The 57,671-nt window shown below is 51.4% G+C and carries 56 protein-coding genes and 1 riboswitch (1 of these 57 running past the window's edge); of the genes, 11 read left to right on the forward strand and 45 right to left on the reverse strand.

Annotated elements, in window-relative coordinates:
* From ACI1P2_RS19330 to ACI1P2_RS19345, 4 genes are all read right to left on the reverse strand, one after another.
* A partial coding sequence (locus ACI1P2_RS19330; RefSeq protein WP_458296144.1) for a transposase occupies positions 1–253 on the reverse strand: 253 nt, incomplete at its 3' end.
* Between the two features lie 484 nt (positions 254–737).
* Positions 738–2,123, reverse strand: a complete 1,386-nt coding sequence (locus tag ACI1P2_RS19335) for an extracellular solute-binding protein (RefSeq protein ID WP_355321656.1) — start codon at positions 2,121–2,123, stop codon at positions 738–740.
* Positions 2,124–2,191: 68 nt separating this feature from the next.
* Entirely contained in the window at positions 2,192–3,073 is an 882-nt protein-coding gene (locus ACI1P2_RS19340) for a carbohydrate ABC transporter permease (RefSeq protein WP_355321658.1), read from the reverse strand.
* A 12-nt stretch (positions 3,074–3,085) separates the two neighbouring features.
* A complete protein-coding gene (locus ACI1P2_RS19345) occupies positions 3,086–4,012 on the reverse strand; it encodes a carbohydrate ABC transporter permease (RefSeq protein ID WP_408976276.1) in 927 nt (308 codons plus the stop codon).
* Between the two features lie 35 nt (positions 4,013–4,047).
* Between ACI1P2_RS19345 and ACI1P2_RS19350 the strand changes: the two genes are divergently transcribed.
* On the forward strand, positions 4,048–4,182 hold the full coding sequence (locus tag ACI1P2_RS19350) for a hypothetical protein (RefSeq protein WP_355321662.1): 135 nt from the start codon (positions 4,048–4,050) through the stop codon (positions 4,180–4,182).
* A gap of 297 nt (positions 4,183–4,479) precedes the next feature.
* On the opposite strand, the gene ACI1P2_RS19355 is transcribed toward ACI1P2_RS19350, so the two are convergent.
* Complete coding sequence (locus ACI1P2_RS19355; RefSeq protein ID WP_355321664.1) at positions 4,480–4,965, reverse strand: GNAT family N-acetyltransferase; 486 nt, start codon at positions 4,963–4,965, stop codon at positions 4,480–4,482.
* 127 nt (positions 4,966–5,092) lie between these two features.
* Between ACI1P2_RS19355 and xerS the strand changes: the two genes are divergently transcribed.
* Entirely contained in the window at positions 5,093–6,175 is a 1,083-nt protein-coding gene (gene xerS, locus ACI1P2_RS19360; protein WP_355321666.1) for a tyrosine recombinase XerS, read from the forward strand.
* 1 nt (position 6,176) lies between these two features.
* On the opposite strand, the gene mobB is transcribed toward xerS, so the two are convergent.
* The 6 genes from mobB to ACI1P2_RS19390 all read right to left on the reverse strand — a co-directional run bounded on the left by mobB (position 6,177) and on the right by ACI1P2_RS19390 (position 10,677).
* Positions 6,177–6,701, reverse strand: coding sequence for a molybdopterin-guanine dinucleotide biosynthesis protein B (gene mobB, locus ACI1P2_RS19365; RefSeq protein ID WP_355321668.1), 525 nt, complete (start codon positions 6,699–6,701; stop codon positions 6,177–6,179).
* Positions 6,698–7,978 carry a molybdopterin molybdotransferase MoeA gene (locus ACI1P2_RS19370; protein ID WP_355321670.1) on the reverse strand — a complete coding sequence of 427 codons (1,281 nt, stop codon included), beginning with the start codon at positions 7,976–7,978 and terminating at the stop codon, positions 6,698–6,700. The genes mobB and ACI1P2_RS19370 overlap by 4 nt, the downstream gene beginning before the upstream one ends.
* 233 nt (positions 7,979–8,211) lie before the next feature.
* Positions 8,212–8,952 carry a DUF4247 domain-containing protein gene (locus ACI1P2_RS19375; protein ID WP_355321672.1) on the reverse strand — a complete coding sequence of 247 codons (741 nt, stop codon included), beginning with the start codon at positions 8,950–8,952 and terminating at the stop codon, positions 8,212–8,214.
* Positions 8,953–8,964: 12 nt separating this feature from the next.
* Positions 8,965–9,471 (reverse strand): DUF4178 domain-containing protein, encoded by a 507-nt coding sequence (locus ACI1P2_RS19380; RefSeq protein WP_355321674.1) that lies wholly within the window; start codon positions 9,469–9,471, stop codon positions 8,965–8,967.
* A 24-nt stretch (positions 9,472–9,495) separates the two neighbouring features.
* Entirely contained in the window at positions 9,496–9,900 is a 405-nt protein-coding gene (locus tag ACI1P2_RS19385) for a DUF350 domain-containing protein (RefSeq protein WP_375523742.1), read from the reverse strand.
* 108 nt (positions 9,901–10,008) lie between these two features.
* Positions 10,009–10,677: a PspA/IM30 family protein gene (locus ACI1P2_RS19390; protein ID WP_355321676.1), complete on the reverse strand. Its 669-nt coding sequence runs from the start codon at positions 10,675–10,677 to the stop codon at positions 10,009–10,011.
* Positions 10,678–10,897: 220 nt separating this feature from the next.
* Between ACI1P2_RS19390 and ACI1P2_RS19395 the strand changes: the two genes are divergently transcribed.
* A complete protein-coding gene (locus ACI1P2_RS19395; protein WP_355321678.1) occupies positions 10,898–11,683 on the forward strand; it encodes a polysaccharide deacetylase family protein in 786 nt (261 codons plus the stop codon).
* A gap of 117 nt (positions 11,684–11,800) precedes the next feature.
* Here the strand turns inward: ACI1P2_RS19395 and ACI1P2_RS19400 are convergent, their stop codons facing one another.
* The 3 genes from ACI1P2_RS19400 to ACI1P2_RS19410 form a co-directional block, all read right to left on the reverse strand.
* Positions 11,801–12,451, reverse strand: a complete 651-nt coding sequence (locus ACI1P2_RS19400; protein WP_355321680.1) for a 3D domain-containing protein — start codon at positions 12,449–12,451, stop codon at positions 11,801–11,803.
* A 326-nt stretch (positions 12,452–12,777) separates the two neighbouring features.
* Positions 12,778–13,500, reverse strand: a complete 723-nt coding sequence (locus ACI1P2_RS19405) for an amino acid ABC transporter ATP-binding protein (RefSeq protein ID WP_355321682.1) — start codon at positions 13,498–13,500, stop codon at positions 12,778–12,780.
* On the reverse strand, positions 13,487–14,908 hold the full coding sequence (locus tag ACI1P2_RS19410; RefSeq protein WP_408976277.1) for an ABC transporter substrate-binding protein/permease: 1,422 nt from the start codon (positions 14,906–14,908) through the stop codon (positions 13,487–13,489). The genes ACI1P2_RS19405 and ACI1P2_RS19410 overlap by 14 nt, the downstream gene beginning before the upstream one ends.
* 176 nt (positions 14,909–15,084) lie before the next feature.
* On the opposite strand from ACI1P2_RS19410, the gene ACI1P2_RS19415 reads away from it, so the two are divergent.
* Both ACI1P2_RS19415 and ACI1P2_RS19420 read left to right on the forward strand, forming a co-directional pair.
* Positions 15,085–16,260: a M20 family metallopeptidase gene (locus ACI1P2_RS19415; protein WP_355321882.1), complete on the forward strand. Its 1,176-nt coding sequence runs from the start codon at positions 15,085–15,087 to the stop codon at positions 16,258–16,260.
* Between the two features lie 15 nt (positions 16,261–16,275).
* Positions 16,276–17,292, forward strand: coding sequence for a glycine-rich domain-containing protein (locus ACI1P2_RS19420; RefSeq protein WP_355321686.1), 1,017 nt, complete (start codon positions 16,276–16,278; stop codon positions 17,290–17,292).
* 93 nt (positions 17,293–17,385) lie between these two features.
* Here the strand turns inward: ACI1P2_RS19420 and glgA are convergent, their stop codons facing one another.
* Both glgA and glgB read right to left on the reverse strand, forming a co-directional pair.
* A complete protein-coding gene (glgA, locus tag ACI1P2_RS19425; protein ID WP_355321688.1) occupies positions 17,386–18,891 on the reverse strand; it encodes a glycogen synthase GlgA in 1,506 nt (501 codons plus the stop codon).
* Positions 18,888–20,720 (reverse strand): 1,4-alpha-glucan branching protein GlgB, encoded by a 1,833-nt coding sequence (gene glgB, locus ACI1P2_RS19430; RefSeq protein WP_408976278.1) that lies wholly within the window; start codon positions 20,718–20,720, stop codon positions 18,888–18,890. The genes glgA and glgB overlap by 4 nt, the downstream gene beginning before the upstream one ends.
* A gap of 307 nt (positions 20,721–21,027) precedes the next feature.
* On the opposite strand from glgB, the gene ACI1P2_RS19435 reads away from it, so the two are divergent.
* Positions 21,028–22,248 (forward strand): glucose-1-phosphate adenylyltransferase, encoded by a 1,221-nt coding sequence (locus tag ACI1P2_RS19435; RefSeq protein ID WP_355321692.1) that lies wholly within the window; start codon positions 21,028–21,030, stop codon positions 22,246–22,248.
* 80 nt (positions 22,249–22,328) lie between these two features.
* On the opposite strand, the gene ACI1P2_RS19440 is transcribed toward ACI1P2_RS19435, so the two are convergent.
* The 5 genes from ACI1P2_RS19440 to ACI1P2_RS19460 form a co-directional block, all read right to left on the reverse strand.
* Positions 22,329–23,417 carry a GNAT family N-acetyltransferase gene (locus ACI1P2_RS19440; RefSeq protein ID WP_355321694.1) on the reverse strand — a complete coding sequence of 363 codons (1,089 nt, stop codon included), beginning with the start codon at positions 23,415–23,417 and terminating at the stop codon, positions 22,329–22,331.
* Positions 23,418–23,559: 142 nt separating this feature from the next.
* Positions 23,560–24,999 (reverse strand): sensor histidine kinase, encoded by a 1,440-nt coding sequence (locus tag ACI1P2_RS19445; RefSeq protein WP_355321696.1) that lies wholly within the window; start codon positions 24,997–24,999, stop codon positions 23,560–23,562.
* On the reverse strand, positions 24,996–25,694 hold the full coding sequence (locus ACI1P2_RS19450) for a response regulator transcription factor (RefSeq protein ID WP_355321698.1): 699 nt from the start codon (positions 25,692–25,694) through the stop codon (positions 24,996–24,998). Before ACI1P2_RS19450 ends, ACI1P2_RS19445 begins: the two co-directional genes overlap by 4 nt.
* Positions 25,687–27,000 (reverse strand): hypothetical protein, encoded by a 1,314-nt coding sequence (locus ACI1P2_RS19455; protein WP_355321700.1) that lies wholly within the window; start codon positions 26,998–27,000, stop codon positions 25,687–25,689. Before ACI1P2_RS19455 ends, ACI1P2_RS19450 begins: the two co-directional genes overlap by 8 nt.
* Positions 27,001–27,014: 14 nt before the next feature.
* Entirely contained in the window at positions 27,015–27,740 is a 726-nt protein-coding gene (locus tag ACI1P2_RS19460; RefSeq protein ID WP_355321702.1) for a phosphonate ABC transporter ATP-binding protein, read from the reverse strand.
* Between the two features lie 388 nt (positions 27,741–28,128).
* Between ACI1P2_RS19460 and ACI1P2_RS19465 the strand changes: the two genes are divergently transcribed.
* Together ACI1P2_RS19465 and ACI1P2_RS19470 are read left to right on the forward strand one after the other, a co-directional pair.
* Positions 28,129–29,046 (forward strand): ArsR family transcriptional regulator, encoded by a 918-nt coding sequence (locus tag ACI1P2_RS19465; RefSeq protein WP_355321704.1) that lies wholly within the window; start codon positions 28,129–28,131, stop codon positions 29,044–29,046.
* 41 nt (positions 29,047–29,087) lie between these two features.
* Positions 29,088–29,849, forward strand: coding sequence for an HAD family hydrolase (locus tag ACI1P2_RS19470; RefSeq protein ID WP_355321706.1), 762 nt, complete (start codon positions 29,088–29,090; stop codon positions 29,847–29,849).
* 19 nt (positions 29,850–29,868) lie between these two features.
* Here the strand turns inward: ACI1P2_RS19470 and ACI1P2_RS19475 are convergent, their stop codons facing one another.
* The 8 genes from ACI1P2_RS19475 to pdhA all read right to left on the reverse strand — a co-directional run bounded on the left by ACI1P2_RS19475 (position 29,869) and on the right by pdhA (position 41,293).
* Positions 29,869–32,112 carry a type IA DNA topoisomerase gene (locus tag ACI1P2_RS19475; protein ID WP_355321708.1) on the reverse strand — a complete coding sequence of 748 codons (2,244 nt, stop codon included), beginning with the start codon at positions 32,110–32,112 and terminating at the stop codon, positions 29,869–29,871.
* Positions 32,113–32,467: 355 nt separating this feature from the next.
* Entirely contained in the window at positions 32,468–33,955 is a 1,488-nt protein-coding gene (locus ACI1P2_RS19480; protein WP_355321710.1) for a glutamate synthase subunit beta, read from the reverse strand.
* Positions 33,956–34,360: 405 nt separating this feature from the next.
* Entirely contained in the window at positions 34,361–34,846 is a 486-nt protein-coding gene (locus ACI1P2_RS19485) for a dihydrofolate reductase (protein WP_355321712.1), read from the reverse strand.
* 54 nt (positions 34,847–34,900) lie between these two features.
* On the reverse strand, positions 34,901–35,695 hold the full coding sequence (thyA, locus tag ACI1P2_RS19490) for a thymidylate synthase (RefSeq protein ID WP_355321713.1): 795 nt from the start codon (positions 35,693–35,695) through the stop codon (positions 34,901–34,903).
* Positions 35,696–35,992: 297 nt separating this feature from the next.
* Positions 35,993–37,414 (reverse strand): dihydrolipoyl dehydrogenase, encoded by a 1,422-nt coding sequence (gene lpdA / locus ACI1P2_RS19495; RefSeq protein ID WP_355321714.1) that lies wholly within the window; start codon positions 37,412–37,414, stop codon positions 35,993–35,995.
* A gap of 3 nt (positions 37,415–37,417) precedes the next feature.
* Complete coding sequence (locus tag ACI1P2_RS19500; protein ID WP_355321716.1) at positions 37,418–39,061, reverse strand: 2-oxo acid dehydrogenase subunit E2; 1,644 nt, start codon at positions 39,059–39,061, stop codon at positions 37,418–37,420.
* 88 nt (positions 39,062–39,149) lie between these two features.
* On the reverse strand, positions 39,150–40,130 hold the full coding sequence (locus ACI1P2_RS19505; RefSeq protein ID WP_355321718.1) for an alpha-ketoacid dehydrogenase subunit beta: 981 nt from the start codon (positions 40,128–40,130) through the stop codon (positions 39,150–39,152).
* Between the two features lie 95 nt (positions 40,131–40,225).
* On the reverse strand, positions 40,226–41,293 hold the full coding sequence (gene pdhA, locus ACI1P2_RS19510; protein WP_355321884.1) for a pyruvate dehydrogenase (acetyl-transferring) E1 component subunit alpha: 1,068 nt from the start codon (positions 41,291–41,293) through the stop codon (positions 40,226–40,228).
* A 255-nt stretch (positions 41,294–41,548) separates the two neighbouring features.
* On the opposite strand from pdhA, the gene ACI1P2_RS19515 reads away from it, so the two are divergent.
* Positions 41,549–42,283, forward strand: a complete 735-nt coding sequence (locus ACI1P2_RS19515) for an alpha/beta hydrolase (RefSeq protein WP_355321720.1) — start codon at positions 41,549–41,551, stop codon at positions 42,281–42,283.
* Between the two features lie 212 nt (positions 42,284–42,495).
* On the opposite strand, the gene ACI1P2_RS19520 is transcribed toward ACI1P2_RS19515, so the two are convergent.
* Together ACI1P2_RS19520 and ACI1P2_RS19525 are read right to left on the reverse strand one after the other, a co-directional pair.
* Positions 42,496–42,960, reverse strand: a complete 465-nt coding sequence (locus tag ACI1P2_RS19520) for a low molecular weight protein-tyrosine-phosphatase (RefSeq protein ID WP_355321722.1) — start codon at positions 42,958–42,960, stop codon at positions 42,496–42,498.
* Positions 42,957–43,625 carry a trimeric intracellular cation channel family protein gene (locus ACI1P2_RS19525; protein WP_355321724.1) on the reverse strand — a complete coding sequence of 223 codons (669 nt, stop codon included), beginning with the start codon at positions 43,623–43,625 and terminating at the stop codon, positions 42,957–42,959. The genes ACI1P2_RS19520 and ACI1P2_RS19525 overlap by 4 nt, the downstream gene beginning before the upstream one ends.
* A 173-nt stretch (positions 43,626–43,798) precedes the next feature.
* Here ACI1P2_RS19525 and ACI1P2_RS19530 point away from each other — a divergent pair, with 173 nt between their 5' ends.
* Entirely contained in the window at positions 43,799–44,440 is a 642-nt protein-coding gene (locus ACI1P2_RS19530) for a thiamine diphosphokinase (RefSeq protein ID WP_355321726.1), read from the forward strand.
* 326 nt (positions 44,441–44,766) lie between these two features.
* Positions 44,767–45,270 (forward strand): C40 family peptidase, encoded by a 504-nt coding sequence (locus tag ACI1P2_RS19535; protein WP_355321728.1) that lies wholly within the window; start codon positions 44,767–44,769, stop codon positions 45,268–45,270.
* Between the two features lie 109 nt (positions 45,271–45,379).
* On the opposite strand, the gene ACI1P2_RS19540 is transcribed toward ACI1P2_RS19535, so the two are convergent.
* From ACI1P2_RS19540 to ACI1P2_RS19605, 14 genes are all read right to left on the reverse strand, one after another.
* Complete coding sequence (locus tag ACI1P2_RS19540; RefSeq protein ID WP_355321730.1) at positions 45,380–46,084, reverse strand: response regulator transcription factor; 705 nt, start codon at positions 46,082–46,084, stop codon at positions 45,380–45,382.
* Positions 46,085–46,200: 116 nt separating this feature from the next.
* Positions 46,201–47,289, reverse strand: coding sequence for a ThiF family adenylyltransferase (locus ACI1P2_RS19545; RefSeq protein ID WP_355321732.1), 1,089 nt, complete (start codon positions 47,287–47,289; stop codon positions 46,201–46,203).
* Positions 47,289–48,056, reverse strand: coding sequence for a thiazole synthase (locus ACI1P2_RS19550; protein ID WP_355321734.1), 768 nt, complete (start codon positions 48,054–48,056; stop codon positions 47,289–47,291). The genes ACI1P2_RS19545 and ACI1P2_RS19550 overlap by 1 nt, the downstream gene beginning before the upstream one ends.
* Position 48,057: 1 nt before the next feature.
* Entirely contained in the window at positions 48,058–48,261 is a 204-nt protein-coding gene (gene thiS / locus ACI1P2_RS19555; RefSeq protein WP_355321736.1) for a sulfur carrier protein ThiS, read from the reverse strand.
* Positions 48,258–49,400, reverse strand: coding sequence for a glycine oxidase ThiO (gene thiO, locus ACI1P2_RS19560; RefSeq protein ID WP_355321738.1), 1,143 nt, complete (start codon positions 49,398–49,400; stop codon positions 48,258–48,260). The genes thiS and thiO overlap by 4 nt, the downstream gene beginning before the upstream one ends.
* A gap of 61 nt (positions 49,401–49,461) precedes the next feature.
* A complete protein-coding gene (locus ACI1P2_RS19565) occupies positions 49,462–50,061 on the reverse strand; it encodes a thiamine phosphate synthase (RefSeq protein ID WP_355321740.1) in 600 nt (199 codons plus the stop codon).
* Positions 50,062–50,194: 133 nt separating this feature from the next.
* Positions 50,195–50,304: riboswitch (TPP riboswitch) on the reverse strand.
* Positions 50,305–50,436: 132 nt separating this feature from the next.
* On the reverse strand, positions 50,437–51,987 hold the full coding sequence (locus ACI1P2_RS19570; RefSeq protein WP_355321742.1) for an ABC-F family ATP-binding cassette domain-containing protein: 1,551 nt from the start codon (positions 51,985–51,987) through the stop codon (positions 50,437–50,439).
* Between the two features lie 157 nt (positions 51,988–52,144).
* A complete protein-coding gene (locus tag ACI1P2_RS19575) occupies positions 52,145–53,629 on the reverse strand; it encodes a serine/threonine-protein kinase (RefSeq protein WP_355321744.1) in 1,485 nt (494 codons plus the stop codon).
* A gap of 163 nt (positions 53,630–53,792) precedes the next feature.
* Entirely contained in the window at positions 53,793–54,842 is a 1,050-nt protein-coding gene (locus tag ACI1P2_RS19580) for an SAM-dependent methyltransferase (RefSeq protein WP_408976279.1), read from the reverse strand.
* A 28-nt stretch (positions 54,843–54,870) separates the two neighbouring features.
* Positions 54,871–55,644, reverse strand: coding sequence for an ABC transporter ATP-binding protein (locus tag ACI1P2_RS19585; protein WP_355321748.1), 774 nt, complete (start codon positions 55,642–55,644; stop codon positions 54,871–54,873).
* Entirely contained in the window at positions 55,641–55,955 is a 315-nt protein-coding gene (locus ACI1P2_RS19590) for a thioredoxin family protein (RefSeq protein WP_355321750.1), read from the reverse strand. The genes ACI1P2_RS19585 and ACI1P2_RS19590 overlap by 4 nt, the downstream gene beginning before the upstream one ends.
* Positions 55,952–56,290, reverse strand: a complete 339-nt coding sequence (locus tag ACI1P2_RS19595; protein ID WP_355321752.1) for a cyclic-phosphate processing receiver domain-containing protein — start codon at positions 56,288–56,290, stop codon at positions 55,952–55,954. The genes ACI1P2_RS19590 and ACI1P2_RS19595 overlap by 4 nt, the downstream gene beginning before the upstream one ends.
* A 29-nt stretch (positions 56,291–56,319) precedes the next feature.
* Positions 56,320–57,180, reverse strand: a complete 861-nt coding sequence (locus ACI1P2_RS19600; protein WP_355321754.1) for a deoxyribonuclease IV — start codon at positions 57,178–57,180, stop codon at positions 56,320–56,322.
* Positions 57,170–57,671 carry the 3' portion of an Fpg/Nei family DNA glycosylase gene (locus ACI1P2_RS19605; RefSeq protein ID WP_355321756.1) on the reverse strand. 320 nt of this gene lie beyond the right edge of the window, so only the last 502 of its 822 coding nucleotides appear in the window; its start codon lies beyond the right edge, outside the window; its stop codon occupies positions 57,170–57,172. The genes ACI1P2_RS19600 and ACI1P2_RS19605 overlap by 11 nt, the downstream gene beginning before the upstream one ends.

The raw sequence follows: 57,671 nt of genomic DNA on the forward strand, positions 1-57,671 counted from the left end.
GGAACCACTTGGTCAGGGGGAGATGGGTTCGTTCAAAAATCGTGCCGACCAAAGCCGACGTTTGATGCGCACACCTGACGCACTCGAACATGGGAATGCGCCGGGAAGTCAGACGACTGCAGCGGGTGTGAGCGCAACGCGGGCAGACGAAGCCGTTCGGCCACTTCATCGCGATCAATGCCTCCATGCAGTCCTGCTCGTTATGATAACAACTGCTAAAGGATTGAAGTTCCGTTTCCGCTTGGATTTCCATGTCTGCTCGCCCCCGAATCAACAAAATAAGAACATAAGTTCTTTTTATCATACCAAACATGTGTTCCTATTTCAAGCCGAACATCCCACTTGAGCCACCTTTTTTTCTTATCTGGTTTCTCCTTCCCCTTTCCTTCCCTTAGTCCCCCAAACCCCAACCCCCGCATTCTGAACAAAAGGGATAATCATGCAAAGCTGTATGGGGAGACAACAGGCATCAGGCAACGGACACCAGACACCAGACACCACAACATACCCTATAGACACCCGTCTCACTCTGGGTACTAGACTCTGAGCGGGGCGAATCCCCTTCTTCCAAGAAAGCTAGAAAAAAGCTGTCTGCTTTGATTCAGCGTCAACTCCAGCAGTGGATTCCCCGTTTTGCCCAGTTACATCAAGGTCTGTTTGCAGATTAAAAGGTACGAAAAAACCCCCAGATAACTGGAGGCCCTGTCAAAAGTCTGCTGAAGGGGCAGCACTGGTATTTATTTCTGGCTGGCCGACCACGCTTCGGCCCTGGTTTGCAAGCGGGTCAGCAGCGCGTCAATGTCCGGCGATCCGCCATTTGCCGCTTCACTGATAAAACCGTTGACCGCAGGCACGATTTCGCTGTTATAAAACGGATTGGCCTCGTCCATCAGCGTTGGTGTTGTAATGTCCGCAATTTGCATGGCCCGTTTCACAAAGCCGTTTTCCTCTTCCACAAAATCCGCATCCTTAAGGGTCGGCGTCATATCGAAGTTGAGATAGGCCCATTTTTGCGTTTCATAGCTGGACAAAAATTTCATGACCTCCCAGGCTGCCTCGGGATTTTTCGTATTGGCCGCCATGATGATCGGGTCCATCGCCACCCAGCCTTCACCTTTCGGGCCAATGTTCATTATCGGAACAAAACGGTCAATCAGCTTCTTATTTCCTGTCGCTCTGTATTCGCTCATTGTGCCGGAGCCGGGAGAATCCAAGGCCATCGCAATATGGTTATCTTCAATACCGAAATTTTCAGCCCCCTTGCCGTTAACAAAAGCGGGCGGAGCGAGCTTCGCCGCTTCACTCAGCCATTCCATCACCTTTTTCATTTCCGGCGTGTTCAGCTCCCATTTGATGTTCTTCGGATCCGCGAGGCTGCCTTCGGCGCCTTTAGCCCCATAATAATAAGTCAATGCCACAAAGGTGGACTGATTCAGGGAGCTGCCGTTAAACCAGAGCCCATAATTCGGCTGCCCTGTCTGCGGATTCTTGCCGGTCATTTTTTTCGCTTTCTCCAATATTTCTTCAGGGGTTGGCACTTCGGACAAAGGCTCTACACCCCACTGGTCGAAAATGGTTTTGTCATAGATCGTCACACGCTTGCCGAGCACGGAAGGAACGCCGAACCGCACGGAACCGTCACTCGACTTGGTGCTGTAGGAGCTGTTCCAAATGCCTTCCAAATAGATGCCGGCATCAAATGTGGTATCCTTGGCAATCAGATCATCAATGCCGCGCAGCAGCCCTTGCTGATAAAATTGAGCGGCAAAGGCCCCTCCGGTATACAATACATCCGCATCGCCCGACATCAGCAGGGCCTTTTGCTTGGCTTGCGCATTTTCCCACGGAATCTGCGTCACTTCAAGCTTGATGTTCGGATACATTTTATTGAAAGTGTCTTCCACATACTTATTGAATCCTGTTACCTGATTGCCGGTGATCGGGTCGATTCCGTCCTCCAGCTGCCAGCCGGCCAGAGCTACCTTGACCGTCCCTTCCATATCGGATACCTTCTCCACCTCCGGTGCCGTATACGTTCCGGAATCGGCTCCCGAGCCGGAGGAACAAGCCGCCAGCACCAATACCAGCAGTACATTCATTAGCCAGGACATCGCTTTTTTCATCTGTACCCCTCCAAAAGTGGTTTTTCAATTCCGTTGCTTGAGCATGCGGGGATAGCCGCCTTTTTTTCTTACTGCTTGATTCCGGTCAGAGCAATTCCTTCCACGATGTACCGCTGTAAAAACATATAAAGCACAAGTACGGGAAGCAGACTGATCGTGGTAGCGGCCATGATAATGGAGGGCATTTGGTTCTCCCCGTTGTTATAGCTGAACATGGCCAGTCCGAGCTGAATCAGATATTTATCCGTACTGTTTAGCGCCAGCATCGGCCACATCAGATCATTCCAGACCGCCAGGAATTGCAGAATGATCATGGTCGCAATGACGGGACCGCATAAAGGCACATAAATACGGAAGAAAATGGAGAGCTCGTGGGCTCCGTCCATTTTACCTGCCTCACGCAGACTGCCTGGGAGTTGATCCACAAATTGCTTCGCCATAAACGTACCAAACGCATAATTCAGCGCCGGGAGAAAAAATACCCAGTAGCTGTCAAGCAGGTTCAAGCGGGCAAAAATCATGTACTGCGGAATCATGGTCATTTCAAAGGGAATCATCATGGTGCTCAGGGCGAGGACAAGAATAAGCCGGGCACCACGGAAGCGGATTTTGGAAAGGGCATAACCGGATAGAAGCGCGGACAGCAGACTGATCAATATGACCCCAACTGCAACCACACTCGTATTCCAGATATACCGGAAGAGGTCGATATTGTTCATGGCCGCTTCATAGGTTCGGACGGAAGGTGTTTTGGGCCAAAAGCGCGGCGGAAAAGGGATGTTCAAGCGGGCGGACCAGTCAAAGCTGGTCAGAACAAGCCACACAAAAGGCAGCACCATGATAACAGAGCCGATCGTAAGCACACTGAGGATCGAAGCGCGAACCAGCTTCTGCTGTCTGCGCCATGAACGGCCGGGGGCGGATTGAGCGGGCAATCTTAATAGCTGCATCGGCTTTCCCTCCTATTCTGTATTGCTTTTGCGGTTCAACGTGAGGATGATCAGTGTAACCAGCAGGATAAACACGAATAGTAAGTAGGAAGCTGCGGTGGCAATTCCCATCTGTGAGGATAAAAAGGCGTTGCGGTAAATATACAGCACGGATGTCATGAGGGAGCCGGCAGGATTGCCTGCCGTTCCGCCAAGCAGCCAAACGTTGGTAAACTGCTTCATGGCGTTAATAATGCCGATGACGATCATGAAAATAAAAATAGGGCGTAAAGTCGGAATGGTGATATACCGCCATTTTTTGAGCGAGCCGGCTCCATCGATTTCCGCCGCCTCATATAAATCCTTCGGCACTCCCTGGAGCCCGGCGATAAAAATAATCGTATTGTATCCCAATGCGCCCCACAGCAGCATAAGCACAATACTAAAGCGTGAATACTGCGGATCGGTGAACCAGCCGACCGGCTCTACTCCGATGAGGCTGAGGGCATAATTCAGAAGCCCTTCCTGGCCTGGGTGAAACAAAAAGGAAAACAGGATGCTCGTGGCGACAGCCGAAATCACATTTGGCAAAAAATAAACGGCTTTGAACAGGTTTTTGACGCGGGTCTGAGGAATGGCATGGATCAAGGTTGCCAAGATAAAGGAGAACGATATGCCCAGGATGACAGCCAGGACGCCCATGTACAATGTATTGTAAAAGGATCGCCAGAACATGTCGTCTTGCAGCACTCTTGCATAATTGCCAAAGCCGACCCAGACCCCTGTCACCCCATTGGTCTGTTGAAAGCTGAGCCGCAGCGCTTCAACCATCGGGTAGACGGCAAAACCTAACACCCCGACCAGCAATGGAACTGTGAACAGCAGACCCGTAATCTCGTTGGAACGGAGCCTGCCCCTCCATCGCACTTTGCTTTGCGCTGCGGCCCCCGCCCTATTCATATCCACGGACATGGTGATCACCCTTTCGCAAGTTTATGAGATTTTCAGTTAAGCCGCTTGGTTTACAGCTTAAAGTGTTTGTCACCTCCCATATGAAATGGTGGATCACTTATTCCAGTGAGTGTAATAACCAGGATACAAAGAATTGGCAGTATCTGCTTGAGGGATAGAGAGGATTTCGCGTGATATAATATTACGCAAAAATGGAGATTTTTGAGGGATATAAAGCAGTGTCACTTATCTTTTGTTCCATATTATTGCAAAGCCTATTGCGTTGACAATCCCAATGTTATATTTATTTTCATATGTCGGATATTATTATTCCATCAGATGCAAAAAGTACAACGAACGGCTTCGTTAATATCGTTAAATATCAACATCATTAAGACGCTTAAATTAAAATGTTAACAGGATTAAAAAAAATACCAATCGGGCATCTCATAAACGGCTCCGATTGGCATCTTAATTCATGTGCTAAAATATTGGCTGGGGCTGCCTTTCCAGGGGTGAATTTTTTCCGTAAAATTCCCGCCCGTGTATTCACCGATCACCTTACGCCAAAAAGCGCGCGCCGGGACGTTATTTTTTACCTGTGTTACCTTCCACTTGCCTCTCAGCCTGCTGAACAATTCGCATGCGGCCCAGGAGCCAATGCCGTATCTGCGGAAAGGGCGCATGACGAAAAATTCGGCCATATAATAGTCTCCTTCAAGCTTGTCATCAAGCTTGTCCACCAGAGCAAAACCAGCCGGTTTTCCCTTATGCCACATAATAAAGGCCATTTTGCGGTCCCCGCTTGTCCAGTATTGGTCAAGATCCGGATAATCGGGAAACCTGCCGTCGGCTGAAAGATCAATCTCGATAAACTCGGTGAAATCATACAGATAAAACTGCATAAGCCGCATCATGATCGGCCGCTGCTCCCACGTTGCCAGCTTTAACATCGTTTTCATGCTATCACCTTTCACGCTTCTGCCGCACTCCTTCTTATTCAGTAGTCGATATTGCGGCAGCTTCGTCCGCCGCCGGCCCCTTTTTGTGCTAAAATATTCAAGAACCATGAAATCAGAGGTGCAGACGATGAACATTCAAAAAGGAATCGACCGGCTCAAGCTGGACGAAAAGCTGCCGGCAATGCCATGGTATGTGCAGAAATTTATCGATTACAAGCTGCCTGACCTGTCTCCCTCCACCCTGCTGGAGTACATCAGGGATTATGAGACCTTCTTCTCCTGGCTGCGGGCCGAGGGGCTCTCAACAGCTGAGATGAACAGCGGCGTGACCCTGGAGGAGCTGGAAAAGCTGCATATGGACAGTATTACCGGGTTTCGTCTTTTTTTAACAACAAAAAGGGAGGGCGCCAACTCCAGAATAACGGTATCCCGCAAGCTGTCGTCATTGCGCTCCTTGTTCCATTACCTCAGCCAGATTGCGGAGGATGAAAACTTTTATCCCCTGCTGAAGCGCAACGTTATGGCCAAGGTCGAAATCAAGCGTGTACATAAGCCGAAGGACACAGCCGCCAAGCTCAAGGGCAAAATTCTTGAAGACGACGAGCTGCTCGAATTTATCGCCTATATTCACGAAGGTTACGGCCATGATGTGGAAAATAACAAGCAGGCGCTGTATGCCTATGAACAGAATAAGGAGCGCGACGCATGCATCGCCAGCCTCATCCTCCATTCGGGGCTGCGCGTATCCGAGGTGGTCAATCTGAATCTGGACGATCTGGACCTTGCCAACAAGCTCCTGTATGTCTTCCGCAAAGGCAATAACGACGAGACGTTTAAAGCCCCTGTCTACTTTAGGGAACAGGCCAAAGACGAGCTGGCCCTGTATCTGTCCATCCGGCAGCAGCGTTATCGCGCAACCAAACGGGAAAAAGCACTGTTCGTGGCTCTGCCGAATGGAAGCAATGAAGGGAAACGGATGACCAAACGGGCCATACAGGCGATGATTATCAAATATGCCAAAAGGTACGGCAAACCGTCGCTAACCGTCCATAAGCTGCGGCACTCCTTCGCGACAGACTATTATTTGCAAAATGATATCTACAAGACCAAGGAACAGCTTGGCCATGCCTCCACGGAAACAACCGAGGTATACGCCCATCTGACGGATAAAACGATGTCCGAAGCGATTGAGCGCCGACTGGATTCCTAGGCTAACTTTTCATCCGCTCTTCAATCCAGCGTGCGATCCGCTCCGCATCCTCTATGCCATACACAGTCAAGCCCGCAAATTGCTGCTGCACCTGTTCTGTCATGTCCGGCCAGCAGACGGCTCCCGCCACACACGGCAGGCTGCCGAGCAGCCCGGTGTCTCCGGTTTCTTTGATCATGACCAGCTTTGGGAAAGGCGCTTCCTTGAAACCCTCGATCAAAATGCAATCATAGGTCTCAAATCGTCCAATCAGCTCATTCAGTCCGGCGGCTCTTGCCTCCAGAACCGCCGTACGCCCGGCTGAAACGATGGCAATCCCCTCCGCCCCCGCCTCGCGGTGCTTGTATGTATCTGTTCCCGGATGGTCCATATCAAAGCCGTGCGCATCATGTTTTATGACGGCCATCCGGTACCCTTCGGCTTTAAGAGTGCTCACAATCGAAGCGAGTAAAGTAGTTTTCCCCGTGTTTTTATACCCGACAATCTGACAAATAAACGGCTGCTTCCCTTTATGATCGAGCCTCATGGGCATCCCCCGCCTTCCAGCTTGATGATCTCGATCTTGTCCTCTTTTCTAAGCTGTCCCGTTCCGGGAGGAATGACAATAAGGCAGTCACTGTCTTTGATCGAAATCATAACGCTCGATTCGTCAACCGCGGCAGGCACGGCATAAACCCTGCCGTCGCGGATCTCCGTTCTCGCCCGCACGAACCTCGTATAATTGTTCACCCGGTTATAATCCTCGCCCAGCAGAACCTGCCACCGCGGGAGAAACGGCTGTCGCGCTCCGAGCATCGTCCTGATGACAGGTCTGAGCAGCAGCTCACAGCCGACAAAGCATGCGCCCGGGTTACCCGACAATGCAAAGAGAAGGCCACCGTTAATTACCGCTGCCGTCGTGACGCTGCCAGGCCGCATCGTTATTTTGTTAAACAGCAAATCAACGCCTTCCTGTCTGACCAGGTCGCCCATAATGTCATAGTCCCCGACGGATACTCCGCCGCTCGTGACCACATAATCAAAATTCAGGAGCGCATCCAGCACCACTCTGCCCGCTGCTTCCACATCATCCGGTACGGAATCGAAAATAAAAGGCTCGCCCCCCGCTTCACGAATCTGCACGCCCAGCATGTAGCTGTTGCTGTTGCGGATTCGTCCCGGCTGCAAGGGCTCGTCCACGGACAACAGCTCCGATCCCGTTGAAATGACGGCTATCCGCGGCTTGCGAATAACCGGTACACTGTGAATTCCGAACGTGGCCAGCACGGAGATTTCACCGGCCCCGTGCCGAGTTCCCTTCTCCAGTAGCAGCTCGCCTTCCTGCAGCTCGTAGCCAACGGATGTGATGTTATTCCCCGGCTCCACCTTTTTCTTCAGTCCGACGTATACGTCCCCTGCTTCCTCGCGCAGCCGCGTCGCCTCAAGCATGACAACAGCATCCGCTCCTTCGGGCACCTGTGCTCCAGTCATGATTCTGGCAGCCAGTCCGGAGGTAATCCGGCAGTCGGATACATATCCGCAAGGGATTTCATCCACAACGCGCAGCCATACAGTCTCATCATCCCTGCAATTCTTCGTATCCGCACTTACAATCGCGTAACCGTCCATTCCCGAACGCCGGAAGTGCGGAAACGGATGCGGCGCATACAGTGGCTCGGCAAGAAAGCGGCCCTGCGCCTCAGACAGCGGGACGATCTCTGTTATCCCTGGTCTGACATATTCCAAGACTCTCTTTTGTGCTTCTTCAACCGAAATGGCACGCCGCTTGAATTTGTCGTTTGTATAGTCATCACTATGTTTCATATAACCACCCTTTTCATTAACGCTTATTCGCTCTCCAGCTCTGTTTCTCTATGTTCCAGTTATATCGCGAAAAACGTCCGTTGGCAACTTGAACCACCTCAGTAAGGCAAGCCTTGCAGCAAATCCCTTTCCTGACCGTCGGATTTCACCAGCATGAATGTATTGTCCTTGTAATAATATAATCAACATGAAAAAAAGGAAATCCCGAACTGAATGATCGGGATTTCCTTCTTTCATCGTCGCCCCCGCCTGCTGATCTTGCCTGAGCCGATGCGTGTCTTCGGTTTGGTAATGGATTTGCGCGGGGAATCAAAGATGCTGCCGCCCTTGTTCCGATTAATCGTGCCTTTGCTCGGCGAGCTTTGGCCGCCGCGGTCAAATATGCTTCCGCCACTGCCCACGGCAGAGCCTGTGCCGCCACGGCGGATGACCGACCCGCTGCGGTCGACCGTAATGGGCGGAATTGCTTTTTTCTCACTCTTTGTAGGCGCGTGATATTGACCGGCAGGCGGCTTGTAAACGTCCCGGCTGGTATAACCTCTGTACGACCCGCCTCGCACGGTATCAAACAGATCATTCAGCAGACTGGCGACCAGGTAGCCCTGCAGAAAGCTTGAGCTGTAATTTTGCTGCACATACTGCTTTGTATCCACTTCAATCAGCGTATCCGAGGGCTTCTTGGGATCCTGCTGCAAATGGTACCATTCGTCTGAATATACAAGAAACATACGCTCCGTGCTTTCAGGCGACATCTGATCCGGGGTGCGGCTGTTCGCCAGCTCCTGTGCCACCTCCGGCACCGTTTTGTCGGCTGCCCGGTATACGTATGAGGTGGCATTGCCGCTGCCGTTTACTGATTCAAGCGGATACGTATCCTTGACCGATGGCGCACCACACCCGCTCAGCACGGACATAAAAAGGCATAAAGCCAATATGATTTTTAAATTCCTCTGCCAGGCAGCGCGTGTATTCATGGGTATCCTCTCCTAGCTTGCCCGGATGACCTTCACGTCTCCCGGAATGACTTGGTCTCCTTCATACAGCATAAAGCGCCCGTCCTGCCACTCAATCCGCAGCATACGGTTGTTGTCTGCCTGATACTGCCATACATGCTGTTCACCACTGCTTGTGAATGGGGTCCTGCCAACGGAGGATACCGTCCCGCCGTACTGCTCCTCAAGGTGATAATCCAGTCCATCCAGCTCCATGATGGTCGGCAGCTCGTCCGGTGTATCCGGACGCCCGTCAATCGGCTGATACAGAACAAACTTCAGCATTTCCCGTTCTTCAATATATAAATAATCAATATTGCTTCCATCCTGAAGCGTAAGCACGACCGCATTCCGGGCACGGTTATGTACCCTCCCGACCACCTCATAAGTAGTGAGCGACACCTCGCATATGTCGCCAGGCATCAGCTCAAGCATGCTTTTCTCGCGCTTTGCAGGCTCAGGCTTGGCAAACAGATTGGAAATTCGTTTCCACATGCCCATAGCAATGTTCCCGCCTTTCTCTTGTTAGAAGCAAGCTGTAATGATGAATGCGCCGACCAGATGCAGCGTGCCGGAGAACAGGCCATAACCCAGCTTGCCCTGCTGTGTTCCTTCGTCAAGGTCAAAGCGTGCCCAATGTCGGAGCAGAACACGAACCACCGCTTCCATGATCAGCAGAATGACAAACGCCACCACGGAATAGAGAAGCGCAGTGCCAAGGCTGTAAGCGGTAGCGATCGAGCCTGACAAAATATATCCCTGAGCGATCAGCTTCAGGATCATTCGCGACGTCACGGCCATATTTCCGTTCTTGACCTCTTCAAAATCCTTGTATTTCGTGAACAGCGAGTCAACAAACATCAATACAAACAAAAGTACCGCTCCGGCCACCGTCCACACGAACATGGCCGTCAAGGTTTGCAGATCCATCAGCTTCATCCTCCAACATTATCCTGATTTGCAGTGAAAAGCGAAGGGAAACCTCCCGTCTCCCTTCGCTTCCTTGAAGATGCCGCAGCGCCTTCAGTGATTCAGCCCTTATTTATTTTCGTATTGCTTCATCAACGCGGCCAACTCATCGTCCACAGCGCTCTTCTTCTCAAGCTCCTTGAATTCCTCATCCAGCGATTTGCCTTTGTCGGACATTTCGTTGCTTGCTTCCGCCCTCGCTTCCATCTGCAGCATCTTATCTTCCATTCTTCTCATGCCCGCTGCAGCGGAGTCGGAGCTGAAGCCTCTCATCGCATTGTTGATTTCCGTCTGCGCTTTGGCGGCATTGTAACGGGCCACCAGCGTATCACGCTTGTTCTTCATTTCCGTAAGCTGTTTGCGCATTTCTTCCAGCTTGGCGCGGAGATTGTCGGCGGAAGCTTTGTTCTGATCATAGCTTGCTTTGTACTCGCTCATTTTAGCTTCGGCCGCTTTCTTCTCCTCCAGCGCCCGCCGCGCAAGATCTACATTTTGCGATTTAGCTGCAGTATGTGCTTGTTCATCGCGTTTTTTCACCAAGGCTTCCTGTTCTTCGTAAAGCTGCTTGAATCTCTTCTCGATGGCGATTTGGGCAGCCACCGCTTTTTCCGCGTCCTCAAGATCCTCCTGCATATCGCGAATATATTGTTCTGTCATCTTGATCGGATCTTCCGCCTTATCGATGATTGCATTGATATTGGACATAGTAAGATCGCGAAGCCGTTTGAAAAGTGACATTTGGTTTCCTCCTTAAATTATGCAAATAAAAAAACTCATTATGCTTACTTTTACGTAGACGGATGCTTCAGGTTTCATTTTTACACATCCCTATGACACTTATTATATATTTCCAGGCTTTATTCGAGCAAATCCCGGCGGGAACAATTCAGGAATAAATGCTGACCTACAGGTGAAAGATAATACGACCTATGAATACCAATGAGGGAGGATGCAATCCATGTTCCGTTCTTTTTTGCTGCCCAGCATACTGATCGTACTGCATATGGCCTTTGGTCATTCCCCTTCTTCTCCACCGCCGCAGACGCATAAAGCAGCGATGGATGCTGCCGCCATCACAGCAGCTGACGAGAGTAAGTTAAGCAGGCTGCGTAAAAAATATGCGGATACGTTCAAAATGCAGGGTCCGCGTACAAGGCAAATCGCCCTCACCTTTGACGATGCCCCTGACCCCCGGTTTACTCCTTATATTCTGGACGCTTTAAAGAAAAATAATGTCAAGGCCACCTTTTTTGTAGTAGGAGATAAAGCGGAGAGGTACCCCGAACTCGTAAAACGCATGGTGAAAGAGGGGCATATTGTGGGGAATCATTCCTTTAATCACCCCAATTTCAATAAAATTTCGCTTAGACAATTTCAGCGGCAGATTATTAAAACCGGGCTTGCCATACAAAAAAGCACCGGCTATAGGCCGCTTCTGATCAGACCGCCGTACGGTGAAATAACAGAATCCCAGCTGCGCTGGGCGCGTCGCAGCGGATACACCGTCGTCAACTGGAATGTCGACTCCATGGATTGGAAAGGACTGAATAAGGAGCAAATCCGGCGCAATGTAGTGCCGACCACCGGACCAGGCTCGATTATACTTATGCATGCAGGGGGAGGAACAACCTCCAACCTTAAAGGAACGGTAGAATCTCTGCCCTCGCTGATCCGCACGTTGCGGCAAAAAGGCTACATTTTTGTTACCGTACCCCAGCAGCTAGACATTCAGGCTCATAAATGAGCATTGCAGAGAGTATTTGAAACAAAAGAACCCTCCATCCCTTGGGATTGGAAGGTTCTTTCATTTCGTATAATTAAGTTTACATAATAAAAATTATGAACTTAAAATCAGAATTACCTATTCGATTACATACAATTTAACATTTTGGAAGCCGAACTGGCTGACTGAGGATTTACTTCCGGGAATAAAAATATCGATTCTGTTGCCTTTGATCGCGCCACCCATATCACTGGCTGTCGCCACGAAGGCGTGATCCGGGAGTCCAGGGTGGGAGTAGCCGGTAACCAGCACCTTGGTGCCGAGCGGAATGACACTCGGATCGACCGCAATGGTTCCAAGCTTTAACGGATTGCCAAAATAATCGACAGCTCCCCACTTTCCGTTTTCATCAGCGGCTGCTGAATAGGCCGAGGCTTTGACGCTGATCTCTTTGGAATACGTAAACGTTTTACCCCAAGCAGTGACCTGATAGTCCGACTTTTCCGCCACGGCATTCTTCTCATCAAAGGTAGCGGCTTTGACCAATCCCCCATTTTCCCCGCTCCCTGGGAGCTCGATCTGTCTGCCTGCATAGATGTTATTCGCCGGAATATTCGGATTCGCTTCCATCAACGCCTGGAGGTTAACATCGAATTGTTTGGCAATCTTGTAATACGTATCCCCCTCCTTCGCCGTATAAACGGCCTCTGCATGTACCGGTAGCGTATTCATTGTTAGTCCGATTCCAGCCGCAATCACGGCCGCTTTGATTATTTTGTTTAATTTCATCGTATGTACCTCCCAAAATTGCCTGCGGGGTAGCTGACTGAGGATTCCGTCTCCCGCACTTTGTTTAAGATTCCAAAAAGCATAAACTTATTGACATTATCTTCCTGGAATCGCAAGAAAAACTACTGCTAAACGCGGTCTGGCTTCTTTGAATGTACGTCGATAGACGTTTTTCTTATGTTCAAGTTGATCCTTCTGCATATTATCACAATTTTGTAACCTTTTCTTTATGGAAATGTTACCATTTCCAGAGCGTGAATGCAAAAAAGCGGGATCGCCCGTTGGCCCGGCAGTCCCGCTTTCTTCTATTACAGTATAAATACAAGTTACAGTACTTTGGCCAAAAAGTCCTTCGTGCGTGCATGGCTGGGATTACCAAATACCTGCTCGGGTGTACCCTGCTCGATGATCTTGCCGTTGTCGACGAAAATGATACGATCCCCGACCTCGCGCGCAAAACCCATCTCATGGGTAACAATCACCATCGTCATTCCGCCCTCGGCCAGCTTTTTCATGACATCCAGCACTTCACCGACCATTTCGGGATCAAGTGCCGATGTCGGCTCATCAAACAGCATCACATGCGGCTGCATGGCCAGCGCCCGCGCAATGGCGATCCGCTGCTTTTGCCCACCGGACAGCTGGCTCGGGTAAGCGTCCCTTTTGTCGGAAAGGCCGACGGTGGCCAGCAGCTCTTCAGCAATTTTTTCGGCGTCACGCTTGTTCATGCCCCGCACCTGGATCGGTGCAATGGTCAGGTTCTCCATGACCGTTTTGTGCGGAAACAGGTTGAAATGCTGAAACACCATGCCCATTTTCTCGCGTGTGGCGTTGATATTATGCTTCGGGGCGGTGATCAGCTCACCCTCGAACAGAATCTCCCCGCCTGTCGGCTGCTCCAGCAGATTGAGGCAGCGCAGAAAGGTACTTTTCCCCGATCCGCTGGGGCCGATCACAACGACGACTTCCCCTTTGCCGATCTCGATATCGATCCCTTTCAGGATCTCAACCTTGCCGAACGATTTGTGCAGATTTTTAACGGATATCACTTGCTCTCAACTTCCTTTCCCATCTGCCCAACAGCTTGGACAATACAAAAGTCATGACAAAGTAAATGGCAGCTGCGATCAGGAACGGACTTAAGCCCTGATAAGTGATGTTCTTGACAACAGAAGCCTGATACATAATATCCACCATGCCGATGACGGAAATAATGGATGATTCTTTAATAATCGTAATGAATTCATTGCCGATCGCCGGCAGCACCGCTTTGAAGGCCTGCGGCAGAATAATATGGCGCATCGCCTTGCTGCGGTTCATCCCGAGCGAACGGGCCGCTTCCATCTGCCCGCGGTCAACGCCCTGAATACCTGCCCGGAAAATCTCGGCCAGATAAGCGGAGCTGTTGATGGACAGCGTAATGATCCCCGATTGAAGCGGCGTAAAGTTAATGCCAAAAGTCAGCGCCAGCCCGTAATGGATGATCATGAGCTGCACCAGCATCGGCGTGCCCCGCAGCAGCTCAACATAGGCTGTGCCGAGCCATTGAATAATTCCTACGCCAGACATCCGGATCAGACAGATGAACAGGCCGATAATGAAGCCGAACAGCACGCCAAGCGCCGACAGAAGCAAGGTATAACCCACACCGGTGGCATAGTAATGGCGATACTCCCAGAATACATTCCATATATTCAGTGCCTTTTCGTCCTTCGTACCGGCGGATAGCTGGCTAGCTTCCGTTACCATCCGTTCAATATCCCCATTGTTTTTCAAACGGGTCAGCGTTTCATTTACCGATTGCAGCAGCTCCGTATTCCCCTTTTGGATACCGATGGCGGCCTGAACCGGAGTTGTGTCCGGAACCGCACCGGCCAGTACGAGCTCGTCGCTCAAATAGCCTGCGGCTACCGTGTCTTCCATGATGGCGGCATCAATCCGGTTCGTTCGGAGCTGGAGGATAATATCCGAAATTTTGTCAAGCGAGGTCAGCTTGGCATCCGGGATTCCCTGACCGATCTCTTCCTGAATAGAGCCTTTCTGCACGCCGATGGAAGCTCCGCGCAGGCTGTCCATCGTCGGAAACTTGCCCTTGTCGGCTGCCCTTACCACCACAACCTGCTTGGATTGATAATAATTGTCCGAGAAATCGATGCTTCTTCTCCGTTCCTCGGTAGGCGTCATCCCGGAGATGACCATGTCCACCCTGCCGCTTTGCAGAGCCGGGAGCAGAGCATCAAAGCCCATATCCTCAATGACAAGCTCCTTGTTCAGATCATTAGCAATCTCTTTTGCAATCTCAATATCAAAACCGACGATGGTATCCTGGCCGTCGATCGTGTTGTGAAATTCATATGGCGGAAAATCGGCGCTTGTCCCAAGCACGAGCTTGCCATTGTCCGCCCCTTCCGCATTAACCGGCAATGCGGCCAACAAAAAAATAATGCCAGCCAACATGACGGCTGCATAACGTTGTAGCTTGTTCAACCTTTTGTCTCCCCTTGTTTTCGTTGTATAATTAACATAACTGTGTCATTATAAAGTACAATGCATGATTATGCAATGTATGTAATAATGAACTTTTTGTAACATTTTCAACTCTTTTCACATCTATACCAAAGTAGTCTGGAGAGATCATTATGAAGCAAATCATTCGCACGACCATTAACGACTATTCTGCCCGTTTTAAAGAAATTTCATTGTACATCGGCGCTAATCCGGAGCTGGGAAATGAGGAGTTTCTTGCATCGGCCAGACTGAAAGAAGAGCTTCTTTTTCATGGCTTCGAGGTGCAGGCTCCCGTTCTGGGAATAGAAACAGCTTTTATAGGAACCTACAAATCAGCCAAGCCGGGCCCTGTAATCGCCTTTCTGGCTGAATATGATGCGCTGGCAGGCCTCGGGCATGCATGCGGCCATCATCTCATTTGCATGATGAGCGTCGGGGCGGCTGTCGGGCTCAAATCGGTTATTGATGAAATCGGCGGCGAAATTCGTGTGTACGGGACACCTGCGGAAGAAACGCGGGGGGCGAAAGTGCCGATGGCGGCTGCGGGTCTGTTCGACGATTGCGATGTCGCCATGATGGTCCATCCGCTCTATCAATACGAAACATCAGGGCGCTCTCTGGCGCTGGATGCGGTGCAGTTTGAATTTTTCGGAAAAGCGGCCCACGCAGCGGCAAGTCCTCATGAAGGCATTAACGCCCTGGATGCCGTCATTCAGACCTTCAATGGCATCAACGCGTTCCGGCAGCAGGTGAAGAGCGATGTCCGCATTCACGGGATTATCAATCAGGGAGGCCAGGCGGCCAATATTATTCCGGACTACGCTTCAGCCCAGTTTTATGTACGGGCAGCCACACGCAAAGAATTGAATGTACTGACCAAACGTGTCATTCAGATTGCGGAGGGGGCGGCGCTGCAGGCAGGCTGCCGGCTGGAAGTCTCCAATTATGAAACCTCCTACGATGAGATGCTTACCAACGAGTCTTTATCCAAGGTCTTTACCGCCAACCTGGAAGGAGAAGGGATTGATCCCGCTCTGATTCACAGCGGCGGGGATCATGGATCCATGGATTTGGGCAATGTTTCCTTACGCTGTCCCGCCATTCACCCCTATGTTCAGGTGATCGACGAGCACCATGCGCTGCACACACCGGAATTCAGGGATCTTGCCATGAAGGATAGAGCGCTTGAAGGCATGCTGCTTGCGGCCCGTACCCTTGCTTGCACCGCATTTGACATCATCACTGATGAAGCGCTGCTCGCGCAAATCAAGCAGGAATTCAAAGCGAAGGCGAGCCTATAACCGGGAGGATTACGGATGACCATTGTGCTTGGTATTGCGGTTGCCGTTCTTATTCTTGTCATCATACAGCTATCCAAAAGACGCCGCAGAGGCGAAAGAGCGGCCAAGCGAAGAAGATTATTTTATGCCCAGGCCCCTGCTCCCGCATCTGCTGGCACCGGTAATGACGAAGCCATCACCGATTTGTGGCTGAAGCTGGAGCGCAGCCTGCCGGATTCTTACGTCGAGGCGGTCCGCAACCGGACCCTGCTGGAGAACCCGGACATAAGCGAGCAGGAATATGCCTGGCGCTGGCATGAACTGAAGCGCTACTTTATTCTCTGTGCCCTGCTGGACCGTGTTCCCATGTTCAGCCCCCCCGTAGACGAAGTCTGGCACCAAATGCTGATGTTTACGAGAGAATATGAGCAGTTCAGCAGACGTTTTTACGGACGTATGCTGCATCATGCCCCTCATGCCGGCTCCCAGCCGATGCCGAAGGAGAGAGCCTGGTTTGATGTGGTTTACGTCCAATGCTTCGGCTGGAACAAATACAGTGCAGATTTATGGGGACGTTTCTTTACAGAGCCACTGCCGAAAGAGGAATTGGAAATATATGCAATCAGGTCTGTCGATCTGCAGCAGACCTCCCGCTGGAACATGCATGGATACCGTGACCAACCCGAAATCCGGAAAGCGGTGGACTGGCTGCTGAAAAGATTGCGGACACATGTGCACACTGCCAGGCGGGGCAACAAGGATGATCTGATCCCGGTCAATTACTCGCACCCGGAAGCCCTGCTCTTCAGCGCCATCTGGTTCTCCATGAATGAACCGCTGGGGTTCAGGGAACAGATGGTCCATCCGGAAGTAGAGAAGACACGAGCCCATTCGGGCTCCGGCTGCTCCTCCGCAAGCGGCTGCGCATCTTCAGACAGCCGTGATCATGACTCCTCTTCCTCCCACCATCATACTTCGGGTGGTCATGACTCCGGCGGCTCTTCATGCAGCAGCTCGTCCTGCAGCAGTGGGTGCGGCGGCGGAGGCGATTAACCCAGTCAGCTGATAGTGATAAATAAAGGTGAGATTGCCAGGGCGTATTCCCGCACCATTCAACTGCAGGGGATACGCCCTCTTTCGGCTTTTTTACAGCCCCGTGTCCTTGTCACTATCATCCGGGATGTCCACCGCCGCCACAAAAGCGGTCTTGGCCGGATAGCCTATAAGGTTATAGTAAATCTCCGTATAGGCTTCTGCGGATACATTCCAGCTATAATCCCCCTTGAATGTGGACTGCACGATCCGCTGCCAGTGCTCCGGCTCACGAAAAAAAGACATGGCTCTGCGAATTGTATGCATCATATCATGCGCGTTGTAATGCTCGAAGCTGAAGCCGTTCCCTTCGCCGGTAAACTCGTTATAAGCATGGACCGTATCCTTCAGCCCGCCTGTTTCACGCACGATCGGGATGCTTCCGTAACGAAGCGCGAGCAGCTGGCTGATGCCGCACGGTTCAAAGCGCGAAGGCATCAGATACATATCGCTTGCCGCGTAGATTTTACGGGAAAGCTCCTCGCTGAATCGGATCTGTGCTGACATTTTCAGCGGATAACGCCCGGCTGCTTCGCCGAACCAGCGTTCATAGGAGGGATCACCCGTACCGAGAACGACGAACTGAAAATCGTCATAATACATCATCTCATCCAGCACCCGGGTAACCAGATCCAATCCTTTCATGCTGACCAGCCGGGTGACCATCGCGATCAGCGGAACATCCGGCCGCACAGGCAGACCCAGCTCCTGCTGCAGCCCGATTTTATTGTCCCGTTTCTTGGCAAGACTGCTGCGGTACTTGACATAAATATGCGGATCGGCACCCGGATTGTAGCTTTTCACGTCAATACCGTTCACAATGCCGCTCAATCGTCCTTCATGCCCCAATTTGCGCAGCAGGCCATCCAGTCCGTATCCGTAATATTCCGTCTGAATCTCTGTGGCGTACGTCGGACTGACTGTCGTCACATGATCGGAATATACGAGGCCAGCTTTCATGAAATTGACCCTGCCGTAGTGCTCCACACCTTCGACATGAAAGTACTTGTTGTCCAGGCCAAGCAAATCCGTCAGCACTTCATAAGGGAAATCCCCTTGGTACAGCAAATTATGTATGGTAAACACCGTTTTGATTCCTTGATAAAATCCCTGATGGCTATATTGGTCGCGCAGCAGCAAAGGAATCATCGCCGTATGCCAGTCATGGCAGTGCAGAATATCCGGCTTGAAGTCCAGCTCCGGCAGCACCTCCAGTACGGCCCTGTTCAGGAAGGAAAAACGTTCCCCATCATCCATATATCCATAAATGCCTTCCCTGCCGAAATAGTATTCATTATCCACAAAATAGAATTTAATCCCGTCCAGTGTCAGCTGCTCAATACCGCAATATTGATTTCTCCAGCCGATTGGCACACGTTTCTCCACGACAGGTTTCATGCTTCGTTTGTACTGCTCCGCAATGCCCGCATATTTCGGCAAAATGACGCGCACATCGCTGCCTGCCTTCAGCAGCGCCTTCGGCAGAGCTCCCAGAACGTCGGCCAATCCTCCAGTTTTGATAAAAGGATGCACTTCAGCGGCGGCAAACAAAATATTCATATCGGTTTCCTCCTTCTCGGTTTGACTGTCTTTTTCAGTATAACCATGCTAAGCGGCGGAAGCGTCAATTCGAGGCTCTGCTTCTGTCCATGCCAGGGCACCTTGACCGTGCGCAATACTTCCGTATGAACTGAACCGCTTCCCCCGAACTGCTCATGGTCGCTATTAAAAATTTCCGCATAGCTGCCTGGGCGTTCCACCCCGATCCGATACTGCGTGTGCTCCACGGGCTGAAAATTGATCAAAACGATCAAAGCACCTCCTGTTCTGCCCTTGCGCACGAAGCTGATGATACTCTGTCTGTGATCGTCCGGGCTGATCCATTGATAGCCCTCCCACGTGTGATCCTGCTCCCAGAGCGCTTTTTCCTGCAGGTACAAATGATTCAAAGCGGCCGTATACCTGTGCAGCTTGCGGTGGCTGTCATAATCGAGCAGAAACCAGTCCAGGGCCTCCTGATCCTTCCATTCAATAAACTGACCGAATTCACCGCCCATAAAAAGCAGCTTTTTGCCCGGTGATGTCATTTGATAACCAAGCAGCACCCTTAATCCGGCAAATTTCTGCTCATAACTGCCTGGCATTTTATCCAATAAAGATTTTTTGCCATGTACAACCTCATCATGTGATAAAGGGAGCGTAAAATTTTCGGAGTAGGCATAACATATAGGAAATGTAAGCAGATTATGCCGCTTGGGCCGTTCCGAAAAACCGGTTTCCATGTACTTCAGCGTATCGTTCATCCACCCCATATTCCATTTATAGTTAAACCCAAGGCCCCCTTCACTCGTCATCCGGGTAACTCCCGGCCATGCGCTCGATTCCTCGGCCATCATCAGAGCATAGGGATAATAGTTGAATACCGTCTCGTTCAGCTGCTGCAAAAAAGCTACCGCTTCCTCATTCTCAATTCCCCCTCTGGCATTGCGGCTGAATCGTCCCTCTTCCTTTTCGAAGTCCAAACGCAGCATGCTGGTCACCGCATCAACCCGCAGACCATCGATATGGTAGACGTCCATCCAGAAAAGTGCATTGGAAATTAGGAAAGAACGAACTTCCGGTTTGCCGAAATCAAAGGTTAGCGTCCCCCATCCCAGCTTCTCGGCCGTTAAAGGATCGGCATATTCGAAAAGAGGTGATCCGTCAAACAAACGAAGTCCGTGCGCGTCCTTGGCGAAATGGGCCGGAACCCAATCCAGGATGACGCCAATTCCGGCCTGATGGCATTGATCCACAAAACACATGAAATCCTGCGGGCATCCGTATCTGCTTGTCAGCGCAAAATAACCTGTCAGCTGATATCCCCAGGAAAGGTCATAAGGATGTTCGCTTAGGGGCATAATTTCAATGTGTGTATACCCCATTTCCTGAATATAAGGTACCAGCATATTTGCGATTTCCCTGTATGTATAGAAGCTTCCATCTTCTTTTTGCCGCCAAGTGCCCAGGTGAATTTCGTAGATGTTTACCGGCTTGCCATATGGCTCGCGCTTTTTGCGGCGCCATGCCGAGTCCGACCATGAATACCCGTCGAGCCTTGCCACGATGGAAGCCGTAGCAGGTCTCAACTCAGCTTGCACCGCGAAGGGATCAGCTTTCAGGAAGCGCTCGCCGTTAGGACTTGTAATGTCATATTTGTAAAAAGTTCCTTCCGTGAGCCCCGCAAAAAAGCGGCTCCACAATCCCGATTCGGGTATCTTATATAAGGAATGGTTTTGGCCGTTCCAATGGTTCATGTTCGCTGCAAGCCCTACATGCAGTGCATTCGGTGCCCAGACGGTAAAACGGACGCCTTTTTCGCCGTTTTCTTCCGTGATGTGCGCCCCCATGAAGCGATAGGCGTTATAATGCGTTCCTTCATGGAATAGATAAATGTCCTGGCTCGAAACCGCCCCGGCTGCCCTTGACTCGGCGGAATAATGGATGGGTTGAGCTTTCTCTTCCAAATAATCACCTGCTTTACATAGTTAAACTATACCTAAGTTATTACCCCATTGTTCCCAGTTTGAAAAAGAATTTTGCGGCCGCAATATTATTTACCTTATTTCCATTCATTCACAGGTCTGGATCGTTTCAAGAGTGACTATTTCCGTTTATGTATGTACTACATTGACAAAATTTCGGGAGGGAATCGAGATGTACAATAAAGAATGCATTGCCATGTTGCTCGCTGGCGGAGAAGGACGCCGCTTGGCACCGCTGACTTCGATCATAGCCAAACCCGCCGTTCCATTCGGCGGCAGTTACCGGATTATCGATTTTCCTCTCAGCAATTGCGTGAACTCTGGAATCGATACGGTCGGTGTTTTGACTCAATACGAAGCGGAGTCGCTTCACCAGCATATCGGCGAGGGTGAACCTTGGGGAATGAACAGTACGACGGATAAAGGCATTACGCTCCTTCCTTCTTATAATACAGGCAACTCCGAATATTTGGGAACAGCTGATGCCATTTATAAAAATCTGGAGTATATCGATCAGCAAAATCCGGAGCATATACTCATTCTTTCCGGCGATCATATTTATTATATGGATTACCGTGAAATGCTGGAAGCTCATAAAATGAGAGGAGCCGCTGCCACCATTTCCGTAATGGAGGTGCCTTGGGAGGATGCCAGCCGCTTCGGTGTTCTGAGCACGGATGAGCAGAAGCATGTCACCCGTTTTGCCGAAAAACCGGAACAGCCGGAAAGCAACCTGGCTTCTATGGGCATTTATCTGTTCAAATGGAGCTACCTTAAACGGCTTTTGATTATGGATGCGGCAGACGACAGCTCCAGCCACGACTTTGGCAAGGATATCATTCCTAAAATGATCACCGATGTGGAGCCGGTGTGTGTCTATGAATTTCAGGGCTACTGGAAGGATGTGGGCACCGTGCAAAGCCTGTGGGATTCTCATATGGACCTATTGACGGCCGAATGTGAAATTGACTTGAACCGCCAGGACTGGCCGATGTTTACCCGTGAATGGCGGCCAAAGCTGAGCGCGCGCGGCAACTCTCTGCCGCAGCTGAACAACTGCCTGGTGCATGAAAGCTGCAATATGGAAGGAACCGCGGACGGGTCCGTTGTATTCTGCGGTGTAGAAGTTGGCAAATCGACCCGGATTGTAGACAGCGTCGTCATGCCAAACGTGAAAATCGGCCGCAATGTCATCATTGAGCGGGCCATTATCGGAGAAGGTGCAGTCATCAAGGATGGTGCCGTCATTAAAGGATCTGCCAACGAAATTGTGGTTATCGGCCCGTATGAAACTGTTCTCGGTAAGCCTGCCGTCAGACCTCAGGCTGCCCGCTTGCTGAAGGACGCATATGAGAAAAACGCCCGCCGGCGTGCAGAAGGTCTGTCTTCTTAATGATAAAGGGATGTGCAAAAGTTTGGCAACTTTGCACATCCTTTTTTTATGTCTGCTGCGGTCAAAGATCAGAAGATTTTTCAGGATTGGGCTGCTCTTCTCTCCTCCCACTCGCTGCGCAAAATCCCCATTTCAATAAGGCTCCAATACTGATTGCCAATCCGGGCGCATTCCCTCATCAGTCCTTCCCGTTTAAAGCCTGCGTATTCATACGTGCGGATGGCTGACTCGTTAAAATCAAATACACCCAAAGTCATGCGATGAAGCTTCAGCCCTTCAAAACCGATGCGGAGCGCTTCATCAATCATGCTGCGTCCGCAGCCTCTGCCCCGGTATTCCGGATTTCCGATCACAACCTTGCCGATTCGGCCCGACAGATTGCGCCTGTCCACCCCGATGGACAGCGTGCCAATGGTGTCTCCGGACAAGGCATGCAGCACTTTGTATACGAGTTTTCCATCAGCGGCAGGATTGTTGGCATTCTCCAGATACTGATTCAGCGTATCCATCTGCAGCGGATGATCCCAGGAAGAGCCTGCCCACTGCATCTGAAACTCGGGTGTGCTAGCCCATTGCTGAAAGAGCGGTAAATCTTTGTCCAGCATATACACGAACCGAATATTCCTGTCGGTATCCTGCTGTGGCTGCTTTTCATAGAGATTGACAAATCGCCCGCCCATATCCGAGATGCCCATGAAGCGAAAGCCTTGTTTCTTATACACGTTGTTCAGCTTCGGATTGTCTGAGCTGCAGTCGAGGCGGAGTCCCCTTTTCCCCATTTCTGCCACGGTGTGTTCTGCCGTGCGCAGCAAATGTTCTCCAATGCCCGACCCGCTACAGCGCCTGCGGACGGTGAGCCGATGGAGGTAGCCGAAACTGCTGTCGTTGCGGTCCTTCCAGTAAGCGGGATCCTCATCCTGTAATGTAAACATGCCGACAGGCTCGTCGTTGATATAGGCGACATATACCTTTCTGTCCATAAAATATTCAGTAACCCGCTGCTCGGTAAACAGGGAACGGTCCCATTGCTTGATTTGCTGCTCTGACAGCCAGCCCGCCGCTTCCTGCAGCAAAGCCGTGACGATACCGGTTTGCGAAGGGTCCGCCTCCGTGATTTGCATTAAACCCAGATTCGTGGATACAGCATCTATAATTTTGGCATCATTCATTGATGAGTCCCCGCTTCCTTATGTATATTGATGATTATCATACCAAAAAAAAGGTGAGTCGTGCAGACATAAGCTTTCCAGCTGAAGATTGGCCCGAGCATTAAAAAAGGACCCTGCCTAATGGCAGAGTCCCGAATGATGCTCAATGCGATTGCTCAGTGGTTTCAGCTTCAACCAATTCAGCCGGAACGCTCTGTTCTTCCAGGGCGGGAAGTTTAACCGTAACGGTGGTGCCTTGCCCAAACACGCTGTCCATCACCATTTCCCCGCCATGGCGTTCAACAAACTGCTGGGAAATGGTAAGACCCAGACCCGTTCCCCCATTCTGATGATCAACCTGGAAGAAACGGTCCCGTACCTTTTGCAGATTCTCCTCACTGATTCCAATTCCCGTATCCTGAACGGATACGGCGATTTGCTGATCCGCCCTTTTTAAGCTGATGTAAATATAGGAGTTCTCATGGGAGAACTTGATCGCATTGTCGACAATATTGAGAAATACCTGCTTGAGCCGGTTGCCGTCCCCGTGCACCAGATAGGGCTGCTCTTCAGTATCCAGATTGAGCTTGATCTTCTTCATCTCCGCTTTGGCCCACACATTCAGCATAATTTCCTGCAGCAGCTGCCGCAGATCGACAGTTCCCATCACCAGCTTCATCTCATTGCTCTGCAGCTTGGAGAAATCGAGGATTTCTTCTACAAGCCCGATCAGCCGGTCCGTCTCCTTGGAAATAATCTGCATCCCAATTTTCGTCTCCTCCGGATCATAGCCCCCCGAGTTCAGCGTCTCGCTCCAGCCTTTGATGCTGGTCAAAGGAGTACGCAGCTCGTGGGAAATGGAGGAAATAAAATCATCCTTCACCTGATTGGTATGCACAACCTCCTGTGCCATATAGTTCAGGGTGGCTGCAAGCTCGCCAAGCTCATGCTGATAATTGCCTCTGATACGGGCGTCGAATTTTCCTTCGGCCATCTGGGTCGACACTTCGGTAATCTCATTAAGCGGCCTTACAATGGAATTGGCCAGACCGACGCTGAAAATGAGGACGATCGTCAATACGGCCGCTCCCACACTGATGGACAACAGCGTAATATAAAAGAGTCTGTCGTTTACGACATCAAGCGAGGTTACGTAACGAAGAATATAGACATTATCCCCACCGATGCCTGACAGCTTTTTGGATATGGCCATCACCTGCTGGCCGGTTTCCGGTTGCTTCCCCACCCACCGTCCGTTCCCTCCGGCCAAGGCCTGGGCAACGTCACTGGTTTGGATTTTCCGGTCTGATTCAAAGCCCGTGGAATTGATAATGACATTTCCCTGCTCGTCAAGCACTTCCAGAAGTGTTCTTTCTATTTTGAAGTTATTGATCAAATTCGCGTTCAGGGATTGTCCCGGCATGCGCAAAGGCTGAGTAAGATCGGCCACATAATCGGCATGCAACTCGATGTGCCGGTAGATAGTATCGTAATAATAGGATCTCATCGCGAATAAGAAAACGATCTCCGCCAGCAGCAGAGCCAGAAATACCACAAAAAAGTAATGCAGGACAATCTGCCTGCGGATCCCTTTCTTAATCATTGACCCTGACCTTTCCATTTATATCCGTGGCCCCATACGGTTTGCAAATAGGCGGGCTCTGACGGATTAGTCTCAATCTTCTGGCGAAGGCGCCGGATATTCACGTCCACAATTTTCGGGTCCCCCATATATTCCTTGCCCCAAACATGGTCAAGCAATACATCCCTGCTGAGCGGCGTATTTTCTTTCTCCAGAAAAAACTGGATCAGCGAAAATTCGGTCGGTGTCAGCTCGATCGCCTGACCGTTCTTTTTGAACTGCTTGGAAATCAGGTCGAGCGTAAACGGACCGGAATGGAACGACACCTTGGCAGCCGTCTCGCGGTGCACATTGACCCGTCTTAACAGCGAATGGATGCGGGCGATCAGTTCCGTCGGGCTGAACGGCTTGCTGACATGGTCGTCCGCGCCTACGGAGAGAGCGTATACCTTATCCTGCTCCTGTACCTTGGCTGTCAGAAAAATGATGCCGAGACGTTCATTGGTTTCACGGACCCTGCGGCATACCTCAAAGCCGTCGATGCCGGGCACCATCACGTCCAACAGCGCGATATCAATATCCGGCACCGAATTCAGCAGACTGAGAGCCTCATGTCCATCTCCTGCCTCCAATACTTCAAATCCGTTGCGCTTCAAGTTAATGACAATAAAACTGCGAATGGATTCTTCATCCTCAAGAATCAAAACTTTACTCACTGCTCTCCTCCCTTTCCACCGCTGTATTTAACATATTTCCCACTTTGCGTTTAAATGCTCCCGACTCTTTGATGCCAACCACCTGGCCGCTTGTACGCACCAGTTCCTCCCAGCCGCCGCTGACCCCATCCCATTGGGAAAGCGGGAAAAACCTGATTTCCGCAAGCACTTCTTCATTTTCAATCCTTACGAAGCGCAGATAACGCTTTTTGTCCGAGTCGCGGTCAATCGTCACTTTGCCGTGCAAATCCTTCGGGATGTTCAGAATAAACAGGTTCTGGTTGTCCCGGTACTGCTGCACCTTGAAAATCGTGCCCTGTTCACCGTCCCACTGATAGAAGGAAACAAAGAAAGGCACCTCCGTCGGATCGGCATCCTCCCAACCCGCGGGCCGTTCAAGCAGCCCGAACTCGAGAATTCCGTCCTTATCCACATCTTCACTTAGAATAACGGCATCCCTGTATGTATGATCCACGAGATCAAGCCGCTGCATCCGGCCGCCCTTCATGATAATAATATTGGACACCGACGCGGTCTGGGTGATCATCGTATCGATAATAAGCCCGGTCGTATTCTTGGCCACCTGGCCTGCCGCCACATTGTACACACTGGATAACTGGCTCTCCAGATCAAGCCGTCCGATTTCCCGGAATCCGTTGTTATACTGATAGGTTGTGACCGTAAAATACTCGTTGCGCAAAAAAGAAATAATGGTAATATCCGTGACCTTGTCGCCATTCATATCCATCGGCTTTTGCCTGTTATCGTCCACCACAAAATGGGAATAAGGCATCTGCCAGACAATTTCCAATGAGCTGCCGGTATAGGAATAGACCATCAGGGTGTTCTCCGAATCCTCTTCGCCGCGCGAGAAGCCGGCTACAATGTCGATCGATCCATCGTTTGTCACATCCACGAGCTTGAACGATTCCAGCACAAGACCCGCGCCGTTAAACGTCAGCTTCTTTACCCATGTGCCGTTCTGATTCTCCAGCAGCATGCCGTGAATGCGCACATTTTCGTCCTCAGGCGTCTCGTAAAACAAGACGGCTTCCTGTATCCCGTCGTTATTTAAATCCCCCACCCGGATCGAGCTTGTATCCTCCGGATCGCGCGGGCTGACAATCTGATTTCCGGCAAGCTGTGAGGTGATCACACTATGCAGCTTCTGGTTGCCGTCCGGCATCACCGGCTCTCTCATTAAGGAGACCGGGTCCGTTTCGTTGCCGATGCCGCAGCCTGCCAGCAAAAAAACCGCAGCCAGCAGAAGTCCTGCGAAGCCCAGAACGCGCAGTCTTGTTAACATGCATTCACTTCCGTTCAAAGCATATTTTTCTCCCCGTAAGTTAATCTCCGTCCATGAACGTCGAAGACGATTTCGCCACCCTGCAGCCCCCAGATCCGCGAAGCAAAACGTTCGGCCGCCTCCAGCGGAAGCACACTGATGACGGTGATCCGCTCCTGCTTGCACAGCTCCCGCAGCGTTTCCAGCACCTTGTCCGCAGCGGCAGGATCAAGGCCGTTCACCGGCTCATCCGCCAAAATCACCTTGGCGCCGTGCACCAGGGCGCGGGCTATGGCTACCCGCTGACGTTCTCCCCCGCTTAGTTTCTCGCATTTGGCATGAGCTTTATCCAGCAAGCCCAGCTCTTCAAGTGTATCCATCGCTCCCATATAATCATCAGAACGGACCATTCCCGAAATCATGCGCCAGACAGGAGTTTGGCCAGCTCTGCCGATCAATACGTTTTTAAGTGCGCTCCGGTTCAGATTCACATAAGGATTCTGCTCCAGAAAAGCCCATTCCCGCCGCAGCTTCAGCTTCCCCGAAATTCCGTTCTTCAGTACGTCTTCCCCGTCTATCATTAAACTGCCGCCGTCCCACGCTTCCTTCAGCGCCAGACAGCGCAGCAATATGCTCTTTCCGCTGCCGCTTGGTCCGACAAGCGCAATAAATTCACCAGCCTGGATGTCCGCGCTTATATTGCGGAGCACCGGAATTCTGTCTGCTCCGACATGTTTGGTCAGCTGCCTTATTCTGATCATCGGCTTTTTCCCCTTCTGTCCGCACCAATGTATTTTAGAACTTGCTTCTACTTAAGTTTATTGTAAACATAGATTAATTTCCATGCAAACAAATGTTCCGGAAACCTATTGTTCAGTGCAATGAGACAAAAAATAAATCGTCATCCAGACCCGGATTCACTGATGATTTCAGTAAGCCGGGATACTGATGACGACACAGTTATTGGTGCAGATTGCAATGCAATTAGATCATTACTTGAATAAACTCTTCCGGTTATGTACATTCATTGGGACAGACTAGTTCACATTATAGTGGACAACGTCCGGCAAAACAAGCGATAATGAATGTTGACGCAATTATTTTCGAGATTGCAATAGCAGGCTGTCTTGACAGGAGGCATTTTGTCGCATGAGCTACGAGGTCAAAATTGACGCATCTCCGATTTATGAGCTGCTCGGAAGCTTTATGGTATACGTCACCAAAAAATGGGTCCGGGATCTGGATGTGGGCACCGCATGGATTGAGCAGGTTGATAACAAACTATCTTCTGAAGCTAAACAAGCCATCGACACAGCCAGAGATCTGCCCTTTAATGATTATGATGTTCTGTATGCATGGGCCTTTACAAGGCCGGGTTTTGATGAAATCGCTGATTTTCTGGCCTATCTGGAGAGCAGTGACGACCAACTGCTGTTTGAGCGGGTCTTTCATCATCTGCCTTTCCTGACTCCGGAGGAATCCGTCAGAATCCGCCGCACTTACACCCCCCTGCTCCGCGCCTGGGACAAGGAGTACTTCCGCCAGCAGGAAGGGGAACTGCGGGCCATCGCGTTTGAGGATGCCGAGGAGAAAAAAATGCTGCTTGGCAAAATGGACCCCGATGCGCTCGTAGAGTACGCCACGGCAGGATTGGTGGTTCCTCCGCTGCAGGATCTGGATACGGTTGTCCTTTTCCCGAGTGCGCATAACCGGCCAATCAACACGTACTGCTTCTACAGCCGGATGCTGCTGATCCAGTACCCGGTGGATATGCCCGAGGAGGACGAGGATGAGCCGCCTACCATTTTGCTGAGACTGACCCGGGCTGTTGCGGATCCGCAGCGTCTGCGGCTGCTCCGTTATTTTGCCGGCGAGCCGAAATCGCTCTCCGACATGCGCCGGGATTTAAAGCAGGCGGATGAAGAGCTGATGTCTGACTTGATGATTTTGCGGGTGGCTGGTCTGTTGCGCATTCACATCGGTCGTTACGGCAAGGAAAAGTTCAGCATCCGCCCCGAGGGCACCTCGGATCTGCAAATGTTTTTGGAATCGTACGTCCGGATTTGACCAGCCTCTTATCCGGCCGTCAGGGAGGAAATCAACAGTTTATGATCACACGGCAGCAAATTATATTTGATTTGGACGATACGTTAATATACTGCAACAAGTACTTCGATATGATTCTTGACCAGTTTTATGAGACGCTGCAGGAATGGTTTGCCGATGAAGGGCTGACGACCGAGGTAATCCGTGACAAGCAGATCGAAATTGATGTCGCGGGTGTGAAAAAGCTTGGCTTTGCCAGTGAGCACTTTCCACGCTCATTGGTTGAAACGTACCGTTATTTCTGTGATGCCTACCAACGCAGTTACGTGCAAACGGAGGAGGAGCAGCTCCTGCTGCTGGGAAGAAGCGTATATGATCAGGAAGTGGAGCCTTATCCCGGGATGGTGGAAACCCTTGAATCCCTGCGCAAGGCCGGCCATATTCTTTATCTGTATACCGGCGGGGAAACGGCAATCCAGCAGCGCAAGATCGATCAGATGAAGCTGTCCAAATATTTTGATGACCGCATTTTCATCCGCCAGCACAAAAATATACAGGCGTTGGAGGAAATTTTGCGGATGAACCGGTTTGACCGCAGTGTGACCTGGATGATTGGCAATTCACTCCGTACAGACGTCTCGCCTGCGCTTGAAGCAGGAATCCATGCGATCTATCTGAAGCAGGAAAAGGAATGGGTGTATAACATGGTAGAGCTGCAGCAGAAGCCTGCCTCTGTCATGTATACGATCAGAACTCTGACGGAAGTTCCCCGCGTCATTCATGAAAGCATTCAAATTCACCAGCAAAAACGGACCCTTGGCTAGGGTCCGTTTTTGCTGTCAGTTATTCCCTTCTCACGCCCAGCTTGCCCGTCGGTGCATCCTCCAGCACAATTCTGGCTTTAACAGCCGAACCGTCGCTGCGCTTGAACGTCAATAGCTGGGTCTGGCCTTTGCTCAGCAGCGATTTCAGCATCGCTTCCGATACGTTTTTGCCCTTGTACTCCTTCCAGATGACGAACCCGCAGCCCTGCTTGAAATGAGTGCAACCGTACCCTTTGCGGCCTTCGATGATCATGCCTCCGCAGCCCGGACGGGGACAATCCCCGAGCTTCGTGCGCTCAGCCACAAGGGTCGCTGATGCGGAGGCGCTCCGGGCGCTTTTTGAGCTTTCGGTTTTTCCTCTTCCGCTGCCGCCTGTTCGGCCCTTACGCGTCCGATTGCCCCGGTCCGCGCCGAAGGAATCCGCCGCGGCAGGCGCCTGCTTTCTGACCTTCTCAATGACTGAAAAAGTGAACTTCTTTACATTTTCCATGAACTTTTCCTGGGCAGCCTCGCCCTTGGAAATCTGGTTCAATCTGCGTTCCCATTGTCCGGTCATTTCCGGACTCGCCAGCAGTTCGACCCCGGCGTGCCGGATAAGCTCGATGGCCGTCATTCCCTTTTCCGTAATAAGGATGCGCTTGCCCTTCATCTCGATATAACCGACCTGCTTGAGCCGCTCAATGGTGGCCGCGCGGGTGGCAGGTGTGCCCAGGCCGGCATCCTTCATCACTTCGCGCAGCGCCTCATCCTCCATCTGCTTGCCCGCACTCTCCATTGCCTTCAGCAAAGTGCCTTCTGTGTAGCTTTTAGGCGGCTGGGTCGCTTTCTCCTTCACTTCCGACTTGATGCAATGGGCAGGCTGTGCAGGATCGAGCTCGAAATGTCCTTCCGTCCACTCCTCCGTCTCTCCCTCCTCATCCTTCTTGCCGCGTTTGCCCGATTTCTTCTCTTTCTCCGATGCAACAGCCTCAAGCACGACCTTCCAGCCCAGTGAGACGAGCTCCTTAATGCCTGTTTTGAAGGTATGCTGCTCCACCCGCGTCAGCACCGTATGCACCTTGTACTCCGCCGGTGGGTAAAAATGAGACAAAAAGCGGCGCACCACCAGATCATAAATGTTCTGCTCATCCTTGCTGAGGGTACCCGCTTTCTTCAACGTTGGCAGAATGGCATGGTGATCTTCAACCCTGGCCGGATTGCAGACCGATTTGTTTTGCTTGTGAACAAGTCCTGCGTTGGCATTGTCCGCAAGCTCCGCGTACGGGCCGGATTTCAGCATATGCAGCGCTTTGTGCATGCCTTCGATATTTTGCTCGGTTACATAATTGGAGTTCGTTCGCGGATAAGAAATGACCTTATGGCGCTCGTACAAGGCCTGTGCAAGATCCAGCGTTTTCTTGGCTGAATATCCGTACTTGGCGTTCGCCTCGCGCTGCAGCAGGGTTAAATCATACAGCTTGAAAGGATATTCCTTCGTCGGCTTCACTTCATATTTGGCAATACTGCCTGTTTTGCCTTTGACCGTGGCGGCAATGTCAGCCGCCTTCTCCTGCTCAGTCAGGCGGTCTCCCTGCCATATGCCTTTATATTCGGTCTGTCCCTGCTTAAAAAAGCCCAACACCTCATAAAAGGTCTGGCTTTCAAACGCGGCAATCTCCTTCTCCCGGTCAAAGATCAAGGCCAGCACAGGGGTCTGCACCCTGCCGACAGACAAAAGCGCATTATGCCTGGTCGTAAAAGCACGCGAAGCATTCATGCCGATCAGCCAATCGGCTTCACTGCGCGCCCGGGCCGCAAGCGTCAGGTTTTCATACTCCGCAGCATCCTTCATATTCGCGAAGCCCTTTGAAATGCTTTCGGCCGTCAAATCCGAGATCCACAATCGCTTTACGGGCTGCCGCAATTTCAGCTGCTGCTGGATCAAAGCAAAAATATACTGGCCCTCACGCCCCGCGTCACAAGCATTTACGATGGCAGCGCAGCGCTTGGCCAGCTCCCCGATCGTTTTCAGCTGATCCTTCGTCTTCGGATTGGGCACAATTTTGAAATGCTCCGGTATGATGGGCAGATCATTGATATTCCAGCGTTTATACTTCGGATCATAAGCATCCGGCTCGGCAAGTCCCAGCAAATGACCGATAGCCCAGGTTACAATATAACGTTCTCCTTCTAAATAGGTGCGGTTGTTCTTGGCATGCGGTTCGATCACAGCCGCTATCGTCCGTCCCATATCGGGTTTCTCGGCGATCACCAGCGTCTTCATCCATTTCTTCCTCCCTAGCCCCTGCTGCTTCAGCAGGCTTGCCCTGTCCGTTTAGAAGCAAAAAAAGCTTTCGTCAAAGAAAGCTTCATGCCATGAATACACCCTATTATACCACAGAAGCCGATCCTTCTAAAGAAGAAGCAAATCGCTTTTAAGATATGTAAATGTTATATTTCATAACATTATAAATTCATTTTACGTAATGTATTTTAACTTTCCAAATAAATTTTCATTTCTTGCACATATTTTGTGGCTAAGATAAGAGTTATATGTTATATTTAATGACGATAAAGGTGCAAAAAAGACCCCGTCTAAGCGGAGTCTCGAGAAATAGAATTATAGCTATAATAAAAGTTTAAACCAGGACGGAAGAGCCCATTAAATATTTATCCACTTCACGGGCCACTTCTCTTCCTTCGTGGATCGCCCAGACAACCAGACTTTGCCCGCGGCGCATGTCGCCGGCAGCGAACACTTTATCCACATTCGTTACATATTTGCCATAACGGGCTTTCACGTTCGAACGGCGGTCGGTTTCCAGGCCCACCTGTTCGATGATGGTTTGCTCAGGGCCGTCAAATCCGATGGCAATCAAGGCCACTTGCGCAGGGAATACACGCTCTGTGCCAGGAATCGGCTGATAGATCTTGCGTCCTGTTTCGTCGACAATTCGCTGAATCTGTACAGTATGAAGCTCCTTCAGGTTGCCGTTTTCATCCCCAACAAATTTCGTTGTCATGATGGAGAACTCACGCGGATCATCACCGAAGATGGCTTTTGCTTCCTCCTGGGCGTAATCGAGCTGATACACATTCGGGAATTGCGGCCACGGATTGGCAATTGGATCCCGTTCCAGCGGCGCCTTGCTGTGCGTACCGAATTGGGTTACACTGCGGCAGCCATGACGCAGCGCTGTGGCTACACAGTCCGAGCCGGTGTCGCCGCCGCCGATAACGATAACGTCCTTGCCTTCGGCATTGATGAATTTACCATCCTGCAGATCGGAATCCAGATAGCTCTTGATCGTTCCGTTCAGGTAGTCCATCGCATAATGAACACCGTTCAGATCGCTTCCCTCAATGTTGAATTCTCTCGGCTTCGTTGAGCCACCGCATAATACTACTGCATCATACTCATTAACCAGTTGCTGTGCCGGAATGTCCTTGCCGATTTCCGTTCCGGTAATGAACTGAATTCCTTCCGCCTCAAGCAGCTCCACGCGCCGCTGTACCACCTTTTTATCCAGCTTCATGCTTGGAATGCCGTACGTCAGCAGTCCGCCTACACGGTCGGCACGCTCGTATACGGTTACAGTGTGGCCGGCTTTATTCAACTGAGCAGCGGCTGCCAATCCCGCAGGACCGGAACCGACGACAGCTACGCGCTTGCCAGTACGCTTCTCAGGCGGATTGGGAACAACCCAGCCCTCTTCAAAGCCTTTCTCAATAATCGCTTCTTCAATGTTCTTGATCGTCACGGGCTGTCCGATCAGACCGACAGTACATGAACCCTCGCATGGAGCGGGACAGACACGCCCGGTGAATTCCGGAAAGTTGTTCGTCTTGTGCAGACGGTCTAAGGCCTCTTTCCAGAGTCCGCGGTATACAAGATTGTTCCACTCGGGAATGAGATTATGAACAGGACAGCCGTATGTGCTGCCGGCCATATCCAAGCCTGTATGGCAATAAGGGGTTCCGCAGTCCATGCAACGGGCACCCTGTGTGCGCAATTCTTCTTCGCTCAAATGCTTATGGAACTCCTCCCAGTCCTTAACCCGTTCCAGCGGGTCGCGGTCTGCAGGAAGCTGTCTCTTATACTCCATAAACCCTGTTGGTGTAGACATCTTACGTTCCCCCATCTCCTCTTATCTGTGCCCGCTTCAACGAACATTCCACAACCCCCTCATAAGAAAAACATCTATCGATGTACATTCACAGAAGACAGACCGCGTTTAGCAGTAGTTTTTCTTGCGATATCAGGAAGCTTATACCAAGAAGTTTATACTTTCTGATATCTTCATAAAGGGCGCTCAGGAATGTGAAACGGTAAAACTTAATTGAACCAAATTTGATTCATTGTATCACAATAAAGCAGAAAAGTGTTGAAATACTGTGCAACTTTTTAGCGAAAAGCGAAATGTATTTTCAATCACATCAATAAATATTTCAAATAGTATACCATAGCCAGGTCTGTATAATAAATATAAAAATCGTATATTTATTTGATTATGAGCTTCGCCTTCCAGCAATTATGCTCTTTCATAAAAAACAAAGCGATACCGGTAAGGGTTCTTCTCGTCCGTTATGCCCGGAATTTCGCGCACAACCTCCCAGACGCTCCAATCCAGATCCGGAAAGACGGTATCTCCCTCGAAAGCTTCATCAATATGAGTTACAATCAGCTCGTCGGCATAAGGCCAAAACAGCTTGTAAATCTCCGCCCCACCGATAATCATAAGCTGCTCCCGCTCGGCCAGCTTCAGCCCTTCGTCAAGGCTGTGAATCACATCCGCTCCATTCGCGGTATAATCAGAATCACGGGTCAGAACGACATTGTTGCGCTGCGGCAGGCTTTTGCCGCCGAAGGATTCCCAGGTTTTACGGCCCATCAGCACCATTTTGTCAAGGGTCTGCTCCTTAAAAAATGCCATATCCCGCGGCAGTCTCCATGGGAGGGCATTATCCCGCCCGATCGTTCCGTTCTTATCCATTGCCCATATCATGGAAATACTCATGTAAATCCCCCCTTTTTATGCAGCCGAAGGCTTGGCCTGACAGTTCTACCGTCTTTAAATCGCCACTGGCGCCTTGATCGCCGGATGATGCTGATAGTTCACAAACTCGAAATCTTCAAATGTATAATCGAAAATCGAATCAGGCTTCCGCTTGATTACCAGCTGTGGCAGCGGATAAGGCTCGCGCTGCAGTTGGGTGCGCACCTGCTCGAAATGATTTGAATAAATATGCACATCCCCGCCGGACCAGATAAATTCGCCCACTTCGAGACCGCACTGCTGGGCCACCATATGCGTAAGCAGAGCATAACTTGCGATATTAAAAGGCAGCCCCAGGAAGGTATCCACCGAACGCATCGTCAGCATGCAGGACAGCTTGCCGTCCGCAACATAAAATTGAAATACAAAGTGGCATGGCGGCAGCTTCATCCGCTCGATTTCCGCAACATTCCACGCACTCACTATATGTCTGCGCGAGTCCGGATTGTTTTTAAGGGAATCGATAACATTAGCAATCTGGTCAATCGTTCTTCCATCCGGTGTTTCCCAGGCGCGCCATTGCGAGCCATATACAGGACCGAGATCACCGTTCTCATCCGCCCACTCATCCCAAATCGTGACACCATGCTGCTTCAAATAAGCTATATTGGTATCGCCGCGCAAAAACCAGAGCAGCTCATGAATGACCGATTTCAGATGGATTCTTTTTGTCGTCACGAGCGGGAACCCTTCTGACAAATCAAAACGGAGCTGTCTCCCGAAAACGGAACGGGTTCCAGTGCCGGTGCGATCATTCTTGTCCGTTCCATGCTCCATAATATCATTCAGCAAATCCAAATAATTTTTCACTTCGCATACCCCTTTTCATGCAAGCATTGTATATGACAGCATTCGTCCGGTTTCACCAGATCACGTCATCGCTTATAAACATCCTGACTCTTAGTGTACCATGAGCCGCCGACTCTCTCCAGATGAAAAAACGTCTACCGACGTACATTCATAGAAGACAGACCGCGTTTAGCAGTAGTTTTCTTGTGATCCAAGGAAGCTTATACCAAGAAGTTTATACTTTCTGGAATCTTAAAAAAACAGAGAACGCGCTTGGCGTTCTCTGCTTTATACAAAATATATATTGCTGTAAAAGAATTAGCGGCGAGGAACCATCGTATGGATTGGATGACCCAATACCACTTCAGCTGCCTCGGCAACCAGCTCACCCAGTGTAGGATGCGCATGGATGGTAAGAGCGATATCTTCCAGCGTAGCTCCCATTTCAATGGCAAGACCCAGCTCGGCAATGAGGTTGGATGCTTCGATACCTACGATTTGTGCACCCAGCACAAGACCGGTTTCTTCATCAGCCACGATTTTCACGAAGCCTTCAGCACCATTAAGGGAAACGGCGCGGCCGTTCGCAGCATAAGAGAATTTACCTGTTTTTACTTTGTGGCCTTTGTCTTTCGCTTGCTGCTCGCTGTAACCTACACTTGCGCATTCAGGATCTGTAAATACGACAGCAGGAATGCATTTGTAGTCCACTACGGAAGGCATGCCGGAAATCGCTTCAGCCGCCACTTTACCTTCATAGGAAGCTTTGTGCGCCAGTGCAGGTCCTGCAACGATATCACCGATAGCGAAAATATGCTTATGATTAGTGCGACCTTGATGATCTACTTTTACAAAACCGCGCTCATCCATTTCCACTTCAATCAGGTCAAGACCCAGTTCACCGTCAGTGTTTGGACGACGTCCAACCGTTACGAGCAGGTATTCAGCCGTTACTTCTTTGCTCTCGCCGTTTACAGAGAACTTAACAGTAACGTCTTTATCTGTTTGCTCAGCACTTTCGGCTTTGGCGCCTGTGAAGATTTCGATGTTCGTTTTCTTCATGTTCTTCGCAACGAGCGAAGTCATATCTTTATCAAAGCCAGGCAGAACAGTATCCATACCTTCGATGACAGTCACTTTTGTGCCGAATTTGGAGTACATTTGACCCAACTCAGCACCGATATAACCACCGCCAATTACGATCATGCTCTTCGGTACTTCAGGCAGGTTCAGCGCTTCTGTCGAAGACAGAATGCGTCCGCCAAACGGGAAAGGCTTCAGCTCGATTGGACGGGAGCCGGTAGCGATAATGCAGTTTTTGAAACGGTAACGCGGAGATTCATGATCATTGAACACGCGTGCTTCGTTTTGGTTAATGAACATGCACTCGCCGTTGAAGATTTCCACTTTGTTACCTTTGAGCAGCGCACTTACACCGCTGGTCATTTTCTTGACAACACTGTTCTTGAACTCCTGCGTTTTGGTGAAGTCGACTTTAACGTCACCCACCGACACGCCGAAGAATTCGGCGTGCAGTGCGTTTTCGTATTGATGCGCTGCGGAGATCAAGGCTTTGGACGGAATACAACCACGGTTCAAGCACACGCCGCCAAGCTCCGATTTATCCACAATCAATACCTTTTGACCCAGTTGCGCAGCGCGGATGGCGGCTACATAACCGCCAGGGCCCGCACCGATGACCAATGTATCAATATCCAGAGAAGCGTCTCCTACTACCATTGATTACACCTCCATAACAAGCAGCTCAGGATTGGCGAGCAGCTGTTTGATATAGTTCATGAAGTTTTGTGCTGTTGCGCCGTCGATAATGCGATGGTCGAAGCTCAGGGACAGTGCCATGACAGGAGCTGCCACAATTTCACCATTTTTCACGACAGGTTTTTCACTGATGCGGCCTGTTCCGAGGATAGCCACTTCAGGGAAGTTGATGATTGGTGTAAAGAACATGCCGCCTGCAGAACCGATGTTGGTGATGGAAATGGTGCTTCCTTTCATCTCTGCAGGAGTCAGCTTGCCTTCACGACCGCGGGAAGCGAGATCGCGGATGGCATCAGCGATCATCCAGATGCTCTTGCGGTCCGCATCTTTAATGACCGGCACGATCAGACCGTTATCTGTATCTGTCGCAATACCGATGTTGTAGTATTTTTTGTATACAATTTCGTTCGCTTCTTCATCGATCATGGCATTCAGAGCCGGGAACTGACGGGAAGCTGCAACGAGCGCCTTCACGATAAATGGCAGGTACGTTACTTTTACACCTTTCTTCTCGGCGATCGGCTTCATGCGGGTACGGAATGCCACCAGCTCGGTTACGTCCACTTCGTCCATAAGTGTAACATGCGGAGCCGTATAAGCGGATTTAACCATCGCATTGGAGATCGCTTTACGGATGCCTTTGAACGGCACGCGTTCTTCTTCAAGACGCTGATCAGCCGCTGCTGGAGCTGCAGCTTTCTGAGCCGCCGGCTTCGCTGCTGCAGGCGCTGCCGCTTGTGCAGCCGGAGCTGCTGCCGCAGGAGCCGCTTGGCCACCGCCGTTTTTGAAGGCTTGAACGTCTTCTTTGGTTACTTTGCCGTTTTTGCCGCTTCCGTTCACAAGGGAAATATCCACGCCTTGCTCACGGGCAAATTTACGAACACTAGGTGTAGCAAGCACTTCTTTGTTGGATGCTGCCGCAGGAGCAGGAGCTGCTTTAGCTGCAGCAGGCGCTTCGGCAGCGGCTGGAGCTGCTGCTCCGCCTTCCTGTTCAGGAAGCTCGCCTTCTGCGTCGATAATGGCAACGACTTGACCTACATGGAACACATCGCCGTCCTTCGCGAACACTTCAGCAACGGTTCCGTTCACAGGACAAGGAACTTCCACAACAGCCTTGTCGTTCTGTACTTCCATAATAATGTCGTCGTCTGTTACTTTATCCCCTGGCTTGATGTGCATTTTGATGATTTCACCTTCATGCAGACCTTCGCCCAGCTCAGGGAACTTGTATTCAAACTTGGAGCTTCCGGAAGCGGCAGGGTTAGCTGTTGCAGGAGAAGATGTTGTGTCGGCTCCGCCTTGAGCGGCATCCTTCTCCTGTACGGCATGGCTGCCTGCGGTTGCTTCTTCCTGTTCAGGCACATCGCCTTCCGCATCGATGATCGCTACAACCTGGCCAACGTTAAACACGTCGCCGTCTTTCGCGAACACTTCTTTCACTGTACCGTTTACCGGACAAGGAACCTCTACGACAGCTTTATCATTTTGCACTTCCATGATGATGTCGTCGTCTGTCACCTTATCGCCGGGTTTGATATGCATCTTGATGATTTCGCCTTCGTGCAGACCTTCACCAAGCTCCGGGAATTTGTATTCAAAATTTGCCACGTTCAAAACCTCCCAATTTAATCCGGGTTCATCCATTCCCTGCTTTCATCGCCGGGAACAGCCAAAACCCTCTTACTGTGAGCTCTAATTAAAATTCCAACACTTTGTTGACACCGTCAATGATGCGGGCAGGGGTTGGAAGCCAGGTATCCTCGATTTGCGCAAAAGGATAAATCGTATCCGGCGGAGCAATACGCAGCACAGGAGCTTCGAGATGAAGAATGGCTTTTTCATTGATTTGGGCAACGACCTCAGCGCCTACACCGGCACTCTTCTGCGCTTCCTGCACCACGATGGCACGGTTGGTTTTCTTGATCGAGGCTACGATGGTGTCGATGTCGATCGGGGCGACCGTACGCAGGTCGATGACTTCCACTTTGATGCCTTTTGTTTTCTCAAGCTCTTCAGCAGCCTTGATAGAAGTGTGAACCATCATGCCATAAGTAATGATTGTAACATCAGAGCCTTCACGAACCACTTTCGCTTTACCCAGTTCAACCGTGTAGTCACCCTCTGGCACTTCATCGCGGAATGCATGGTAAAGGTTCAAGTGCTCCATGAAAAATACAGGGTCGTTATCGCGGATCGCTGCGATCATCAGACCTTTGGCATCGTAAGGATTGGATGGGATAACGACCTTGATGCCCGGAGTCTGAGCCAGCAGACCTTCCAACGCGTCTGTATGCAGCTCAGCCGCTTTTACGCCGCCGCCGTAAGGTGTACGGAATACGATCGGGGAGTTGTAGCGACCGCCGGAACGGTAACGCATGCGTGCCGCTTGAACGGCCATTTGGTCAAGAGCTTCAAAAATAAAGCCAACAAACTGGATTTCTGCCACAGGACGGAAACCCTGGATACCCAAACCTACCGCAAGGCCGCCAATTGCGGATTCAGCCAGCGGCGTATCGAATACGCGCTCTTCGCCAAACTCCTTCTGCAAACCTTCTGTAGCGCGGAACACGCCGCCTACATTACCTACGTCTTCACCGAAAAGAATGACGTTCGGATCACGCTTCAGTTCAACGCGCAGCGCGTCGCGAATCGCTTCTTTCATGTTCATTTGTGCCATTGCTTCATATCCTCCTTAAACATTAACAGATCACATTCGTACCTTATCCATCATGAACCGACCGGCTGCGTTCCCGGTCAGGTTAAAGCGGTGCTTTATTGAAAATCAGCTTTTTGTTCTTCCAGGTGCTTCGGCGTATGCTCGAACATGCTGTCAATCAGGCCCGGAACCGTCATTTTCTCGGTTTTCTCGGCTTTCTTGATCTCCTCGTTAACTTTCGCCTTGGCTTCTTCTTTCACACGCTCAGTGTCCTCTTGCGTCCACAGGCCTTTTTTCTCAAGATACTTGGCCAACCGTGCAATCGGATCCTTCTCGCTCCACTGTCCTTCTTCTTCTTTCGTACGGTATTTGCTGGCATCGTCGGAAAGGGAGTGCGGACGGAAACGGTAAGTGACCGCTTCAATCAGTGTAGCGCCTTCACCATTGCGCCCACGTTCAGCCGCTTCCTGAACCGCTTTGATGACTGCGAGCACGTCCATGCCGTCAATTTTTACACCTTTGATACCGGCCGCAACCGCTTTATGAGCGATGGACAGGGCTGCTGTCTGCTTGGAGAATGGCGTAGTAATGGCATAACCGTTGTTTTGCACAAAGAAAATAACCGGAAGCTTGTAAACCCCAGCATAGTTCAGACCTTCGTAGAAATCGCCCTCGGAGGAGCCACCGTCGCCCGTGTATGTAATGACGACTTGTTTTTGCTTTTTGAGCTTGAAGCCCATTGCAATACCCATAGCGTGCAGGATTTGTGCCCCGATAATAATCTGCGGCATCAATACGTTAACACCTTCAGGAATTTGACCGCCATGCTGATGGCCGCGAGAATACAGGAATGCTTGATACAGCGGCAGACCATGCCATACGATTTGCGGCATATCACGGTAGCCTGGTGCGATAAAGTCTTCTTTCTCCAGCGCGTACTCACTGCCAACCATCGTTGCTTCCTGGCCGGATACCGGGGCATAGAAGCCGAGGCGGCCCTGGCGGCCAAGGTTAACGGCGCGGTCATCCCAGGTGCGGGTAAATACCATGCGGTACATAATTTCTTTCAATTGATCGTCAGTAAGCTTAGGCATCTTCTTTTCATTAATAATTTCACCTTCCGGCGAAAGCACGGAAAGAGCTTCCACTTCCTCCGTGTACACTTCGTAAGGAACCTTGCTCATTTTCTTCACCTCAACAAAAAATTTGAATATCAAGTTCCGCTGTTATAGAATTATTATACACCTGTTTTACCTCTCGAGTCAAAGATATCCGCCATTTTTATTTGTTTTGTGCAAATGGTGTATGTATAACAGGTATCGAAATTTAATATAACAGCATAGTACATCTTTTAAAATTTAACCAGTCTTTGCAACCACGGTTATCTTAACTTATTGTGATCATGATTGCAAAAAAATACCCGCGAAAGGTGACGAAGCATGACGGATTCCCGCTACCTGAAAAGAACGATTCTCAAAGATGAAATCCAGAGCCGGTTTTTGAACGCAAAACGCAATCTCCGAATCTATCTTCCGCCTGGCTATAACGAGATTTTGAGTTACCCTGTTGTCTACTGCCAAGACGGAGAGGAATTTTTCAACTTCGGGCGAATTGCCACCCATGCCAACCAGCTTATTCTGGATGAAGGGGTGGAACCATTCATCATTGTAGGTGTAGAAGTCGATACCTCCATCCGGACACAGGAGTACGCTCCCTTTGGCAGCCTGTTTGAGGCCTATACCTCCTGCTTTGCCAAGGAAATCGTTCCTTATATTGAAGACAAGTATCCGATCAGACAAGAAACCTCTGAGCGAGTGCTTGCCGGGGATTCCCTCGGCGGCAGCGTCTCGCTGCACCTGGCCCTGATGTACCCCGAGCTGTTCACAAGGGTAATCAGCCTGTCCGGCGCCTACTACGAGAAATCACGCGAGCTTATCGCCCGTGAACAGGACTTGTCCTATCTGGAAGTCTGGATGACCGTCGGCCTGCAGGAAACGGAATTTCAAAGCGATTCCGGAACCTATGATTTTGTCGATATTAACCGTAAGACGGCAGACCTGCTCAGAGAACGGGGCGCTACGGTTTCCTATCGCGAGAAGGACGGCAAGCATATTTGGGGCTTCTGGCAGAACGAGCTGCCCGGCGCGCTGAGCTATTTTCTCGGACTGGCATAATAAGCATGGTTTACCTACCAATACCCGCTGCACAGTCCTCCATAACGTCAAATTTTGCAGAAATTTGCAAACTTGTTCGGCAGCCCCCCTGTCCCGGTCTATTGGCCGGGATATTATTTTCTCCGGCCTCCAACTCATGGTTGCGCTTTCATCCAAACAACAGAAAAAACGGCACTGCTGCCGTTTATCCCTTTTGTCATCATACGACCATATTATAGCTTTTCGCTTACAATCTTGTCCAGAAGGACCTCGCACCCCAGATCAATTAATCTGTAGGTCTCCTCGAAGTTGCCTGTAAAATACGGGTCAGGAACCTCGCGGAGCGGCTCACCGGGGAGCAGATCCATGAATTTCAGGATTTCCGCATCCTCTCCCCCCTGAAGCCTGCGCAGGTTTTGCTCATTGGAATCGTCCATGCAAATGATATAGTCAAATTGCTCAAAATCCTGCGTCTGCATCTGCCGGGCAATCAGCCCTTCGCTGCTTATTCCATGCAGCTTGAGCTGCTTGAGTGTTCCTTCATGCGGCGGCTTGCCGATGTGCCAGTTGCCCGTTCCGGCTGAATCGGTTTCAATGGCCCCCTGCAGCCCTCGCAGTGCGGCCTTGTGCCTTAACACAGCTTCCGCCATGGGAGATCTGCAAATATTGCCCAGACATACAAATAATACTCGAATCATGCTTCTTTTCCTCTCTGAACCCGCCAGTCAACCGCTCCCGGCTCTGTTTCCGATGCACGGCGCAGCGATCGCCGCGGAAGTTTCCATTTATAATACACTGAAAGCATACGAAATACTACAACGCCTATAAAAAGCACGATCAGCTCTGCCGGGCGGTCCGCTAATCCGGTTCCTACCGCCAGTCCGGCCAGCATGGCCCATACGGCATAAATCTCGTCCCGCAGCACGAGCGGCTTGCGTCCGGCCAGCAGGTCGCGAATCATACCGCCCCCCGTTCCTGTCAGGAAAGCGGCAACCACGGCGGCAATGACAGGATGGTTCATCTGGGTGGCATACAGCGCCCCCTGAATCGCAAATGCGGCCAGACCGACGGCATCGAACAGCGCTTCTGTTCGTTTCCAGTGCCTGATCCATTCATAAGGCAGCATAAATGCGATAACTATGGAAATGACGGCCAGCGTAATGAGCATTCCCTGGCTCCAAAGCGTAGTCACCGGAACGCCAATGAGAATGTTGCGGATGACTCCTCCCCCGAATGCCGTCACCAGCCCCAGCACAAGCACTCCCAAAATATCGTATTCTTCCTCCATCGCCACTATTGCCCCGGACATGGCAAAGGCAATCGTACCGATAATGCTGAACCATTCAAAGATGTGTAATTCCAACGGCTTGCTTCTCTCCCTTTCTCTCCTGTCTGCCTGTTTTTGTAAAATCCCTTACTTTGCCTGTCAAGTTTTGCACTTCCCCATTGTAGCGAATCCAAGGGAATTTGTGCAAGCGATAATTATCCAGGTTATACTAATATATAGTGTAATTTTTTACAGAGGAGATGTGGCGGATGAGCACCAGAAGAGCAATCATATTTTCCGGCGGAGCACTGTCCTCGGATGACTGGTCTGAAATCAGGGACGGCGACTTGATTATCGGCGCGGACAGCGGGGCGTTATATCTGTTGGAGCACGGAGTCCATCCTGATATCGCGGTGGGCGATTTCGATTCCGTTCTGCCGGAGCAGTTGGTCAAGATCGAGGAATACAGCAAGCGTCTCATCAGCTGTGATCCTGTCCACAAGGATCTTACCGACACGGAGCTTGCGCTTGAGCTGGCGATTGAAGAGCAGATCGGGGAGGTGCTGCTCCTTGGCGCTACCGGTACCAGAATGGATCATACACTTGCCAATTTGCAAATGCTGCTGCGCGCCATGCAGCATCATATCCACTGTGTCATCCAGGATGCGCACAACCGGATCATGCTTACAGGCACGGAAGCCGTCATAGAGGACAGGGGATATACCTACACTTCCCTGCTGCCGATGACAACTGAAGTAACAGGCATCAATCTTGAAGGCTTTATGTACCCGCTGGTGAACGCAACCCTTAAAATGGGACAATCCCGGGGCGTTAGCAACCGTCTGACCGCACCCCCCGGAAAGGTTTCCGTCGAGAGCGGCATACTGCTTATCATCCAGAGCAAAGATTGATTACATTTCTATATTGATTACATTTTTATAATGAATTATTACATTTTTGTAATCTTATTTTTAGCGGATGCGCACGTGGCAAAAAAGTCTAAAAACCTTGAATCAGCAAGGTTTTTAGACTTTTTTTGTTTACCCACTTCCTTACCGCTTCATCCTTTTACAGTAATTTTAACAGTTTTTTAATAATCACACTCAAAGCCTTGACGGACAAGGGACGAGCCCGGTTTCCCTAAATGTTGGAAGGTTACAAAACTGTTATACTCAGTCCTGCAAGAGGGCAAGCATTCATCACGAATGACTAATACTTTTGGAGGTACAAATATACCATGAATTTCAATAGCTTGTTCAAGAAAGTTATCTCTGTCGGGATCGTTGCTTCCATCGGCTTTGGAGCCGTCGCAGCATTCGAAGCTCCAAGCGTACAGGCGGCTTCCGCCACAGCAGTATCCCAAGGTCAACAAGTCGTTAATTATGGCAAACAATACATGGGCACTCCATATGACTTCGGAGCTACCACCGCCACGACGAAAAAATTTGACTGCTCTTCCTTCATGAAACACATCTTCGGACATTATGGAGTGAATCTCCCACGCACTTCCGCTCAGCAATCGAAGGAAGGCACATATGTCTCGAAATCCAATCTGCGCGCCGGCGATCTGGTGTTCTTCTCCAGCGGCAGCCGCGCTAACGGCAAAAACGTAACGCACGTTGCCGTATATGCAGGAAACGGTAAAATTCTGCACACTTACGGTTCGCCAGGCGTAACCATCTCCGATTTGAACAAAGGCAACTGGAAGAGAACCTATCTGTTCGCACGCCGTGTATTGTAATTCATATATATAAAAGGGATGTCCAAAAGGTCTAGTACCTTGGACATCCCTTTTGTATGCTGTGAGACGCTGTCTAGTCCGTTCTTCCTGATGCCATACCGAAATCGGCTTATGACGCGGAATCGGAATTTCCTGCTGCAGGCTCCTGAAGAAGGTAACCCACACCGCGTACCGTACGTATCAGCTTATGCTTATGTCCATAATCAATCTTGAGCCGAAGATGCCGTATATATACATCCACTACATTGGTGTCCGCTATATATTCATGCCTCCATACATGCTTCAGAATCCGCTGTCTGCTGCAGGCCTGATTTACGTGCAGTGCAAGATACCACAGGAGCTCGAACTCCTTCGCCGTCAGCACGATCTGCTCTTCTCCTCGTCTTACGATCCGCAGCCCCCTGTCAATCGTCAAATCCGCCACCCTGATGCGGCTGTTCATTTGAATGGCGCCGCGAAAGATGAGGAGCAAATTTTTAATGCGGGCAAGCAGCACTTTTTCCGGCACTTCCCCCGCCACCACGTCATGAGCCCCCCGGTCAAAGCATTGAACGATCTTATCGGCATCCCAGGAATCCGTTATCATGATGATGGGAATCCGCCTTATTTCATCATTGATCCCAAGCAGCAACCGATCCGCCCCCAACGAGGGCAGCTCCGCGTCGAGCAGCAGCAGCTGGAATTCCAGGTTTTCCACACGATCCGCAGCTTCCTGTGCGCTATGCAGATGGATTACACGATATCCCGCTTCCCGCAAACCTTCCCGCATTTGTTCCCGGCTCTCCCCGCCAACAAGCAAAATACATTCCTCCATGCGTCACCTGTTTTCCGCTGCTCTGAAAGCAGCCTGGCGATATCTATGAACCCATCCATAGTTTGGGGAATCCGCAAGGAATACATGTATCAGGGCAAAAAGGGAATTACAGGATTTTAGCCAAAATAACGATGATAGAGCACACGGGCTTCCGCTATATCGTTCGTGCCGTGAATGAGCGTGCGGCCGTCTTCAAAAACAACCATCCGGTGTTTGCCAGTAGCAAAGGAAACGAGAAAAGGGTTGCTCTCCACCAGTCCGTCCCCCGTGGCGGCCAGACGAACAGCGGTCGCTTCCAGATCGAGCTTGGCGCGGCGGGCCGGGCGGATCTGCACCGTGTCCCTTCCGCACAGCACATCCGCCTTTTGCCGATTGGCGGCCATCAGATACGGATATACCCTGTTTTTCCCGCAGGAAGGGCAATCCTCCTTTTTGGCACCGGCCACGGAAATCGCTACGTTTTCGTTGCGCCACACATCAAAGGACAGCAGCTTGCCCCGCAGCGCCTCCTTGTGGCCGCTTAACAGCTTGAACGCTTCCGCCGTCTGATGGGCGGTCACCATCTGTACGGCCTGCGGAAGAATACCGACTGTGTCACAGGTATCCCCCCCGCCCGGGATCGTACCCAGCAGACAGTTCAGGCACGGCGTTTCTCCGGGAATAATGGTGAAGGTAATTCCATAACTGCCCACGCAGCCGCCATATATCCACGGCACACCGAGCTTTTGCGCCACATCGTTGATGATCAGTCTTGTATCAAAATTGTCGGTAGCATCCATGATGATATCCACATCCGCTGCCAGCTCTTCCAATGCTTCGCCATCGATATCAAGCACATGGGCATGGATGAGGCACTCGGAATTAATTTGCTCCAGGCGTCGCTTGGCCGCGATCGCTTTGGGCATCCGCTGCACCGCGTCCGACTCCGCAAAGAGCTGCTGCCGCTGCAAATTGCTCCACTCGACATAATCGCGGTCTGCGATGGTGACCGTGCCGATTCCTGAACGGACGAGCGTCTCGGTAATGCTTGTGCCAAGCGCCCCTGCTCCGATAATCAGCGCATGAGAAGCACGCAGCTTCCGCTGCCCCTCCCTGCCGAATGGCGCAAAGCGTTCCTGGCGTGAGTAGCGGTCGGCCGCGGCCTTTGCGGCTTCTGCAGCGGAGGGTTCGTAATCTGCCGGCACCGCTGTCTTGCGTTCATTCATTATGATGTAACCATCCCTTCTGTAGGGCTGCTTGCCGAAGCATAACGTTTAACGGGAATCATGCCCGCCTTGTACGCTTGTCTGCCCGCTTTTACCGCGAGCTTCATCGCCTCCGCCATGGCAACAGGGTCCCCCGCGCGGGACACTGCCGTATTCAGCAGTACCCCGTCCGAGCCCAGCTCCATCGCGCGCGCCGCATCGGCAGGCGAACGGATGCCGGCATCCACTATGACAGGAACCGAAGCCTGTTCGATAATGAGCTCCAATGTGTACGGATTGAGGATGCCCCGGCCCGAACCGATGGGGGAAGCCCCCGGCATGACGGCGTGTACGCCGAGCTGCTCCAGTCTTTTGGCCAATATAACATCGTCAGAAATGTAAGGAAGCACAATGAAGTCTTCAGCAAGCAGCATTTCACAAGCTTTTAGAGTCTCAATCGGATCGGGAAGCAGCGTTCTGTCATCCCCGATCACTTCGACTTTTATCATATCACATAAACCGGACGCCTTGGCCAGTCTGGCAATGCGGACAGCTTCAGCGGCGTTTGCCGCTCCTGCCGTATTGGGAAGCAGCGTGAAGCTGGACAGATTCAGCATGTCCAGGAAGTTTCCTTGTCCCTTCTCTTGCAAATTCAAGCGCCGTACGGCAAACGTAAGGATCTCGCTTTCCGAGGCCTGAACGGCCTTCAATTGCGTTTCAAGATCCGCAAACTTTCCTGTCCCGAGCAGCAGTCTTGATTTAAAGGTTTTATCTCCAATGTGCAGCATATTATCCGCCTCCCACAAAATGTACGATTTCAAGCTGATCCCCGTTCTTCAATGCGGTTTCGCCATGAACTTCCTTGGTCAATATGCGCCTGTTCAGCTCGACGACGACCGTCTTGACACGCAGGTCCAATGCATTCAGCAGTTGGTCCACATTGTGCACTTCCACATCAAAAATCATTTCCTGGCCATTAATAATAAGCCTCATCGCAATCCCTCCTCGGAAGCAACAGGCTGCCTTTTCATTCTTTCCGGAGACAAGGCCGTCAAATTTAACTGCTCCGCCGTACGGCCTGTCATCATCTCCGCGATGGCTTCCCCTGTCGCCGCACTCAGCAAAATTCCGTTGCGGTAATGTCCGCAAGCGGCGTAAAGGCCGGCAGTATCAGGGACGGGGCCTATGAAAGGGAGGCCATCCTCCGTCTGCGGCCTTAATCCCGACCATGCTCGCAGAAAAGACGACTCCCCGATGTCCGGCAGCCAGCCCGCAGCGCGGGACAGCAGCTGCATCAGTCCGCCTGCGGATACATCCGTTCCCCATTCGCGTGGCTTGCTCGTTGCACCAATCCACAGCTCCCCGTCCGGCTTTGGCACCAGATAAACATCCTCCCCATAAATGGTATACTTCAGCGGGCTCGCGGGCATAGTGACGGCAGCAACCTCTCCTTTGACAGGATACAGCCCCAGACTTAGGCCGTAGTTATTAAGCAGCTTTGATGCCCCAAGTCCTCCCGTAATCACAACATTCGGACAAGCAATGTCCCCCCTGCTCGTTCTTACACCGCGTATCGTTCCGTCGACGATCCGAATGCCTTCTGCTGTTGTGTCCGTCAGCAGTTCGGCACCATGCTTTTCCGCCCCCGCCACCAACGCCAGTGTAAGCCGCTGCGGAAGCAGCTGGGTTTCCCGCCTGCGGAACAAGCCCCCGAGCGCCTGTCCTGTCAAGCCGGGAATCCTTCTGGAAATCTCTGCGGCATCCCACCATTCCACGGCTGATCCATCTTTGTACCCGGCCATGGCCGACAAGCGTGCCGCCTCCTCCGGAGTCCGGGCAGGAAGGACGAAACCCGTGGTTGTATAACCAGTCACCAGTCCTGTCATCCCTTCAAGCTCCCGTACCAGCTCCCTGAACAGATTGCGGCTGCGCAACGCCAATGCGGCCAGCTGCGGGTGGGCAAAAGCCTCGCACTCCGCGGCCAGCATTCCGGCCGCCGCCCGTGTGGCCCCTTGTCCCGGGACCGATTTTTCGATCAGAATCGTTTTGAAGCCCCGCTTCGCCAGCTGATAGGCGATGGAGCTGCCGATCACTCCCGCACCGATCACAGCACAGTCTGCCGAATAGCCCATGTCGTTCCTCCTCCCATTTTCCTGTGTTCATCGGGATTCAACTGATCTGAAACACCCTGCTTCAAGTCATGAGCAAACTTCTGTATTCCTTTGCCGCCTCTGCCGGATTCTCCGCCTTCCAGATGCCTGACATCACAGCGATTCCTGATGCGCCTGCCCGCCTGATGTCCCGTACATGCCAAGGCTGAATGCCGCCAAGCGCGATAACCGGTATGGAGACGGCACGACAGAGCTCTTCCAGGCTGCTCAGCCCCCGCGGTGGCAGCCCGGGCTTGGAGGCGGTATCGTATATATGGCCGAACAGCACATAATCGGCCCCCGCCTGCTCCGCAGCCAGCGCTTCCGGCAGCGAGTGAACGGATGCCCCGCAGCGCAGCTCCGGAAATTTCCTCTTCACAAGCTGCAGCGGCAGGCTGTGAGAGGTGAGCTGTACCGTCCCGGCACCAAACAGCAGCGCCGCATCCACACGGTCATTGACTGCAAGTTTGGCCGGGGGGCAGCAGCCGCGCTCCGATACCGTGGACATATATACATACAGTTCCGCTGCGCTCAACCGTTTCTCCCGAATATGAAGCAGATCGATATCCGGTTCGAGCAGCCGCATGATGTCTGCCGTTCGCTCAGCGCTTTGACAGCCGTCCGTAATAAGATGAAGTTCCATTAGTTTGTTGCCTCCATGACAGTGATTCGGGAACGCCAAAAAGCCGCTTCCGGTCAGGAAGCGGCTGAACTTGAATGTTCACCGATTACAAGGAACAGCACCCCGCTCATAAGCGGGCCGCATTTGCTCCGTATTCGGCTAATGTCCACTTCCCTACGCTGGTATGATCCAGATCAGGTGCGAAGGGTCCGGAATGCATTTGTTCCGTCTCAGCCGCCAGCCGCGGCTCCCCCAGTGTGATACAGACTTGTTGAATCGCCTGTATGACTTTATATGCTTTTGTAATCCCATTTCATGGTAGCACAATCCGGTTCACTTGCCTAGACGTGCAGCACATTTCAGTCCGAAAAATCCAAAGCTGCACTTTTCTGCACATCAGGCTTTCGCCGACCACTCTTCCACATTCCACACTCTCGTTACCCAATCCTTGTAAAAATCAGGCTCGTGGGATACGAGCAGCACGGTGCCTTTAAACTCCTTCAGCGCACGCTTCAGCTCATCCTTCGCCACCACATCCAGATGGTTGGTCGGTTCGTCAAATAGCACCCAGTTGCTTTCACGCATCAGCAGCTTGCAAAGGCGGACCTTGGCCTGCTCTCCCCCGCTTAGGGCGGACAGCGGTCGGGTAATATGATCATTTTTCAGCCCGCAGCGGGCAAGATGGGCACGGACCTCATGTTGGTTCAGATGCGGGAACTCGTTCCACACATCGTCAAGCGGTGTAATCCGCTCAGGACGAACCTCCTGCTCGAAGTAAGAGGGATACAGAAAATCTCCAGTATAGGTCTTGCCGCTCAGCGGAGGTATTTTTCCGAGAATTGTTTTGAGCAGCGTCGATTTGCCAACACCGTTATAACCAACGATAGCGATCTTCTCGCCGCGTTCAATGGTAATGGACATTTTCGGCAGCAGCGGGTGGCTGTAGCCGATCTCGAAGTCAATGCCTTCAAAGACCGTTTTGCCGCTGGCCCGCGCTTCCTTGAACTGGAACGTCGGCTTGGCCGCTTCTTCCGGCTTGTCGATCCGATCAATCTTATCAAGCTGCTTCTCGCGGCTCTTGGCCCGGCCGGATGTGGAAGCACGCGCCTTGTTGCGCTGGATGAAATCCTCCTGCTTCTTGATATACTCCTGCTGTTTTTCATAAGCCTCGATATGCTGCGTCTTCTGAATGTCAGCCATTTCAAGGAACTTCTCATAGTTAGCTGTATAACGGTTCAGCTTGCCGAACTCCAGATGATAAATGACGTTGACGACCTGATTCATAAACTCCGTATCATGGGAAATCAGCATAAAGGCATAAGGATAGTCCTTCAAATAACGTGTAAGCCACTCGATATGCTCAACGTCCAAGTAGTTCGTCGGCTCGTCCAACAGCAGCACATTCGGCTTCTCCAGCAACAGCTTGGCAAGAAGCACCTTCGTGCGCTGCCCCCCGCTTAAAGAGGCTACATCGCGGTCCAGTCCGATTGCAGCAAGTCCAAGCCCGTTGGCCATTTCCTCCACTTTCACATCAATCAGATAAAAATCGCCGATCTCCAGCTGCTCCTGGATTTCCCCCATCTGCTCCAGCAGCACCTCAAGCTCCTCCGGCGTGGCTTCGGCCATTTTATCCGTGATCGCATTCAGTTCCTTCTCAAGCTCAAGCAGCGGCAGAAACGCATCCTTGAGCACATCACGCACCGTCTTTCCCGGAGTCAGCTTCGTATGCTGGTCCAGATAACCGTAACGAACCTTCGGCGTCCATTCAACCTTGCCACTGTCACGCAGCTGCTGTCCTGTCAAAATATTCATCAGCGTCGATTTACCGACACCGTTGGCTCCCACCAGACCGACACGCTCTCCCGGCAGCAGGCGGAACGATACATTCTTGAATAATGTTCTGTCCCCGAAATTATGGGAAACGTCTTCTACAGTTAATAAACTCATTTCCGTTAGCTAGCTCCTTTAGCGTTTACTTGTAAACGCGATCCATAAACTTCAATATGACTTCGGGTTTGCTTTCAAAGCCCTATTGTAGCATAAGTGGCAGCTTTACCGGAACCGTCAAAACGAAAATGCATTGCCTGATCTGCACTGCGTAGTCTCACCATCTTCGGAAGGAAGCAAACAACGGTTTTCTCCGCTTCGATTCAGGGATCACATCCTTGAACAAAGCTTGCAAAGCCGAGTCCATTTCTGCATATGGCTCAAAAGGGTCCAGATGAAGAGGGAGCGCATAGACATTGCTTGTACTCAACTCTTTTCCAAGGCGGCGGGCGGCCTCGCTTGTCGCCAAAGGAAGGCAGAAGCTCCACTTCTGCTGCGGGTACCTGGCAAGGGCTCTTGCAAACGTCACCGTATCCGGAAGCCTCCACTCCGCTCCGGACCCGACAACCAGCGGATAATCGGCCCTCAGAAACTCTTCCAGCCCTTCATGATCCACGCCGCTTCCCAGGTCAAAAACAATAAAATCAAAGTCCCCGCTCAACATCGGGATGATGTCGTCCGGCGAGGTTTGGCGGCAGTACTGCACCCCTTCAAAAGAAAATTGCTTTGTTCCCTCCGCCCGCGCACGCTCCTCTCCCTCCAGCAGCGCCTGTATTCTGGAAAAAGACTGTGATCGTTCGTTCAGTTCTGCTACAGCCACCCTGCCGCCCTGTCGTGAAAGATAGTGGCTGATGGCAATAGCCGTATGCGTTACCCCGCAGCCAGGCGATACACCAAGCAGCGCAATCACCCGTGTGCCGGAATATCTTGCCTCCGTTGTTGGTGCCGGCCGTTCGCCGGACTCCACGGATAACCGCCTTAACTCATGCACAACCTCCCTGGCGGTTTGGTATCTTTCCCCTGGATCGGTCTTCAGCAGCCTGTGGATTACCCTTTCCAAATCACGCGGCAGCCTGGATCGAACGGCCTCCTCCACGCCAGGCGCCCATTCGCTGTGTCTTCCGCCTGTACATAAATATAGCATTAGCGCACCAAGACCATACAGATCGGAGCGTGCATCGGATTGTCCTCCGCCATACTGCTCGGGAGCCGCGAACCCGACCGTTCCCAGCTTCACAGTGTCCTGGCTGCTGCTGGTACTGTAATTCCTTGCCGTGCCGAAGTCGATCAGCTTCAGCTCAAGCTCCGGGGTGATCATAATGTTGGACGGCTTCAGATCGCGATAGATGATGGAAGGCTTATGGCTGTGCAGATAGTCGAGCACATCGAGCAGCTGCAGGGCAAACGATATGACTTTTTGTCCTTCCATTATCCCGCCGTTATTCCGCATATAAGCCTCAAGTGTTATGCCTCCGATGTAATCCATGACAACATATACATTGCCTTCGCTGCTGTAATCGAAAAAATCAACGATCCGCGGCAGCCGCGGATGATTGAGTGCGCTCAGCATCTCCGCTTCCGCTCTCCACGCCCCCATCAGCTCCCTATCGGCCGCCGTCTCCTTAACAGCCCATATTTTGCCCGTCAGCTTCAGGTCCTCCGCCATATAAACCCGGCTCATGCCCCCTCTGCCGATCAGCCGGCATATGCGGTATCTCCCGCCCAATACATAACCGGGCTCATGCTCCCGATTTTGCCTCATCGCTGCCCTTCCCTCCTTGAAAAGCAAAAAAGGAAAGCCCTCACCGTAAATGACCTCAACAAAAGAAGTCACTTACGGGATGCTTTCCCTGCTTATTAAACGATATGATTTACACAATTTGGACTAATTATAGTGTACTTAATACATTTCTGCAATGATATTTTTAAGCATATTTAATCATATAAAGTGTTATTTCATCCCGGTTATGGAACAGCTGCTTCGCCTGCTGCACCTGCATTCCCGCCTGCTCGAAGGAGGAGATGACATCCTGAATAAGCGCGAGCGGTTTTTTGTGCATCAGCTTTACCGTCACGATGGCCGTTCCCCCGCTGGCGAGGCTGTATAACAGGCCTGTAACAAGTTTCGCCATCTGCTTCGGACTCCAGCTCATATCGCATACCAGCACATCAAACTCGCTGTCACGGAACTTGACCTCTCCCGCATTTTTGCGAAGGAAGGTCAAGCGCGGCGATTGCAGGACGGACGGATCCATGCGCGCCGGATCCACTGCCGTCACCTCAAGCCCGCGTTCCAGCAGGAATGAGGTCCAGCCTCCCGGAGCCGCACCGATGTCCAGAGCTTTTCTGAAGGCTGTAAAATCAATCCCAAAGGCCGTTTCGGCCTCCAGCAGCTTGAACTTGGCGCGCGACACCTGCCCCTCTTCCTTCTGGAAGCGCACAGCCCCTCCGTTCCAGTCGGACAGGTTGTTGTCAGGTCTGGAAATGCCTGCATACCAGAAGTCATGAGCGGCAAATACGGACAGCACGTAATCCGCTCCGCGCACGGCAAACTCCAGCGGCGCGTCCGTCAGCTTGTCCGTAATGGCCTGTTTTAACGCTCCCGTGCTGTCCTCCCATGGGCTGTCACTGCTTTTGCGGACCTGCACGGACAGAATCTGCCCCTGCAGCTCGCTCCGGTTCATGACGAAAGCCGCCAGCCGATTCTGCACCGTATCCATGCTGCCGCCTTCCTCCTGAAACTGGACGGGGAACAGATGGCGCAGAAACATCGGCGATTGCGCTTTAATTCTGTCCACCGCCGCTGCGGTCTCATCAGGCAGCGTGACGAGCAGCACTTCACCCGGGATGAGCACGGTCGATTTTACCGAGCCGAACAGCCGCCGCAGCTCTTCCTGGGCGTACGGGGCAAAACCGTGATTGGCTGTGCATATAAAGCGCGACATCTCGCTAGATTTTTCCTCATTTTCTCGCATATCTTCATCCATTGAATTCAAAATAACGTTAACCTCCAGCGCATACCCTGATCCACGGGCGTTCATCATCCCACTGCAGCTCGACCGGAATCTCATACGTATGCATTATCGTTTCTTTGGTCAATACCTCTTTCTTCGGGCCGGCGGCCGCCACTTTCCCATCCCGGATTAAAGCGACGTGCGTAAATAAAGGGACAATTTCCTCGATATGATGCGTTACATAGATAACGGATATGTCACGCTGGCGCAGACGGTCGATCTCCAGCAGCATTTTTTCCCGCTCGTACAGATCAAGTCCGGCACAAGGCTCATCCATAATGAGCAGCTTCGGCTCAGCCATAAGCGAACGCGCCAGCATCACTTTTTTGCGCTCTCCCTGGGATAGCGTGCCAAGGGGATGGTCAACCAGACCGCCAAGATTCATTTCCTGCAGCAGCAAGATGGCCTTCTCCTTCACCTCTTCAGGAATTTCCTGATAAAAACGCAAAAATGCGTAAGCACCCGTAGCCACGACTTCCCACACAGGGTCCTTTAAGGCCAGCTTCTCCAGCAGCGACTGGCTGATATAACCGATCTCCTTGCGCACTTCCCTTACGTCGCATTCTCCATATACGTTCCCCAGCACCTCAACACGGCCCGTAGTCGGAAACAGATAACCTGTCATCATTTCGAGCATCGTCGTTTTGCCTGAACCGTTGCGTCCCAGAATCGCCCAATGCTCCCCTGTCCTGACCTCCAGATTCACATCGTCCAAAATCCGGTCCTGGCCGCGCTGAAGCGTAATATGCTCCATTTTAATCACCGGCAAACTCCCCTTATCTGCTCCAGCAAATTTTGCACGGATTCCATTTTGTATATCACTTTCGGCTCGGAGCTTTCGCCATTGAAAAGCAGCAGCGCGGGCACGCTGGATATCCGGTATTCCTGAACCAGATCGGGTATGGAGTTAATATTGCTCTGTACAATAATATCCTCCTGCAGCATATGCCCGACAATCTCCAGCATCTTTTTGGCTACGGCACAGGTGCCGCACATCGGAGTATATACCAGCACGGCCAGCCTGCAGCCTTCCCAAATATCTCTGCGCAGCTCCTGCTGATTGCGCTCCCTCATCGCCGTTCCCTCTGTTCAAGCTGGCTGAGCAGTTCAGGGGGAACCGGATGATTGTACAGCCGCACTCCCTCCGGCAGGCTGCCGTACAGCACTTCGTACATCTGCCTTCTGCCCGACGGGCTCGACGAGTGCAGGTAAATCTGCTCCGGGAACAATTTTTCCCTGACGATCGCGGCTGCCACTTCAAGCCCCGTCGGCTCCCCTGGCCCCAGATCATAATCCAGCGAGAGGATGTCAACCTTGTATTCACGAAGCAGCAGCAGGCACTCCTCCGCATCGCGGGCCAGCGTAAAGCCCTGCGGGCAGCGCCGGTAATCATCCATATATAAGTTCATTCAGTTTCCTCCTCCCTGCTATCGTTATGTCATCCGGTTGCCTCAGCCCATTCCAGTACTTTGCGAATATCCGCCCGGTGTGTTCCGTCTGCTCCCGGCTCAGTCTCCATGATCAGGGGAATCTGCTGGAAAGGACGTTGTCCCAGCAGCCAGCGAAAGCCCTGCTCGCCTATATATCCTGTACCAACTCTGGTGTGACGGTCTTTTCTTTCACCGCCGGGATAACGTGAATCATTCAGATGAACAGCGCACAGAGCATTCCAGTATTCGAGCCGGGACCCTTTTTCCAGCAATCCTTCATCCACACCGCCATTCCAGAGTCCAGCGGCAAATGCATGACAAGTATCCAGGCAAAAACCGATTCGTTCCGGAAATTTGCTCAAGCTCCGGACCTGCGCCATTTCCTCCAGTGTCGTTCCCATCGGGCCATGATCGCCAGCCTGGTTTTCAAGCAGAATTTTGGCAGCTCCGGTCCAGCGACCCAATACGGCATCCAGACAGCTGATAATATTTTTATACCCCTCCAGAGGATCGCTGCTGCGCAAATGGCCAAAATGAACCACAATCCCCACAGAGCCGCACGCTTCCGCAATCGCCAGATCATTCAGCAGCGACGCCACCATGAGCACATACGCTTCCTCTCCCCTGGTTGCGCCCACCGCTGGATTGACCGGATAAGGCGAATGAGCGATCGATTTCAAATGATGGGCTTCACAGTAACTCCTGCAGGCCTCGGCGTCGGAAGCATCCGGTGTCTTTAAAGACAGACTGCGCGGATTTTTCGGAAAATACTGAAAGGAGAGCGCCCCGGCCTCCCTTGCCCGCTGCGCCGCCTTGTAGAAACCTCCGCGCGTGCTGACATGCGCTCCCACATAACACTCAAGCTTCATGCTGGCAATCCGGACAGTAAAATACCTTGCGTCCGGCTTGCTCCTCCCTGCGTATCGTTCCCCCGCACCGCGGACAGGCCTCGCCTTCACGGTCATAGACCTGGCATCTTTCATCGAAGCCGCCTGTTTTGGCATCCCCTTGAAACAAGGGCATCTCCATATAGCCGCCATACATATAAGCTTCGCTGAGCACTGTGCGGACCGCTTCGTACAGCTTTCCGACCTGCTCTGCGGATGCGGCAATGTTTTGCATCTTCGAAGCCGGCGCAAGCCCTGCCGCGAAAGCAATTTCGTCCGCATAACAATTGCCGATGCCGGCGATGACATGCTGGTTGATCAAGGTGCTCTTCAGCGAGCCGCGTCTGCCTTTCAGACAAGCGGCAAAAGTCTCCAGTGTCATACGCGGATCCAGCGGCTCCGGCCCAAGATCCGCCAATACTTCATTGGTCTCCTTGGCTGTAAGCAGATGCAGGTATCCCAATCTGAGCCCG

This window comes from Paenibacillus jiangxiensis, from assembly GCF_046098255.1.
GTDB classification, from domain to species: Bacteria; Bacillota; Bacilli; order Paenibacillales; family Paenibacillaceae; genus Paenibacillus; species Paenibacillus jiagnxiensis.

Bases quoted from the DNA above. Each gene is read 5' to 3' on its own strand.
- ACI1P2_RS19600 (WP_355321754.1), bottom strand. From the start codon at position 57,180: ATGAAGCTTGAGTGTTATGTGGGAGCGCATGTCAGCACGCGCGGAGGT.
- ACI1P2_RS19465 (WP_355321704.1), top strand. From the start codon at position 28,129: ATGAGCTACGAGGTCAAAATTGACGCATCTCCGATTTATGAGCTGCTC.
- ACI1P2_RS19395 (WP_355321678.1), top strand. From the start codon at position 10,898: ATGTTCCGTTCTTTTTTGCTGCCCAGCATACTGATCGTACTGCATATG.
- ACI1P2_RS19590 (WP_355321750.1), bottom strand. From the start codon at position 55,955: ATGAGGGAGCGCAATCAGCAGGAGCTGCGCAGAGATATTTGGGAAGGC.
- ACI1P2_RS19350 (WP_355321662.1), top strand. From the start codon at position 4,048: ATGAGATTTTCAGTTAAGCCGCTTGGTTTACAGCTTAAAGTGTTTGTC.
- ACI1P2_RS19420 (WP_355321686.1), top strand. From the start codon at position 16,276: ATGACCATTGTGCTTGGTATTGCGGTTGCCGTTCTTATTCTTGTCATC.
- glgB (WP_408976278.1), bottom strand. From the start codon at position 20,720: ATGGGGGCGCACATCACGGAAGAAAACGGCGAAAAAGGCGTCCGTTTT.
- ACI1P2_RS19480 (WP_355321710.1), bottom strand. From the start codon at position 33,955: ATGTCTACACCAACAGGGTTTATGGAGTATAAGAGACAGCTTCCTGCA.
- ACI1P2_RS19455 (WP_355321700.1), bottom strand. From the start codon at position 27,000: ATGTTAACAAGACTGCGCGTTCTGGGCTTCGCAGGACTTCTGCTGGCT.
- ACI1P2_RS19470 (WP_355321706.1), top strand. From the start codon at position 29,088: ATGATCACACGGCAGCAAATTATATTTGATTTGGACGATACGTTAATA.
- xerS (WP_355321666.1), top strand. From the start codon at position 5,093: ATGAACATTCAAAAAGGAATCGACCGGCTCAAGCTGGACGAAAAGCTG.
- ACI1P2_RS19515 (WP_355321720.1), top strand. From the start codon at position 41,549: ATGACGGATTCCCGCTACCTGAAAAGAACGATTCTCAAAGATGAAATC.
- ACI1P2_RS19435 (WP_355321692.1), top strand. From the start codon at position 21,028: ATGTACAATAAAGAATGCATTGCCATGTTGCTCGCTGGCGGAGAAGGA.
- ACI1P2_RS19530 (WP_355321726.1), top strand. From the start codon at position 43,799: ATGAGCACCAGAAGAGCAATCATATTTTCCGGCGGAGCACTGTCCTCG.
- ACI1P2_RS19475 (WP_355321708.1), bottom strand. From the start codon at position 32,112: ATGAAGACGCTGGTGATCGCCGAGAAACCCGATATGGGACGGACGATA.
- thiS (WP_355321736.1), bottom strand. From the start codon at position 48,261: ATGAGGCTTATTATTAATGGCCAGGAAATGATTTTTGATGTGGAAGTG.
- glgA (WP_355321688.1), bottom strand. From the start codon at position 18,891: ATGAATATTTTGTTTGCCGCCGCTGAAGTGCATCCTTTTATCAAAACT.
- ACI1P2_RS19540 (WP_355321730.1), bottom strand. From the start codon at position 46,084: ATGGAGGAATGTATTTTGCTTGTTGGCGGGGAGAGCCGGGAACAAATG.
- ACI1P2_RS19580 (WP_408976279.1), bottom strand. From the start codon at position 54,842: ATGCGAGAAAATGAGGAAAAATCTAGCGAGATGTCGCGCTTTATATGC.
- ACI1P2_RS19505 (WP_355321718.1), bottom strand. From the start codon at position 40,130: ATGGCACAAATGAACATGAAAGAAGCGATTCGCGACGCGCTGCGCGTT.
- ACI1P2_RS19550 (WP_355321734.1), bottom strand. From the start codon at position 48,056: ATGCTGCACATTGGAGATAAAACCTTTAAATCAAGACTGCTGCTCGGG.
- ACI1P2_RS19400 (WP_355321680.1), bottom strand. From the start codon at position 12,451: ATGAAATTAAACAAAATAATCAAAGCGGCCGTGATTGCGGCTGGAATC.
- ACI1P2_RS19440 (WP_355321694.1), bottom strand. From the start codon at position 23,417: ATGAATGATGCCAAAATTATAGATGCTGTATCCACGAATCTGGGTTTA.
- ACI1P2_RS19535 (WP_355321728.1), top strand. From the start codon at position 44,767: ATGAATTTCAATAGCTTGTTCAAGAAAGTTATCTCTGTCGGGATCGTT.
- lpdA (WP_355321714.1), bottom strand. From the start codon at position 37,414: ATGGTAGTAGGAGACGCTTCTCTGGATATTGATACATTGGTCATCGGT.
- ACI1P2_RS19410 (WP_408976277.1), bottom strand. From the start codon at position 14,908: ATGTTGGCTGGCATTATTTTTTTGTTGGCCGCATTGCCGGTTAATGCG.
- ACI1P2_RS19445 (WP_355321696.1), bottom strand. From the start codon at position 24,999: ATGATTAAGAAAGGGATCCGCAGGCAGATTGTCCTGCATTACTTTTTT.
- pdhA (WP_355321884.1), bottom strand. From the start codon at position 41,293: ATGAGCAAGGTTCCTTACGAAGTGTACACGGAGGAAGTGGAAGCTCTT.
- ACI1P2_RS19380 (WP_355321674.1), bottom strand. From the start codon at position 9,471: ATGGGCATGTGGAAACGAATTTCCAATCTGTTTGCCAAGCCTGAGCCT.
- ACI1P2_RS19385 (WP_375523742.1), bottom strand. From the start codon at position 9,900: ATGGATCTGCAAACCTTGACGGCCATGTTCGTGTGGACGGTGGCCGGA.
- ACI1P2_RS19390 (WP_355321676.1), bottom strand. From the start codon at position 10,677: ATGTCACTTTTCAAACGGCTTCGCGATCTTACTATGTCCAATATCAAT.
- ACI1P2_RS19575 (WP_355321744.1), bottom strand. From the start codon at position 53,629: ATGAGGCAAAATCGGGAGCATGAGCCCGGTTATGTATTGGGCGGGAGA.
- mobB (WP_355321668.1), bottom strand. From the start codon at position 6,701: ATGAGGCTCGATCATAAAGGGAAGCAGCCGTTTATTTGTCAGATTGTC.
- ACI1P2_RS19335 (WP_355321656.1), bottom strand. From the start codon at position 2,123: ATGAAAAAAGCGATGTCCTGGCTAATGAATGTACTGCTGGTATTGGTG.
- ACI1P2_RS19340 (WP_355321658.1), bottom strand. From the start codon at position 3,073: ATGCAGCTATTAAGATTGCCCGCTCAATCCGCCCCCGGCCGTTCATGG.
- ACI1P2_RS19370 (WP_355321670.1), bottom strand. From the start codon at position 7,978: ATGAAACATAGTGATGACTATACAAACGACAAATTCAAGCGGCGTGCC.
- ACI1P2_RS19520 (WP_355321722.1), bottom strand. From the start codon at position 42,960: ATGATTCGAGTATTATTTGTATGTCTGGGCAATATTTGCAGATCTCCC.
- ACI1P2_RS19570 (WP_355321742.1), bottom strand. From the start codon at position 51,987: ATGAGTTTATTAACTGTAGAAGACGTTTCCCATAATTTCGGGGACAGA.
- ACI1P2_RS19565 (WP_355321740.1), bottom strand. From the start codon at position 50,061: ATGGAACTTCATCTTATTACGGACGGCTGTCAAAGCGCTGAGCGAACG.
- ACI1P2_RS19345 (WP_408976276.1), bottom strand. From the start codon at position 4,012: ATGAATAGGGCGGGGGCCGCAGCGCAAAGCAAAGTGCGATGGAGGGGC.
- ACI1P2_RS19355 (WP_355321664.1), bottom strand. From the start codon at position 4,965: ATGAAAACGATGTTAAAGCTGGCAACGTGGGAGCAGCGGCCGATCATG.
- ACI1P2_RS19595 (WP_355321752.1), bottom strand. From the start codon at position 56,290: ATGAACTTATATATGGATGATTACCGGCGCTGCCCGCAGGGCTTTACG.
- ACI1P2_RS19485 (WP_355321712.1), bottom strand. From the start codon at position 34,846: ATGAGTATTTCCATGATATGGGCAATGGATAAGAACGGAACGATCGGG.
- ACI1P2_RS19545 (WP_355321732.1), bottom strand. From the start codon at position 47,289: ATGAATGAACGCAAGACAGCGGTGCCGGCAGATTACGAACCCTCCGCT.
- thiO (WP_355321738.1), bottom strand. From the start codon at position 49,400: ATGGGCTATTCGGCAGACTGTGCTGTGATCGGTGCGGGAGTGATCGGC.
- ACI1P2_RS19460 (WP_355321702.1), bottom strand. From the start codon at position 27,740: ATGATCAGAATAAGGCAGCTGACCAAACATGTCGGAGCAGACAGAATT.
- ACI1P2_RS19375 (WP_355321672.1), bottom strand. From the start codon at position 8,952: ATGAATACACGCGCTGCCTGGCAGAGGAATTTAAAAATCATATTGGCT.